At 66.0% G+C, this 54,766-nt stretch carries 61 protein-coding genes (2 of these 61 running past the window's edge); 39 read left to right on the plus strand and 22 right to left on the minus strand.

Annotation, left to right across the window (positions count from 1 at the left end):
* Positions 1-107: the 3' end of a ParB/RepB/Spo0J family partition protein gene (locus GGR89_RS07105; RefSeq protein ID WP_086129726.1), read on the plus strand. Its footprint begins 1,933 nt before the window's first position; only the last 107 of its 2,040 coding nucleotides appear in the window; its start codon lies beyond the left edge, outside the window; the stop codon is at positions 105-107.
* A 94-nt stretch (positions 108-201) separates the two neighbouring features.
* On the opposite strand, the gene GGR89_RS07110 is transcribed toward GGR89_RS07105, so the two are convergent.
* The gene (locus GGR89_RS07110; RefSeq protein ID WP_086129727.1) at positions 202-801 is read right to left on the minus strand and encodes a DUF5677 domain-containing protein; all 600 of its coding nucleotides are present in this window, start codon (positions 799-801) and stop codon (positions 202-204) included.
* Between the two features lie 108 nt (positions 802-909).
* Positions 910-1,032: a hypothetical protein gene (locus GGR89_RS22620; protein ID WP_256924155.1), complete on the minus strand. Its 123-nt coding sequence runs from the start codon at positions 1,030-1,032 to the stop codon at positions 910-912.
* A 338-nt stretch (positions 1,033-1,370) separates the two neighbouring features.
* Here GGR89_RS22620 and GGR89_RS07115 point away from each other — a divergent pair, with 338 nt between their 5' ends.
* The 3 genes from GGR89_RS07115 (at position 1,371) to GGR89_RS07125 (ending at position 3,548) form a co-directional block, all read left to right on the plus strand.
* Positions 1,371-1,670 (plus strand): DUF736 domain-containing protein, encoded by a 300-nt coding sequence (locus GGR89_RS07115; RefSeq protein WP_086129728.1) that lies wholly within the window; start codon positions 1,371-1,373, stop codon positions 1,668-1,670.
* A gap of 179 nt (positions 1,671-1,849) precedes the next feature.
* Entirely contained in the window at positions 1,850-2,983 is a 1,134-nt protein-coding gene (locus GGR89_RS07120; RefSeq protein WP_137861103.1) for a hypothetical protein, read from the plus strand.
* Between the two features lie 7 nt (positions 2,984-2,990).
* Complete coding sequence (locus GGR89_RS07125; protein ID WP_086129730.1) at positions 2,991-3,548, plus strand: hypothetical protein; 558 nt, start codon at positions 2,991-2,993, stop codon at positions 3,546-3,548.
* A 134-nt stretch (positions 3,549-3,682) separates the two neighbouring features.
* Here GGR89_RS07125 and GGR89_RS07130 read toward each other — a convergent pair.
* Positions 3,683-4,437 (minus strand): IS5 family transposase gene (locus GGR89_RS07130; RefSeq protein ID WP_167712802.1). Its coding sequence is split into 2 segments (ribosomal slippage): positions 3,683-4,104 and positions 4,104-4,437, totalling 756 coding nucleotides; the frame shifts between segments, so codons are not numbered across the junction.
* A 298-nt stretch (positions 4,438-4,735) separates the two neighbouring features.
* Between GGR89_RS07130 and GGR89_RS07135 the strand changes: the two genes are divergently transcribed.
* Positions 4,736-5,578, plus strand: coding sequence for a DUF932 domain-containing protein (locus GGR89_RS07135; RefSeq protein WP_086129731.1), 843 nt, complete (start codon positions 4,736-4,738; stop codon positions 5,576-5,578).
* Between the two features lie 155 nt (positions 5,579-5,733).
* Here GGR89_RS07135 and GGR89_RS07140 read toward each other — a convergent pair whose 3' ends face one another.
* A complete protein-coding gene (locus GGR89_RS07140) occupies positions 5,734-5,955 on the minus strand; it encodes a helix-turn-helix domain-containing protein (protein WP_425338744.1) in 222 nt (73 codons plus the stop codon).
* Positions 5,956-6,126: 171 nt separating this feature from the next.
* On the opposite strand from GGR89_RS07140, the gene GGR89_RS07145 reads away from it, so the two are divergent.
* From GGR89_RS07145 to GGR89_RS07250, 23 genes are all read left to right on the plus strand, one after another.
* On the plus strand, positions 6,127-6,399 hold the full coding sequence (locus tag GGR89_RS07145; protein WP_086129733.1) for a DNA -binding domain-containing protein: 273 nt from the start codon (positions 6,127-6,129) through the stop codon (positions 6,397-6,399).
* A 145-nt stretch (positions 6,400-6,544) separates the two neighbouring features.
* Positions 6,545-6,766 carry a transcriptional regulator domain-containing protein gene (locus GGR89_RS22255; protein WP_086129734.1) on the plus strand — a complete coding sequence of 74 codons (222 nt, stop codon included), beginning with the start codon at positions 6,545-6,547 and terminating at the stop codon, positions 6,764-6,766.
* On the plus strand, positions 6,660-7,328 hold the full coding sequence (locus GGR89_RS07150) for a DUF2285 domain-containing protein (protein ID WP_200888830.1): 669 nt from the start codon (positions 6,660-6,662) through the stop codon (positions 7,326-7,328). Before GGR89_RS22255 ends, GGR89_RS07150 begins: the two co-directional genes overlap by 107 nt.
* 128 nt (positions 7,329-7,456) lie before the next feature.
* Positions 7,457-7,723: a helix-turn-helix transcriptional regulator gene (locus GGR89_RS07155; RefSeq protein ID WP_015459426.1), complete on the plus strand. Its 267-nt coding sequence runs from the start codon at positions 7,457-7,459 to the stop codon at positions 7,721-7,723.
* The gene (locus GGR89_RS07160; RefSeq protein WP_086129735.1) at positions 7,720-8,226 is read left to right on the plus strand and encodes a DUF2840 domain-containing protein; all 507 of its coding nucleotides are present in this window, start codon (positions 7,720-7,722) and stop codon (positions 8,224-8,226) included. The genes GGR89_RS07155 and GGR89_RS07160 overlap by 4 nt, the downstream gene beginning before the upstream one ends.
* Positions 8,223-8,792, plus strand: a complete 570-nt coding sequence (locus tag GGR89_RS07165; RefSeq protein WP_086129736.1) for a S26 family signal peptidase — start codon at positions 8,223-8,225, stop codon at positions 8,790-8,792. Before GGR89_RS07160 ends, GGR89_RS07165 begins: the two co-directional genes overlap by 4 nt.
* Before the next feature lie 23 nt (positions 8,793-8,815).
* The gene (locus GGR89_RS07170; RefSeq protein ID WP_086129737.1) at positions 8,816-9,151 is read left to right on the plus strand and encodes a DUF736 domain-containing protein; all 336 of its coding nucleotides are present in this window, start codon (positions 8,816-8,818) and stop codon (positions 9,149-9,151) included.
* Positions 9,152-9,155: 4 nt separating this feature from the next.
* A complete protein-coding gene (locus GGR89_RS07175) occupies positions 9,156-10,079 on the plus strand; it encodes a lytic transglycosylase domain-containing protein (protein ID WP_086129738.1) in 924 nt (307 codons plus the stop codon).
* A 238-nt stretch (positions 10,080-10,317) separates the two neighbouring features.
* Positions 10,318-12,081, plus strand: a complete 1,764-nt coding sequence (locus GGR89_RS07180; RefSeq protein ID WP_167712804.1) for a DUF3363 domain-containing protein — start codon at positions 10,318-10,320, stop codon at positions 12,079-12,081.
* A gap of 17 nt (positions 12,082-12,098) precedes the next feature.
* Positions 12,099-14,081, plus strand: a complete 1,983-nt coding sequence (locus GGR89_RS07185) for a conjugal transfer protein TraG (RefSeq protein ID WP_167712806.1) — start codon at positions 12,099-12,101, stop codon at positions 14,079-14,081.
* Between the two features lie 9 nt (positions 14,082-14,090).
* The gene (locus tag GGR89_RS07190) at positions 14,091-14,519 is read left to right on the plus strand and encodes a ribbon-helix-helix domain-containing protein (protein ID WP_167712811.1); all 429 of its coding nucleotides are present in this window, start codon (positions 14,091-14,093) and stop codon (positions 14,517-14,519) included.
* Positions 14,520-14,588: 69 nt separating this feature from the next.
* On the plus strand, positions 14,589-14,987 hold the full coding sequence (locus GGR89_RS07195; protein WP_167712813.1) for a DNA-directed RNA polymerase subunit alpha C-terminal domain-containing protein: 399 nt from the start codon (positions 14,589-14,591) through the stop codon (positions 14,985-14,987).
* 249 nt (positions 14,988-15,236) lie between these two features.
* A complete protein-coding gene (gene trbB, locus GGR89_RS07200) occupies positions 15,237-16,223 on the plus strand; it encodes a P-type conjugative transfer ATPase TrbB (RefSeq protein ID WP_167712815.1) in 987 nt (328 codons plus the stop codon).
* Positions 16,220-16,552: a TrbC/VirB2 family type IV secretion system protein gene (locus GGR89_RS07205; RefSeq protein ID WP_167712817.1), complete on the plus strand. Its 333-nt coding sequence runs from the start codon at positions 16,220-16,222 to the stop codon at positions 16,550-16,552. The genes trbB and GGR89_RS07205 overlap by 4 nt, the downstream gene beginning before the upstream one ends.
* The gene (locus GGR89_RS07210; protein WP_167712819.1) at positions 16,552-16,833 is read left to right on the plus strand and encodes a VirB3 family type IV secretion system protein; all 282 of its coding nucleotides are present in this window, start codon (positions 16,552-16,554) and stop codon (positions 16,831-16,833) included. Before GGR89_RS07205 ends, GGR89_RS07210 begins: the two co-directional genes overlap by 1 nt.
* A 10-nt stretch (positions 16,834-16,843) precedes the next feature.
* Entirely contained in the window at positions 16,844-19,336 is a 2,493-nt protein-coding gene (gene trbE, locus GGR89_RS07215; protein WP_167712821.1) for a conjugal transfer protein TrbE, read from the plus strand.
* Positions 19,333-20,058, plus strand: coding sequence for a P-type conjugative transfer protein TrbJ (trbJ, locus tag GGR89_RS07220; RefSeq protein WP_167712823.1), 726 nt, complete (start codon positions 19,333-19,335; stop codon positions 20,056-20,058). Before trbE ends, trbJ begins: the two co-directional genes overlap by 4 nt.
* A 6-nt stretch (positions 20,059-20,064) precedes the next feature.
* Positions 20,065-20,415 (plus strand): putative entry exclusion protein TrbK-alt, encoded by a 351-nt coding sequence (gene trbK-alt / locus GGR89_RS07225; RefSeq protein WP_167712826.1) that lies wholly within the window; start codon positions 20,065-20,067, stop codon positions 20,413-20,415.
* The gene (gene trbL, locus GGR89_RS07230; RefSeq protein WP_167712827.1) at positions 20,412-21,704 is read left to right on the plus strand and encodes a P-type conjugative transfer protein TrbL; all 1,293 of its coding nucleotides are present in this window, start codon (positions 20,412-20,414) and stop codon (positions 21,702-21,704) included. Before trbK-alt ends, trbL begins: the two co-directional genes overlap by 4 nt.
* A 4-nt stretch (positions 21,705-21,708) precedes the next feature.
* Positions 21,709-22,401 (plus strand): conjugal transfer protein TrbF, encoded by a 693-nt coding sequence (trbF, locus tag GGR89_RS07235; RefSeq protein ID WP_167712829.1) that lies wholly within the window; start codon positions 21,709-21,711, stop codon positions 22,399-22,401.
* Positions 22,388-23,407 carry a P-type conjugative transfer protein TrbG gene (gene trbG, locus GGR89_RS07240; protein WP_167712831.1) on the plus strand — a complete coding sequence of 340 codons (1,020 nt, stop codon included), beginning with the start codon at positions 22,388-22,390 and terminating at the stop codon, positions 23,405-23,407. Before trbF ends, trbG begins: the two co-directional genes overlap by 14 nt.
* Complete coding sequence (locus GGR89_RS07245; RefSeq protein ID WP_167712833.1) at positions 23,404-24,654, plus strand: TraB/TrbI/VirB10 family type IV secretion system protein; 1,251 nt, start codon at positions 23,404-23,406, stop codon at positions 24,652-24,654. The genes trbG and GGR89_RS07245 overlap by 4 nt, the downstream gene beginning before the upstream one ends.
* Positions 24,651-24,878, plus strand: coding sequence for a DUF2274 domain-containing protein (locus GGR89_RS07250; RefSeq protein ID WP_167712835.1), 228 nt, complete (start codon positions 24,651-24,653; stop codon positions 24,876-24,878). Before GGR89_RS07245 ends, GGR89_RS07250 begins: the two co-directional genes overlap by 4 nt.
* Positions 24,879-24,898: 20 nt before the next feature.
* On the opposite strand, the gene GGR89_RS07255 is transcribed toward GGR89_RS07250, so the two are convergent.
* The 4 genes from GGR89_RS07255 to GGR89_RS07270 form a co-directional block, all read right to left on the minus strand.
* Positions 24,899-25,177 (minus strand): hypothetical protein, encoded by a 279-nt coding sequence (locus tag GGR89_RS07255; protein WP_167712837.1) that lies wholly within the window; start codon positions 25,175-25,177, stop codon positions 24,899-24,901.
* Positions 25,178-25,259: 82 nt separating this feature from the next.
* Complete coding sequence (locus tag GGR89_RS07260) at positions 25,260-26,171, minus strand: LysR substrate-binding domain-containing protein (RefSeq protein ID WP_167712839.1); 912 nt, start codon at positions 26,169-26,171, stop codon at positions 25,260-25,262.
* 209 nt (positions 26,172-26,380) lie between these two features.
* Positions 26,381-28,885, minus strand: coding sequence for a helix-turn-helix transcriptional regulator (locus tag GGR89_RS07265; protein ID WP_209092156.1), 2,505 nt, complete (start codon positions 28,883-28,885; stop codon positions 26,381-26,383).
* 261 nt (positions 28,886-29,146) lie between these two features.
* On the minus strand, positions 29,147-30,442 hold the full coding sequence (locus tag GGR89_RS07270; RefSeq protein ID WP_209092157.1) for an NAD(P)/FAD-dependent oxidoreductase: 1,296 nt from the start codon (positions 30,440-30,442) through the stop codon (positions 29,147-29,149).
* Between the two features lie 143 nt (positions 30,443-30,585).
* Here GGR89_RS07270 and GGR89_RS07275 point away from each other — a divergent pair, with 143 nt between their 5' ends.
* The 6 genes from GGR89_RS07275 to GGR89_RS07300 all read left to right on the plus strand — a co-directional run bounded on the left by GGR89_RS07275 (position 30,586) and on the right by GGR89_RS07300 (position 37,994).
* Positions 30,586-31,794: an alkane 1-monooxygenase gene (locus GGR89_RS07275; protein ID WP_167712843.1), complete on the plus strand. Its 1,209-nt coding sequence runs from the start codon at positions 30,586-30,588 to the stop codon at positions 31,792-31,794.
* 158 nt (positions 31,795-31,952) lie between these two features.
* Positions 31,953-32,333, plus strand: a complete 381-nt coding sequence (locus GGR89_RS22885; RefSeq protein ID WP_425338745.1) for a rubredoxin — start codon at positions 31,953-31,955, stop codon at positions 32,331-32,333.
* A gap of 58 nt (positions 32,334-32,391) precedes the next feature.
* A complete protein-coding gene (locus tag GGR89_RS07285; protein WP_167712845.1) occupies positions 32,392-33,846 on the plus strand; it encodes an aldehyde dehydrogenase family protein in 1,455 nt (484 codons plus the stop codon).
* A gap of 47 nt (positions 33,847-33,893) precedes the next feature.
* Positions 33,894-35,558: a GMC family oxidoreductase gene (locus GGR89_RS07290; RefSeq protein ID WP_167712847.1), complete on the plus strand. Its 1,665-nt coding sequence runs from the start codon at positions 33,894-33,896 to the stop codon at positions 35,556-35,558.
* A gap of 84 nt (positions 35,559-35,642) precedes the next feature.
* Positions 35,643-36,326 carry an OmpW/AlkL family protein gene (locus GGR89_RS07295; RefSeq protein ID WP_167712849.1) on the plus strand — a complete coding sequence of 228 codons (684 nt, stop codon included), beginning with the start codon at positions 35,643-35,645 and terminating at the stop codon, positions 36,324-36,326.
* 33 nt (positions 36,327-36,359) lie between these two features.
* A complete protein-coding gene (locus GGR89_RS07300) occupies positions 36,360-37,994 on the plus strand; it encodes a 3-(methylthio)propionyl-CoA ligase (RefSeq protein ID WP_167712851.1) in 1,635 nt (544 codons plus the stop codon).
* A gap of 267 nt (positions 37,995-38,261) precedes the next feature.
* Here GGR89_RS07300 and GGR89_RS07305 read toward each other — a convergent pair whose 3' ends face one another.
* Genes GGR89_RS07305 through GGR89_RS07325 form a run of 5 tightly spaced genes read right to left on the minus strand, consistent with a single transcriptional unit; the run spans position 38,262 to position 42,956 of the window.
* A complete protein-coding gene (locus tag GGR89_RS07305) occupies positions 38,262-38,474 on the minus strand; it encodes a hypothetical protein (protein WP_125974517.1) in 213 nt (70 codons plus the stop codon).
* A 59-nt stretch (positions 38,475-38,533) separates the two neighbouring features.
* Positions 38,534-39,796: an N-succinylarginine dihydrolase gene (locus GGR89_RS07310; protein ID WP_125974515.1), complete on the minus strand. Its 1,263-nt coding sequence runs from the start codon at positions 39,794-39,796 to the stop codon at positions 38,534-38,536.
* Positions 39,793-40,809, minus strand: coding sequence for an arginine N-succinyltransferase (locus tag GGR89_RS07315; protein ID WP_125974483.1), 1,017 nt, complete (start codon positions 40,807-40,809; stop codon positions 39,793-39,795). The genes GGR89_RS07310 and GGR89_RS07315 overlap by 4 nt, the downstream gene beginning before the upstream one ends.
* Positions 40,806-42,014 carry a hydrolase gene (locus GGR89_RS07320; RefSeq protein ID WP_125974481.1) on the minus strand — a complete coding sequence of 403 codons (1,209 nt, stop codon included), beginning with the start codon at positions 42,012-42,014 and terminating at the stop codon, positions 40,806-40,808. The genes GGR89_RS07315 and GGR89_RS07320 overlap by 4 nt, the downstream gene beginning before the upstream one ends.
* 54 nt (positions 42,015-42,068) lie before the next feature.
* Positions 42,069-42,956, minus strand: a complete 888-nt coding sequence (locus tag GGR89_RS07325) for a DUF481 domain-containing protein (protein WP_125974479.1) — start codon at positions 42,954-42,956, stop codon at positions 42,069-42,071.
* Between the two features lie 130 nt (positions 42,957-43,086).
* On the opposite strand from GGR89_RS07325, the gene GGR89_RS07330 reads away from it, so the two are divergent.
* Entirely contained in the window at positions 43,087-43,803 is a 717-nt protein-coding gene (locus tag GGR89_RS07330; protein WP_125974477.1) for an SDR family NAD(P)-dependent oxidoreductase, read from the plus strand.
* Here GGR89_RS07330 and GGR89_RS07335 read toward each other — a convergent pair.
* From GGR89_RS07335 to GGR89_RS07345, 3 genes are read right to left on the minus strand one after another with little or no spacing between them, the layout of a single operon-like run.
* Positions 43,797-45,128: an ABC1 kinase family protein gene (locus tag GGR89_RS07335; protein ID WP_125974475.1), complete on the minus strand. Its 1,332-nt coding sequence runs from the start codon at positions 45,126-45,128 to the stop codon at positions 43,797-43,799. The genes GGR89_RS07330 and GGR89_RS07335 overlap by 7 nt on opposite strands.
* Entirely contained in the window at positions 45,118-45,489 is a 372-nt protein-coding gene (locus GGR89_RS07340; protein ID WP_125974473.1) for a thiol-disulfide oxidoreductase DCC family protein, read from the minus strand. The genes GGR89_RS07335 and GGR89_RS07340 overlap by 11 nt, the downstream gene beginning before the upstream one ends.
* Positions 45,482-47,014, minus strand: coding sequence for a cryptochrome/photolyase family protein (locus GGR89_RS07345; protein WP_125974472.1), 1,533 nt, complete (start codon positions 47,012-47,014; stop codon positions 45,482-45,484). Before GGR89_RS07345 ends, GGR89_RS07340 begins: the two co-directional genes overlap by 8 nt.
* An 89-nt stretch (positions 47,015-47,103) precedes the next feature.
* On the opposite strand from GGR89_RS07345, the gene GGR89_RS07350 reads away from it, so the two are divergent.
* The gene (locus GGR89_RS07350) at positions 47,104-47,550 is read left to right on the plus strand and encodes a DUF3429 domain-containing protein (RefSeq protein WP_125974470.1); all 447 of its coding nucleotides are present in this window, start codon (positions 47,104-47,106) and stop codon (positions 47,548-47,550) included.
* Here GGR89_RS07350 and GGR89_RS07355 read toward each other — a convergent pair whose 3' ends face one another.
* Both GGR89_RS07355 and folE read right to left on the minus strand, forming a co-directional pair.
* Complete coding sequence (locus GGR89_RS07355; protein ID WP_125974468.1) at positions 47,551-48,498, minus strand: NAD(P)/FAD-dependent oxidoreductase; 948 nt, start codon at positions 48,496-48,498, stop codon at positions 47,551-47,553. It lies immediately after the preceding gene.
* 14 nt (positions 48,499-48,512) lie between these two features.
* Positions 48,513-49,127 carry a GTP cyclohydrolase I FolE gene (folE, locus tag GGR89_RS07360; RefSeq protein ID WP_125974466.1) on the minus strand — a complete coding sequence of 205 codons (615 nt, stop codon included), beginning with the start codon at positions 49,125-49,127 and terminating at the stop codon, positions 48,513-48,515.
* A gap of 145 nt (positions 49,128-49,272) precedes the next feature.
* Here folE and GGR89_RS07365 point away from each other — a divergent pair, with 145 nt between their 5' ends.
* A complete protein-coding gene (locus GGR89_RS07365) occupies positions 49,273-49,860 on the plus strand; it encodes a helix-turn-helix domain-containing protein (RefSeq protein ID WP_164521794.1) in 588 nt (195 codons plus the stop codon).
* 57 nt (positions 49,861-49,917) lie between these two features.
* Here GGR89_RS07365 and GGR89_RS07370 read toward each other — a convergent pair whose 3' ends face one another.
* On the minus strand, positions 49,918-50,142 hold the full coding sequence (locus GGR89_RS07370) for a hypothetical protein (RefSeq protein WP_125974464.1): 225 nt from the start codon (positions 50,140-50,142) through the stop codon (positions 49,918-49,920).
* A gap of 150 nt (positions 50,143-50,292) precedes the next feature.
* Positions 50,293-51,672 (minus strand): M28 family peptidase, encoded by a 1,380-nt coding sequence (locus GGR89_RS07375; protein ID WP_125974462.1) that lies wholly within the window; start codon positions 51,670-51,672, stop codon positions 50,293-50,295.
* Between the two features lie 239 nt (positions 51,673-51,911).
* Here GGR89_RS07375 and ettA point away from each other — a divergent pair, with 239 nt between their 5' ends.
* Complete coding sequence (gene ettA / locus GGR89_RS07380; RefSeq protein ID WP_125974460.1) at positions 51,912-53,591, plus strand: energy-dependent translational throttle protein EttA; 1,680 nt, start codon at positions 51,912-51,914, stop codon at positions 53,589-53,591.
* Positions 53,592-53,693: 102 nt separating this feature from the next.
* Positions 53,694-54,359: a DUF3108 domain-containing protein gene (locus tag GGR89_RS07385; RefSeq protein WP_125974458.1), complete on the plus strand. Its 666-nt coding sequence runs from the start codon at positions 53,694-53,696 to the stop codon at positions 54,357-54,359.
* A gap of 10 nt (positions 54,360-54,369) precedes the next feature.
* Here GGR89_RS07385 and GGR89_RS07390 read toward each other — a convergent pair whose 3' ends face one another.
* Together GGR89_RS07390 and greB are read right to left on the minus strand one after the other, a co-directional pair.
* Positions 54,370-54,648: an acylphosphatase gene (locus GGR89_RS07390; protein ID WP_125974456.1), complete on the minus strand. Its 279-nt coding sequence runs from the start codon at positions 54,646-54,648 to the stop codon at positions 54,370-54,372.
* Positions 54,649-54,763: 115 nt separating this feature from the next.
* Positions 54,764-54,766: the 3' end of a transcription elongation factor GreB gene (gene greB, locus GGR89_RS07395; protein ID WP_125974454.1), read on the minus strand. Its footprint extends 477 nt past the window's final position; only the last 3 of its 480 coding nucleotides appear in the window; its start codon lies off the right edge, out of view; the stop codon is at positions 54,764-54,766.

The following is a 54,766-nucleotide window of genomic DNA, read 5'->3' on the forward strand; positions in this document are numbered from 1 at the left end:
TGCGGACGCCCGAGCCGGAGGCGGAGCAGCCCGCGACCGTCGAGGCCGAGGACGCCGGGACCGTCGGGGAGGACGGCGAAGCGTCCTTTGCCGTCGCCGCCGAATAGCGGCATTGGGCCGGGGCCGCGCGAGCGGCTCCGGCCTTATCCTTCGACCGGAAAAATCGCGGCGGCGCGCTTGTCGCGCGCCGCCGCTGTTCGATCAAGGTGCGTCCTGAAGGCCCAGCAAGGTGCGGTGAGCCTTCTCCAGGCGGTCGGGTTGCCGGCCTTCCTTCATCATGACTTCGAAATAGCGGGTACAGCGAAGCATCGCGTCGAGCGCGAAGGACAGCGCTTTCGGGATCTCCGTTTCGAACGGACCCAGAATATTGGTCACGCCGCCTTTGCCATTTCTCTTCTTCAAGCCATCGAGACTGCTGCTGGACAGATGGCCGTAAAAAGCGCTGACCAAACGATATTCGAGATAACCCGACCGTTTCGGCATGGTCTGGGCGATCTTTTTAACACTGAGGCTCTTTCGTTTGGCTAGCTTCGCAACGTGATGCGCCTCGCGCTTCAGCGACGCCGCGACAACGGCGGCATCCGAGGGATGCTCTTCGCGAAGTAATATCTCCCGTTGGATCGCATTGTCGTGCTCGTCGATCTCCAGCGCTTCGAGCGCCTTGAGTGGATCGGTGGCGAGCAGGCTCAGCCAGAATCCCACTTCGTAGATCGCGCGCACGGCGCCCGCCGCTTCGATGGCCATGGCGCGTTCGGCCAGCATGACAGATGCCGCGAACGCGTTCATCGCGCGCCCATACATGCGCACCGCTGTCGGGGCTTGCGCATCAGCCGGCCCACCATTGCCGGCGTCCTGATGTTCCTGGAAGAGCCAGGTGGCGTAACGATTAACGTCGCGCGCCAGGTCGAATCATGGCGCATAATTCTCGATGTAGATCGCCCGCCAGTCCTCGATCAGGGGCGAGAGCAATCCTTCCTCCGCCAGTCCCTCGCGAGGGTCTTGGTCTTCCCGCTGGTAGTCGTGATTCGTCATCGCACCGGCGTAGCATCTTCGCGGGAATGATGGGCGCTACTGACCTCCTCGTTTCGCGCGTGTGCGCCACGATCGCTTTGTCCCTCTGCTATTCCTAGCCCGGCGCTGCCCAAACAGCCTCCCCAATGGCTGGTCTGCCCGAGGCCGTTCGCCTTCCCGCAATGGCGGATCGCCACTTTTTTCCGCCGCCTGCGGCTTTGCATCGCGAGGCAAAAAAGCGGCGCTCCGCCATCCTCCGCTGCGCTGCGGCCCTTCGGGTGCGCGGTCGATCGTCCCCAGCCGACGAAACGCCATCGAGGCCGCGATGGGCGCGGTCCGAGCAAGCAGGAGAATACGACATGGCTACGATCGGTACCTTCACCGCCAACAGCAAGGGCGAGTTCGCCGGCGTCATCAAGACGCTTACCCTCAACACCAAGGCGACCCTCCGCCCGGTCGACAAGGACGGCGAGAAATCCCCCGACTTCCGCATCAGCACCGCTGACATGGACATCGGCGCGGCCTGGAAGAAGACCAGCCGCGAAGGCCGCGACTACATCTCAGCCAAGCTGGACGACCCGAGCTTCCCGGCTCCGGTCTACGCCACGCTCTCCGAGAGCGACACCGCCGGCGAATACGTCCTCATCTGGTCGCGCTGACCAGCCAATGACGCCCCGCTCCTCGGAGCGGGGCGTCATTCTCGTCGAAACAGCACGCCGTCTTGACGACAAATGCAAAGCCGTCCCAATCGACGATTACGTTCTGCCGAGCTTCTGTTACTGCGGGTCGAGGGGGGATCGTGGCTCATCTATCAGTAACCGCGTTAGCGTCCGAGACGATGGCTGCACTCACACATGCTGCGGTCCAGGCATCGTCGACGCCGTTACCTGTCGCAGCGCCGCCTGCTTCCAGTATGGTCGTGTGGGCGGCGATCATCGGCGCAACCAGCGCGCTACTCGTCTCGATATTAAAGGACTATCTCTTCGAGCGTTTGAAAGAACGGCGCGTCAGGGAGCAATCGGAGGCTACTGTATATCGTCAGTATCTGGCGCCGCTAAGCGAGTCCTGCGAGAAGATCGTCTGGCGATCGAAAGAAATATTTATCGACAAGCGGCATGCGTTTTTGAAGACTTCCACGCTTCCGTTAGATTTCAACGCCTACAAGCGGATCAGCACACTCTACAGGATCGCGACGCTGATCGGGTGGATTCGGGGGATGAACCTTGAGTTGCGTGCCCTGCCGCGTGGAAAAACAAACGTCGCCACGCCGATTTCAAAGCAGATCGCAGCTTTTCAAAAGGCGCTCGCGGACGGACCACACGTTGAACTCCATCGCCTGACGCGACTTAGCGCCCTTTGGGGTATCGATCTCACAAGGCTCGATCAGACCTGCCAAGCAGCCCTAGCCATGCGCTTCGAAGTGGAGGCTCACACAGCCACTGAGGGTAAACTGAAATCAGACCCCGATCACCTTCGGAGTCTTCCCGTCGATAAAAAGTTGGAAATTTGCCGACGTCTTGCCGCGTATCTCGCCAAGGAAACGGGGGGCAAGGCGCCGGATGACGATGTTGTAAGAGAAACCGTAGAGCGCGCCGTCGGCGGATTGTCCTACCGTGAAGCGCTGCTCTATCGCGATTGGCAGGACGCGCTGGGCGACGCGATGATTGAACGAGACCCGGATTCTGTCCGGCGGTTCCGTATCATCGGATATGAGAAATTCACGCGGCTCCTGGAAACCGATGCTCCTTGGTTCGCGGTGCTCTCCAGAAGCATCGACGACATAGACTTTGACGAAATCGACCCCAGTGATTTTCGGTCGCAGCAACTGCGGGATTTGTCGGCTGCCGTCGCTTCCATCCTCATCGGCATCGCCGGAACCAAGGATGCATCTCTAGTCGACGCGACGACCCTTGAAGCCGCGGCCGGATTACAAAAGGCAATTGCGGAAGCCACTCAGACCGCAGGAGCATGATGTAACAATGGAGATGATCAGCGTCCCGATTTCCATAGCGTCGCTCGCCGTTTCGGTCGGTACCTTCTGGTTGGTCCTTCTTCGCCGAGGGCGCTTGGCAATGACGATGCCGACGATCGTGTTTTTCGGCCATGACATCGTGCCAAAACCCACACCTAAGATCTTCCTTCGGACGCTGCTCTACAGCACCGCTGCTCAGGGACAGGTTGTCGAAGGCATGTATGTTAAGGCGCTCAGGAACGGCACCGAACGGACGTTCAGCTTCTGGGGTTATGGCGAAACCGAGAAGCTGTCCGCCGGCAGCGGTCTATATATCAGCCGTGCGGGGCTGGCCGCCAATCATCATTTCGTTCTTTCCGTCCATGAGGACGAATATCGGTTCGAGCCCGGCGATTATGCGATCACTGTCTATGCCCGCGTCGTCGGGCGACGGAAGCCCCTCAAACTTTCCAGCATTTCCATCACGCTCAATGATGAGCTGGCGGCAGAGCTTCGACTACAAAGGGGTGTACTCTTCGAGCGGAATCTGGACGGCCGCTACGAGGGGCACGCCCGCGACAGATGACCTGCCGACCGCGTCTATGATTCCCCACGGCTAAGCGATCGGGCCGAGATCGTTGGGGAACAGAGAAGGATGCGGTTCGAGCCGACTGACATTTTCGGGATATGTGATGTCGAAGCGCTAGGTCGTGTTGACATTCAGCTGAGCCATTTGAGTGTGGCGACGAGGAGCAGGAAGCTGCGATAGTTTCTGGCGAGCTTATCGTACCGGGTTGCGATGCGTCGGAAGTGTTTGAGTTTATTGAAGAAGCGCTCGATTAGGTTGCGTTCCTTGTAGAGGATTGCATCGAACGGGCGGCGCGAGGTGGTGCAGGTTCGCCGCGGGATGACGGGGACGGCGCCCGCACCAGCGGCGGCATCGATGGCACGCTGGGCGTCATAGCCCTTGTCGGCGAGGACGAAGCTGGTGCGGATGCCGTCGAGCAGCGGCTCGATCTGGGTGATGTCGTTGCGCTCGCCACCGGTCAGCAGGATGCGCACCGGCAGGCCGAGCGCGTCGGTTGCGACATGGACCTTGGTGGTCAGTCCGCCCTTGGAGCGGCCGAGCGCGTCAGCTTCAGCCCCCTTTTAGGGGCGCCGGCGCTGTGCTGATGGGCGCGGATGATCGTGCTGTCGACCAGCACGTACTCCCAGTCGGGCGTATCGGCCAACGCGTTGAAAAGACGTTCCCATACGCCTTCCCGGCACCAGCGGTTGAACCGCTGATAGACGCTGTTCCACTTCCCGAACTCGGCTGGCAGCACCCGCCAATGCGCACCCGATCGGGCCAGCCACAGGATCGCCTCGACGAACAGTCGATTGTCCCGCCCTGTCCGCCCAGGATCGCTCGCCTTCCCCGGAAGATGCGGCTCAATCCGCTCCCAGACCGCCTCGCTCAGCTCCTGTCGATCCATCCATGCTGACCTCCATCCCAGCCAGCAGCTTGAATCACACCTTGCGCTGCTTGGGAATCCTGAATGTCAACACGACCTAGCGCCGGGAAGCGCTTGCTTTGACAACAACAAGGGGCTTGGGGCGCTGCCCCTGGCGCCCTTCGGAGCGGCTTCCGCCCAGCTTCCTCCACGCTTCGCGTTCCGTGCAGCCGGTTCCCCGCGAAGCAGCCCACTCCGGTTGCACCCCCGGTCTCGCCGACGGGCAGGGTTTCAGCGCGGCGCTCCGCTGCGCGGAAACCCAAGCCCAAGGAGTCCAGCCATGTATCATCAGCTTGCCACCCGGTTCGGCCGCAATGCCCACCAGATCAGCGGCAGGGAGCCGCTCGACAATGAGGCACTGTATCGGCACGTCCCGTCCATCTTCGCCCGCGAGGCACACGACAGCCGGTCGGATCGCTACGTCTATGTTCCGACCATCGACATCGTGGAGGGGGTGCGCCGGGAAGGATGGTTCCCGTTCTTCGCCGTGCAGTCCGTTCCCCGCGACGGCAGCCGCCACGGCCACGCCAAACATATGCTGCGCCTGCGCCGTGCTGACGGCATCGGCAAGCCCGAGGCCGCCGAGGTCATCATCGTCAACAGCCATGACGGGACCAGCGCCTATCAGATGTTTGCCGGGATGCTGCGGTTCGTCTGCACGAACAGCATGATTGCGGGCGAGCGGTTTGAGGAGGTCCGCGTTCCGCACAAGGGCAATATAGAGCATGACATTATCGAGGGCGTTTATACCGTGGCCGAGGATTTCCCCCGGCTGATCGACGCCAGCGAAACCATGAAGGGGATTCAGCTTTCCGAGGACGAAAGGCGCTTGCTCGGCGAGGTTAGCCTTGTCGCGCGCTATGGCGAGGACGAAAGCCCGTTGCGGCCTGAGCAGATCATCGAGCCGCGCCGCCGCGAGGACACCGACCGCAGCCTGTGGACCACGTTCAACGTGATACAGGAGAATGTCATTCGGGGCGGGTTGCAGGGCCGCAGGCGCAACGCAGAAGGCCGCATCCGCCGCGCCCAGACCCGTGCGATCAACGGTATCGACCAGAATGTGACGCTCAATCGCGCTCTCTGGACCTTGGCCGAGGGAATGCAGCGCCTCAAAGCGGCCTGACCCCCATTACCGCAGGGCCGAAATGTCGGCCCTGCGGTTCCGCCAATTCGCGCCGATCCGCCATGGCGGACCGGCGGCGACCGCGCGTCCCAAGATCCGCGCGGTCGCAATCGCGCTCGCCGGGCAGACGCCCGGCTCGCAAATTCAGATGAAGGTTAGTCGGTCTCGGAGAGATCGGTCGCAGCGACAAGTTCGGCCGGCGTTACGCCGAGTGCCGAGGCCAGGTGAAACAACGTAACGACCGTCGGATTACGTCGACCGCGTTCCAGATCGCTGACATATTGTTGGGTAAAGCCGGACGTCTCGGCAAAGCGCTCCTGGGTAAAGCCCTTCTCCTTCCTCAATCTGGCAAAGTTCAATCCCACGAGGCGCCGCATGTCCATGCGCGGCAAACTGGACGATACAACTTATTCGGTTTATCCCATATAAGGTGTATTCACTGATTGGTGCGCGCTATCTCTGCCATTAGTGCATTCAACGATGCAGGACTTGCGCATAGCCCGGCGGTGTATTTCGGCTAGATTGGCTAACGGGGCGGGACCAACGCCATGAGCAGATGCCAGTTCAAGGATCAGGCGCCGGAGGCTGCAAAGGTGACGGCGTATGACGAAAGCCATGCGCAGGACTATCTGCGCCTGCTCGATGCCGAGGATGGGGGCGCAGACTGGCGCACCGTCGCTGCCGAGATTTTCGGTATCGATGCCGCAATCGAACCCGAACGGGCGAAGGCGGTGCACGCGAGCCACCTCGCGCGCGCAAGGTGGATGACAGAGGTCGGATATGCACATCTGCTAGGTGCGGAACCGCCGTTAAATCGTTAATATTTCGTCCGATTTGGTGCGATTAAGTCGTCAGTCCCGCCGCGCGACAGGCATGGCTGAGCGCAACCTTTGCGCTATCTGGGGGCGATCACGACGCCATCATGACACCCCTGAAGTATGTGCGATACGCACATGGGAGGATGCCATGCCGACGCCGCCACGGCGTCGCCAGCGGCGCGCCGATGGTCTATCCGGCGCGCTCGGGCGCGCCGATCTAGCTGCCGAATTCCTGCGAAGGAACCACACCTACCGCGCCGAACATGCGCAGATGCAGCAAAGCATCGCGAGCGGCGCCGTCGCGAGGAACACCGCCGAGGCGGCATTCGCGCGGCGCTGGGGGTTGTCCTTTCGCGACGGCGCCGGATGACCTGTCGGAGCCGGTCGCCTGGCGCCCCGAACTGACCGCCGTCACGGTCATTCTGGACGCCGCACCGGAGGGATTTGAGGCAGCAGCCCCGGTCGATCCGCGCGCGCTGGGTGCGCTGCTTGCCGACCTCGCCGGGATCGACGGACGCCATGTCATCGTCGCCGACGCTGCGGGCGAGCATCGGCTTTGGTTCCGCGCGCCGACGCCCGGTCAGCCGCTCGCCGCCGTCATCCCGCTCGACAAGGATTTCATCACCCGCATCGCGAGCCTGCTGCGTTTCCACCGCCGGCTGCTCGGGCGAGCGCCAGGGCCACTGCCGCGCGGTTGGCCGCTCACCGCCTATCGGCTTGTCCGGCTCGACCTGATGCTCTGCGCGCTCGACCTACGCGACTCCGGCGCGACCTACCGCGAGATCGCTGCCGAACTGGGCCGCGACGATGCGATCCGGCTATCGGCGAGCGACTGGAAGATGTCGGCCTCACGTTCGTTCGTCGTGCGCCTGGTCCGCGACGGCATCGCAATGATGAACGGCGACTATCGCAAGCTGCTCCGTATCCGCTGACAGATCTTTGCGGGCCTGCCCTGGCGGGGGTGGTCGCATCCGTGCAGCCGCACATCTTCATACCCCACCTGGCCGCCTCCCTTCTGACAATTACGCCTCCTGCCGCCACCGCCCGCAGGAGCCATCATTTGTCCGATACGCCCACCAATTTGCCGCCCCGCTTCCTGCGAACGCCCGAAGCCGCGCGCTTTCTCGGCCTCTCGGGCCGGACCCTTGAGAAGCACCGCTATTTCGGCACCGGCCCGGCCTACCGCCGGATCGGCGGCCGCGTCGTCTATTCGGTCGATGACCTGCGCGCCTGGGCCGACATCGGCATCAAGCATTCGACCTCCGATCCGGGGCAGGACGATCTCATGCCGCGCGCGGACTCCGCCATCGCCCGGAGCCGGCGATGAACGTCCCTCCGTCACCCATGCGCCACCGCCAGCCGTCCGATGACGACATGACCTGCGTCGAGCTGACGTGGATCGAAAAGCGGATCGAGCACTGGATCAGGTTCGGCCGCGTCGCGGCGGACGAGATTGTCGACCGCCGACGCCGCATCGTCCGCTTTCGCCCCGGCGCGATCTTCGCTTTCGTCCGCTGGGCGGCGAACGACTACGGCACGGTCAGCTCGCGCATCGATATCGTGCGCGCGGTCGGCGCGGGCGAGGCGTTCACGACGCTGCCCTTCGTGCGGCCGGGCGGCGACATCCTGCTCAAGATCGAGGGTTGGCCGAAGGTCAGCCAAGTGCTCGCGGCGATCGACGCGACCGAGGCCGCGGGCGTCGATCCCTGCGACGCCGCGCCCGACCATTGGCGGCACGTCGCCAACCGCATCGCCGCCGGACAAGCGCCGCGTCTCTACACGCTTGAGCGCCATCACGCCTGGCTGAAGCGCCGGGAGATCGAGGGATGACGCGCCGCTTCTATGTCCGCGCCACTGTCGCTGCCGCAACCGGGTTCACGGCTGCTTTCGCTGCGATCGCCGCCATTCATCCCGTGCCGCGCGTGCTGTGGAACGCCAGCGCCAGCGCGCCGCTCGGGCTCTACCGGATCGAGCCCGAGCGCGACCCGCCGCCCGGCGCGCTGGTCGCCGTCACGCCGCCCCAGCGTCTCGCGCGCTGGATGGCCGAGCGCCATTACCTGGGCGAAGGCGTGCCGCTGCTGAAGCATGTCGCCGGCAAGGCAGGACAGCGCATCTGCCGGCTGGGCGACAGCGTGAGCGTCGATCGGCGGCCCGTCGCTGTTGCGCGCAAGCGCGACCGGCTCGGCCGTCCACTGCCCGTCTGGCAGGGCTGTCGCACACTGGCGACCGGCGAACTGCTGCTGCTCAATCCTGCCGTCCCCGACAGCCTGGACGGCCGGTATTTCGGCTCGCTGCCGGCCTCAACCGTGATCGGCCGCGCAATCCCGATCCTCACCCGCGATGCCCCCGGCGCGCCGCTGACGTGGCGCGGCTGGAGCCGTGAACCCCGCACCTAGCCGCCAACTGAAAGGACCATCCCATGCAAATCGGCATGTTCACCCGCACCCCCAAAGGTTTTCAGGGCCGGATCGAGACGATGACGCTCGACGTGGCGCTCCGCATCGTTCCGGCAGAGCCGCAGGACGGCGAGAACGCGCCCGACTGGCGTGTCCATCTTGGCAAGACCGACAATGGCCCGGAGGTGGGCGCAGGCTGGAACGAGACCGGCGAGCGCGCTGGCGACTACGTCTCGCTGCGCCTCGACGATCCCGGCTTCTCGCAGCCGATCCGCGCCGCGCTGTTTCGCATCGGCGATGAGGATAGCGCCTGGGCGCTGCGCTGGAACCGGCCGCAAAAGCGCCGCGAGGAGGATTGAAGCGGTGCGCGTCTCGATCATCCCCTGGTTCGCGGGAAAACCGTCTCATCCCTTCGTCCCGCTCGGTCGCGGGTCGGCCGGCGCGCGCAGCGAAGGTCAAGGGCGGTCAACGGCCGGCGCTCTGCGCGCACCCTTTACCGCAGCGAGCACGCTGGCAGGTTGGCGTAGAAGCGGAGTCGGATCGGCTCTGGCGCTGACGATCCTGCTGTTTTTGCCCGGCGTCGGGCCGGTCGCGGCATCGGCGCAGGATGTCTCCGCCGATCGCGCGCCGGCCCATCATCCCTATGCCGGATATGTCGCCGACGCCGCGCGGCGGTTCGGCATTCCCGAGGCGTGGATTTGGGCCGTGATGCGCGTCGAGAGCAACGGCGACGCGCGCGCGGTTTCGACGGCCGGCGCGATGGGGCTGATGCAGATCATGCCCGCGACTTGGGGCCGTCTGCGCGCACGCTACGGGTTCGGCGCCGACCCCTTCGACGTGCGCGACAACATCATGGCGGGGACGGCTTATCTGCGCGAGATGCACGACCGCTACGGCGATGCCACCGCGATGCTCGCAGCCTATAACGCCGGGACCGGACGCACCGACGATTACCTGTCGCGCGGCCGTCCACTGCCCGCTGAAACCCGCGCCTATCTCGGAAGGCTGGCGTCGATCACGGGCGGGGGCGGCGATACTCGGCTTGCCGCCGCGTCGCTTCCCGATCCGTTGGCCTGGCGTCGCGCCGCGCTGTTCGTGCGCGTGGCGAGTGCGCAGGATGCGATGTCCGGCGTCCAGTCCGGTGGCGGGTTCACGGCGTCCGCATCGGCGCCTGAGCCGCCGTCTGTCAGCCCCGCGACCGACAGCTCGCAGGCCGTTCCGCAGCGTGAAGCTGCTCCGGCCGACACGCTGTTCGTTCCCCGCGCCCGCGCGGGCCGACCGCAATGACCGGCGGCCTCCTTCGATCGTTTGCCCCCCTCGGTTTGAAGGGCGAAGGGGCAGGAAGAAGTCGGAGGGGACGAGGGCAAGATACAAGCCGCACCCCAAAATCGCTGAAAGCCCTTGTCTTTCAGCGATTTGGCGCGGGTGCGTCGGTCGGCGAGCGTGCCGCTCGGAAGAAAAAGGCTAAGGATTTCAAAGGAAGTCGCAGTGCCACCGGCCAATCCGGCCGGAAAACGGTGCTGCCGTGAGCGAGGACGGCGAGTTCCGCATCCGGCCGGGCAAGGTCCGGCGTAGCGTATCGGCCTCGCGCAACGCGCGCGGCCTGGTGGCCGAGGTGCTGCGCGCCGCCGCCAAGTCGGGCATGGGCCGTCGCCACGGCTGGTCCGCCACCGCCCGGCGGGGGCAATCGAATTTCGGCCGGGGCCGGACCGCGTTTGCGCGCAGCCGTCTGTTCGCCCCGAGCCGGCGGGTCGCCGTCAAGGTGCTGCCGGTTGTCCAGCGCGGGCGGATGGCGCCGCTCTCCGCGCATCTGGCTTACCTCAAGCGTGAGGGTGTCACCCGCGAGGGATCGCCGGCCCATATGTTCGGTGCCGACACCGATCGCGCCGATGATCGCGCCTTCGCCGAGCGATGCAAGGATGACCGGCATCATTTCAGGATCATCGTCTCGCCCGAAGACGCGACCGAGCTTTCGGACCTGCGCGAATATACCCGCGATCTCGTCCGCCAGATGGAAGTCGATCTCGGCACCCGGCTTGAATGGGTGGCGGTCGATCACTGGAACACCGACAACCCGCATGTCCATCTGCTGGTGCGCGGCGTGGACGACCAGGGCGCGGACCTGCGCATGTCCCGCGAATACATCAGCCACAACCTGCGTTCGCGTGCCGAGGAATTGGCGTTCGCGGAGTTGGGGCCGAAGCCCGAGCACGAGATCGAGCGCGGGCTGGAACGCGAGGTGACGGCGGAGCGCTGGACCCGGCTCGATACCGAGATCGGGCGTTCCGCCGACGAGCTGGGCATCATCGACTTACGGCCCGACCGGGCCGGCCCCGACGATCCGCGCATCCGGCGCCTGATGGTCGGCCGCCTCCAGCATCTCGAAACGATGGGCCTCGCGACGGAGGCCGAACCTGGCCAGTGGGCGATGGCGCCGGATGCGCAAGCCAGGCTGCGCGAGCTGGGCACGCGCGGCGACATCATCCGCACGATGGGCAAGGCCCTTCAGGACCATGGCCAGCAGCGCCCGCTCGACAGCTACGAGATCGTGAGCGCCACGCCCGCCCGCCCGATCGTCGGCCGACTACTCGACAAGGGACTGCACGACGAGGTTGCCGGCACCGCCTATGCCGTGATCGACGGCACGGACGGGCGCACTCACCATGTCCGCTTCCCCGGCCTTGAAGCGCTGGAGCACAGTGCGCCGATCGGCGGCATCGTCGAGCTGCGCGCCATAAGCCGGCCGAACGCGCCGGCGCCGACGCTGGTCCTCGCCACCCGTTCCGATCTCGATCTCACCGCCCAGGCGGGGGCGCGGGGCGCGACGTGGCTCGATCATCGGCTGATCGAGCGCGGTGCCGGCATTGCTGACGCGGGCTTCGGCGCGGAGGTGAAACGGGCGATGGACAGTCGTGCCGATCATCTGGTCCGCGAGGGGCTGGCCCGTCGCTACGGCGAGCGCATCGTGTTCGAGCGTGGTCTGCTCGATACGCTCCGCCGCCGTGAACTGGACGCGGCGGGCGCCGAGATCGCCGGCAGGACCGGGCGCACATACCGGCCGGTCGCGACAGGCGTGAAGGTGGCGGGGGAATACCGCCAGCGCCTGACGCTCGCTTCCGGCCGCTTCGCCATGATCGAGAGCCTTGGTGGTGATGGGGGCCTCGGGTTCAGCCTCGTGCCCTGGTCGCCGGGCCTCGAACGACAGCTTGGGCGTCAGGTCGCGGGCGTCGTGCGCGACGGGGGCGGCATCGACTGGTCGCTCGGCCGCAAGCGCGGCCTCGGTCTCTAGCTTTGAAAGGAGTCGTTATGCCTGCCACCAAAATCCTTTGGGGCCAGATCGCCGCGGTGTTCCTGATCGTGCTGGTCTCGATCTGGAGCGCGACGCAATGGACGGCGGCCGCGCTCGCCTGGCAGCCCGAACTCGGCCGGCCATGGTTCATGGTGCTGGGGTATCCGGTCTATCTGCCACCGGCTTTCTTCTGGTGGTGGTTCGCCTTCGATGCTTATGCGCCGACGATCTTCGAGAAGGGGGCGCTGATCGCCGCCTCCGGCAGTTTCGTCGCGATCATCGTCGCCATCACCATGTCAGTCTGGCGCGCGCGCGAGGCGAAGAATGCCGAGACCTACGGTTCGGCCCGCTGGGCGACGCTGCGCGAGATCAGGACCGCCGGGCTGCTGGGTGAGGATGGCGTGATGCTGGGCAAGCTCGGCATCCATTATCTGCGCCATGACGGCCCCGAGCATGTGCTGTGCTTCGCGCCGACCCGCAGCGGCAAGGGCGTCGGCCTTGTCGTGCCCTCGTTGCTGACCTGGCCGGGCTCGGCGATCGTCCACGACATCAAGGGGGAGAACTGGACGCTCACCGCCGGGTTTCGGTCGCAGCACGGTCGGGTGCTGCTGTTCGATCCCACCAACGCAGGTTCCGCCGCCTACAATCCGCTGCTGGAGGTGCGGCGCGGCGAGTGGGAGGTGCGCGACGTGCAGAACGTCGCCGACGTGCTGGTCGACCCGGAAGGGTCGTTGGAGAAGCGAAATCACTGGGAGAAGACCAGCCATGCGCTGCTGGTCGGCGCGATCCTCCACGTCCTCTACGCCGAGCCCGACAAGACGCTGGCGGGCGTCGCCGCCTTCCTCTCCGATCCGGGCCGCACGATCGAGCAGACACTGGCCGCGATGATGGCGACGCCACATCTCGGCGAGGCGGGCGTTCATCCCGTGATCGCCAGCGCCGCGCGCGAACTGCTCAACAAGAGCGACAACGAACGCTCAGGCGTGCTGTCCACCGCCATGTCGTTCCTCGGCCTTTATCGCGATCCGGTGGTGGCCGCCGTCACCCGCACTTGCCAGTGGCGCATAGCGGATCTTGTCAAAGGCGACCGGCCGGTGACGCTCTTCCTCGTCGTGCCGCCGAGCGACATCAGCCGGACCAAGCCGCTTATCCGCCTGATCCTCAACCAGATCGGCCGCAGGCTCACCGAGGAACTGAACCCGAAGGGCAACCGCCATCGCGTGCTGCTTATGCTCGACGAGTTTCCGGCACTCGGCAGGCTCGACTTCTTCGAAAGCGCGCTGGCATTCATGGCGGGCTACGGGCTCAAGGCGTTCCTGATCGCGCAGTCGCTCAACCAGATCGAGAAAGCCTACGGCCCGAACAACGCGATCCTCGACAACTGCCATGTCCGCGTCAGCTTCGCCACGAATGACGAGCGGACCGCCAAGCGGGTTTCGGATGCGCTCGGCACCGCGACCGAGATGCGGGCGATGAAGAACTATGCAGGGCATCGCCTCTCGCCGTGGCTCGGACATCTCATGGTATCGCGCTCCGAGACGGCCCGCCAGCTTCTCACCCCCGGAGAGGTCATGCAGCTTCCACCGGACGACGAGATCGTCATGGTCGCAGGTGTCCATCCGGTGCGGGCCAAGAAGGCGCGCTATTATCAGGATGCGCGGTTCATGGCGCGGATCACGCCGCCGCCGGAGCCGGAACCTTCGGCGCCGCGCGCAGACGACTGGACCGGCCGCGTCGCGCAGGCCGACGAACAGGCGCTCGCCCGCATCGCCCGCGAACAGGAGGATGCCGCCAATGGCGGGCTGCGGCGTGAACCCGAGCTGCCCGATCATGTCGCCATCGTGAAGGAAACGACCGACACGCGGTCGCCCGCGCAGGAGTTCTCGGTCGTCGATGACGAGCCGGAGGATGCGGCGCGGCAGGCGGCCGCCCGACGCCAGCAGATGCGCGGGATTGCACGCCAGGCGTCGCTCGATCCCGGTGATGGCCTCGATCTGTAGGAGCGAACGATGCGCGTGAGGCTCAACGTCTATTTCCCGCCGGAGCTGGCCCGTCAGGTGGACGAACTGGCGATCCGGCGGCGCATCTCGCGCTCGGCGATCGTCGAAGCGGCGGTGGCGTCGTATCTGTCGCCGGATGGGTCCGACCGGCTCGAAGCCGCCTTCGCGCGCCGGCTCGATCGGCTGACCCGTCAGGTCCAGCGGCTCGAACGCAATACCGGCCTTGCCACCGAGGCATTGGCGCTATTCGTGCGCTTCTGGCTGTCGGTCACACCGCCGCTTCCCGACGAGGATCAGGCGGCCGCCCAGGTGAAAGGGCGCAAACGCTACGAGGGGTTCGTCGAGACGCTCGGGCGACGTTACGCCAGCGGCAAGAGTCTGCTCGACGAGATCGGCGAGGATGTCGAGCGAGGGAGTGACAAGGAGACCGCCCTATAATGCCGGCCGAATATGGCGATAAGTCGGGACCGTCGAGACGGAGCCGGAGCGATCGACTATGGCGTCCCGATGGCAGACGTCGATTCCGGGACTGACGCAAGACAACGCCGAGCAGAGGCTCTGGCGATGCGCCGCTCGGGCATGACCCTGCGGGAAATCGGCGAGACATTAGGCGTGAGCGCGAGCCGGGCGGGGCAGCTCGTTCATAATGCGGTTCGTGACGAGCCTTGCAGGCTTTCGCCAACGTCGCCCGTGGAGACGAAAATTAAGGCTTCCACCAAGATCAGCGATCTTCCGTGGAGCTGGCGCACCTACAATGTGCTCATGAACTGCGGCTTCCACACCGTAAGCGACTTCCTGCGCTCCGATCGTGCTGAGTTCGAGCGCGAAATGCTGAGCGTGCCGAACTGCAATCGTCGGTCTTGGGAGGAAATCGCGTCGATCCTGGACCGGATCGAATCCGACTGAAGCGGTCATGTGACGTGAACGCCGACTCGAAGGCTGGAAGCCTCGCTCGGCATCCCTGTCGGCTGAAATTGAGCGCCATCGTGACGATTGGAGTTCTGGCCGGGCGACCTTGATTCCGCCTTCGACACTTATCTGCCGCCGCCTCTACTACGCCTCGACATAAGTGTTGCTCCCACTGCTTTTGCGGTTCTCTTGATGTGCCCCTGAGGTCGAGCGGCGGTTCGCTCGGCTCAAATCAGGGGCCGTTGCTTGACCGTCCAGCCGATCCGTTCCGAAGCCAGGGCACGCGGCGCGCGAATGCTGCGCACGGCGCTGGGACCGTCCATCGCGGCGTGGCTGGACGATGCGACCGTCATCGAGGTGATGCTGAACCCGGACGGCCGCCTGTGGGTCGATCGGCTGGGTCAGGGCATCTCCGACACCGGCATGATGCTTGCCGCCGCCGATGGCGAGCGGATCGTCCGCCTGGTCGCCCATCATGTCGGCGTCGAGGTTCACGCGCGAAGCCCGCGCGTATCCGCCGAGCTGCCGGAAGGCGGCGAACGGTTCGAGGGATTGCTGCCGCCCGTCGTCGCGGCTCCGGCCTTCGCGATCCGCAAGCCCGCCGTCGCCGTGTTCACGCTCGACGACTATGCGGCGGCTGGGATCATGTCGGGCGCGCAAGCCGGGGCGCTGCGCGCCGGCGTGGCGGACCACGCCAACATTCTAGTGGCCGGCGGCACCGGCACCGGCAAGACCACGCTGGTCAACGCGCTGCTCGCGGAAGTCGCGCGGACCACCGATCGGATCGTGCTGATCGAGGACACGCGCGAGCTGCAATGCGCCGCACCCAACCTCGTCGCCATGCGGACGCGCGACGGCGTGGTCTCGCTCTCTGATCTCGTCCGCTCGTCGCTTCGCCTGCGCCCCGACCGCATCCCGATCGGGGAGGTGCGGGGCGCCGAGGCGCTCGACCTCCTCAAAGCCTGGGGCACCGGCCATCCCGGCGGGATCGGCACCATCCATGCCGGCACCGCGCTCGGCGCGCTGCGCCGGATGGAACAGCTTATCCAGGAGGCCGTCGTCACGGTCCCGCGCGCGCTGCTCGCCGAGACCATCGACCTGATCGCGGTGCTGGTCCGCGACGGCGCTGGCCGCCGGCTCGCCGAGCTGGCCCGCGTCGAGGGGCTCGACCCCGCAACCGGCGACTACCGCCTCACGCCTTTTGTCCAAACCCAACCGGGAGACCTGCCATGATCCATGCCCTTCGGCATGGCGCACGCCGCGCCATGCTTGCCGCCTCGGCCAGCGCCGTCGCACTCGCGATTTCCGCTCCCGCTTATGCCTCGGGCTCGTCGATGCCGTGGGAGACGCCGCTCAATTCGATCCTCGAATCGATCCAGGGGCCGGTCGCCAAGATCGTCGCGGTCATCATCATTATCGTCACCGGCCTGAGCCTCGCATTCGGCGACACCAGCGGCGGCTTCCGCCGCCTGATCCAGATCGTGTTCGGCCTGTCGATCGCGTTCGCCGCGTCGAGCTTCTTCCTCAGCTTCTTCTCGTTCAGCGGCGGGGCGCTGGTCTGATGGCGCTGGCGGGGGACATCGGCGAACCCGTCGCCGGCTTCATCGCGCCGGTGCATCGCGCGCTGACCGAGCCGATCCTGCTCGGCGGCGCGCCGCGCAGCCTCGCGATCCTCAACGGGACGCTCGCGGGCGCGCTTGGCCTTGGCCTGCGCCTCTGGATCGCGGGCCTCGTCCTCTGGGCGGCCGGCCATGCGGTCGGCGTGTGGTCGGCGCGCCGCGATCCGCAGTTCGTGGACGTGGCGCGACGCCACCTCCGCTATCCGACCTGGCTCCGGGTGTGAGGGCGGCCCGATGATGAGCTTGCGCGAATATCGCAGCGGCGCCGCGCACCTCGCCGACTTCCTGCCCTGGGCGGCGCTGGTCGGCGGAGGGGCGGTGCTCAACAAGGACGGATCGTTCCAGCGCACGGCGCGCTTTCGCGGTCCCGATCTCGACAGCGCGACGCCCGCCGAGCTGGTCGCGACCACGGCGCGGCTAAACAACGCGCTGCGCCGGCTCGGTTCGGGCTGGGCGATCTTCGTCGAGGCGCAGCGCGCGCCCGCGCTCGCCTACCCGGATTCGGAGTTTCCCGATCCGGCCTCGGCGCTGGTGGACATGGAGCGGCGCGAACAGTTCCGCGAGGAAGGCACGCATTTCGAGAGCCGCTACTATCTGACGCTCGCCTGGATGCCGCCGGCCGAGGACGCGGCGCGCGCCGAAGGCTGGCTTTACGAGGGCCGCTCAGGCAGCGGCGTCGATCCCTGGGAGCTGCTCAAGGGCTTCATCGACCGCAGCGACCGCGTGCTCCATCTGGTTGAAGGTTTCGTCCCCGAAGTCCGCTGGCTCGATGACGCCGAGACGCTGACCTACCTGCACAGCACCATCTCGACCCGGCGCCAGCGCGTCCGCGTGCCGGAGACGCCGATCCATCTCGATGCGCTGCTCGCCGACGAGCCGCTGACCGGCGGCCTCGAACCGAAGCTGGGCGATCATCACCTCCGAACGCTCACCATCATCGGCTTCCCGAGTGTGACCTTTCCCGGCCTGCTCGACGAGCTGAACCGGATGGCGTTCGAGTATCGCTGGGCAACTCGCGCGATCATGCTCGACAAGACCGACGCGACCAAGCTGCTTACGAAGATAAGGCGGCAATGGTTCGCCAAGCGCAAGTCGGTCGCGGCGATCCTCAAGGAAGTCATGACCAACGAGGCGTCGGTTCTGATGGACAGCGACGCCTCGAACAAGGCCGCCGACGCCGACACCGCCTTGCAGGAGCTGGGCGCCGACTATGCGGGCCTCGCCCTCGTCACCGCCAGCGTGACGGTGTGGGACCGCGACCCGGCGGTGGCATCCGAGAAGCTGCGGCTCGTCGAGAAGGTCATTCAGGGCCGCGACTTCACCGTGATCCCCGAAGGCATGAACGCGATCGAGGCATGGCTGGGGAGTCTTCCGGGCCACGTCTATGCCAACGTCCGGCAACCGCCGGTCTCGACGCTCAATCTCGCCCACCTGATCCCCCTGTCAGCGGTATGGGCGGGGCCGGAACGGGACGAGCATTTCGGACAGCCCCCGTTGCTCTATGCACGGACCGAAGGCTCGACCCCGTTCCGGTTTTCCCTTCACGTCGGCGATGTCGGCCACGAAATCATCGTCGGGCCGACAGGTGCTGGCAAGTCGGTGCTGCTCGCGCTCATGGCGATGCAGTTCCGCCGCTACCCGGACTCGCAAGTCTTCGCCTTCGACTTCGGCGGCTCGATCCGCGCGGCCGCGCTGGCGATGGGCGGCGACTGGCAGGATCTCGGCGGCGGCCTCTCCGACGAGAGCGAGACGGGCGTGCAGCTCCAGCCGCTCGCCCGCATCGACGATCCCGCAGAGCGAACCTGGGCTTCCGAATGGCTGGCCGCGATCCTCGCCCGCGAAGGCGTCACCATCGACCCGCAGGCCAAGGAGCATATCTGGTCGGCCCTCGGCTCGCTCGCCAGCGCGCCGGCGCCCGAGCGCACCCTGACCGGCCTTGCGGTGCTCTTGCAGAGCCAGCAGCTCAAGCAGGCGCTGGCGCCTTATTGCGTCGGCGGGCCGTGGGGCCGCCTGCTCGACGGCGAGACCGAACGGCTGGGCGAGGCCAGGGTGCAGGCGTTCGAGACCGAGGGCCTGGTCGGCGCCGGATCGGCCGCGGCGGTGCTCGCCTATCTGTTCCACCGCATCGAGGGCCGGCTGGACGGCTCGCCGACGCTCATCATCATCGACGAGGGCTGGCTGGTCCTGGATAGCCCGGAGTTCGCGGCGCAGCTCCGCGAATGGCTCAAGACGCTCAGGAAAAAGAACGCCAGCGTCGTCTTCGCCACGCAGAGCCTCGCTGACATCGAGACTTCGGCCATCGCGCCGGCCATCATCGAGAGCTGCCTGACGCGCATCTTCCTGCCCAACGAGCGCGCCGCCGAGCCGCAAATCACCGCCGTCTATCGCCGTTTCGGCCTCAACGACCGCCAGATCGAGATCATCGCGCGGGCGACCCCCAAGCGGGATTATTACTGCCAGTCGGCGCGCGGCAACCGGCTGTTCGAGCTGGGGCTGGGCGAGGTGGCGCTGGCCTTCGCGGCGGCCTCCTCGAAGACCGATCAGCGCCTGATCGCCGAGTTGATCGACCGTCACGGCCACGATGGCTTCGCCGCCGCGTGGCTGCGCGAGCGCGGCGTCGCCTGGGCGGCGGACCTGCTGCCCGCCTTCGCGCCCGCCGATCCGCACGAGGCGCGGGAGCGCCAGCCTGAACTTCCCCTCATGCCTGACATGGAGATCGAACCATGAAATCTTCGCCGATCCGCCGCGCCCTGATGGCAGGCGTTCTCGCTGCAACGGCCGTCGCCCCGGCCTTGATGCCCATGCCGGCCTACGCGCAATTCGGCAGCGGCATCGTGTTCGATCCGACCAACTACGCCCAGAACGTGCTCACCGCCGCGCGCGAGCTGCAACAGATCAACAACCAGATCCAGCAGATCGAGAACCAGGCCACCTCGCTGATCAATCAGGCGAAGAACCTCGCTTCGCTGCCATACAGCACGCTGGCGACCTTGCAGGCGCAAATCCAGCGCACCCAGCAGTTGCTCAACAACGCCCAGCGCATCGCCTACAGCGTCCAGTCGATCGATCAGGCGTTCACCACCCGCTACAATGGCGCCACCGCCTCGACCTCCGACGCGCAGATGGTCGCCAACGCGCAGGAGAGCTGGAAAACCAGCGTCGCCGCGTTTCAGGATACGATGAGGGTTCAGGCCGGCGTCGTCGGCAATATCGACGGCGCCCGCACCAGCATGAACGGCCTGGTTTCCGCCAGCCAGTCGGCGACCGGCGCGCTCCAGGCGGCACAGGCAGGCAATCAGCTTCTCGCGCTCCAGTCACAGCAGATCGCCGACCTGACCGCGCTGGCCGCTGCGCAGTCGCGCGCGCAGGCGCTGGAAATGGCCCGCCAGACGCAGATCGAGGCGGACGGCCGCGAGCGGTTCAGCCGCTTCTTCGACAACGGCAACTGACGACCGATGCCCTCGCGCAACCTCAAGATCGCGGGCGTCGCGGCGCTCGCCGGCATGATGATGGCGGTGGTGATCGTCGGCACGACGAAGCGGGACCAGCCTGCTCCGGCGGACATGAACGCACCGCCTGTCGCCGCGGCCTCCGATCCGCTCGCGCGCGAGCTGGACCGCTGCGCCACGCTCACCATGCCCGATGCGGGGTGTGAGGCGGCGTGGGCGGCGAACCGCCGTCGCTTCTTTGGCCAGAACGACCCGTCCGCCGAGACGGTCGGCACAGCGGATCAGGTCGCAGCGCAGGGACAGGGCGAGCCGCAGGACGCGGCGGCGCTCCCCATTAAGACGGGAGCACGGCCATGAATACCGGCGTCATCGACACCTTCCTCGACACCTTCACGCGCTACATCGACAGCGGCTTCGGGTTGCTCGGGAGCGAGGTCGGCTTCCTCTCTTCGACGCTGATCGTGATCGACGTGACCATCGCGGGTCTGTTCTGGGCCTGGGGCGCGGACGAGGACGTATTGCAGCGCCTCATCAAGAAAACCCTCTACATCGGCGTGTTCGCCTTCATCATCGGCAATTTCTCGAACCTGGCCACAATTGTCTTCCAGAGCTTTGCCGGGCTGGGGCTCAAGGCCAGTGGCGGCGGCATGGCGCTCGCCGACTTCATGAAGCCGGGCAGCATCGCCGCGGCCGGCTTGACCGCCGCCCAGCCGTTGGTCGATGCGACCAAGGAATACGGCAGCATCTGGGCGGTCTTCGCCAATCTTGCGGCCATCATCGTCCTGATGCTCGCTTGGGTGATCGTCGTGCTCGCCTTCTTCGTGATGGCGGTGCAGGTCTTCATCACGATCATCGAGTTCAAGCTGGTGACGCTCGCCGGCTTCGTGCTGCTGCCGTTCGCCTTCTGGCATCGCACCGCCTTCATGGCCGAGAAGGTGCTGGGCCACATCGTCTCGACCGGCATCAAGGTGCTGGTGCTGGCCGTCATCACCGGCATCGGCACCACCTTGTTCAGCCAGTTCACCCCCACGGGTCTCGGGGCGACGCCGAACGCCCAAACCGTGATGGCGATCGCACTCGCGGCGCTGGCACTGCTTGGCCTCTCCATCTTCGGTCCCGGCATCGCCAACGGCATCGTTTCGGGCGGTCCGGCGCTCGGAGCCGGTGCGGCCGCCGGAACGGCGCTCGCGGCCGGCGGCGCGATCATGGGCGGCGTCGCCGGTGCGCGCCTCGCGGCCGGGGCCGCAGCCGGCGCGATCGGCGGCATGGCGACGGGCGGAGCCCGCGCCGCGGGCGCCGCCTCCGGCGCTTATTCGGCCGGATCGGCGGGCAAGTCGGGCGCGGCTTCGGTGGCCGGCGGCCTTGGCGGCGTCGGCAAGGCGGCGGGAAGCGCCGCCATGTCGCCGCTGCGCCGCGCCGCCGCCTCGATGAAGCAGAGCTACCAATCCGGCCGCGCCGCGACCTCCGCACCAGCGGCCACGTCCGCCGCGCCGGAACCATCCGGCACGTCCGGCCCGCCGGCCTGGGCGAAGTCGATGAAACAACGCCAGACGATGAGCCACGGCGCGAGCGTCGCCGCCCACACGCTGCGCGGCGGCGACAGCCACGGCGGCGGCGCTTCGGTCGATACCAGCGAGAAGGACTAGCCGCATGTTCCGACGCCCCTCCATCCGCTACGGGCAGACGCCCGAGCCCGAGACGCCCTACCAGCGTGCCGCGCAGGTCTGGGACGACCGCATCGGCTCGGCCCGCGTGCAGGCGAAGAACTGGCGGCTCGCCTGCCTCGCTTCGCTGGCGCTGTCGGGCGGGCTTGCCGCCGGCCTTGTATGGGAGTCGGCGAGCGGCTCGATCGTGCCGTGGGTCGTGCAGGTCGATCGGCTCGGCCAGGCGCAGGCCATCGCCCCCGCCGATTACGGCTATCAGCCGACCGATCCCCAGATCGCATTCCATCTGGCGCGCTTCATCGAAGAGGTGCGCGGCATCGCCGCCGATCCGATCGTCGTCCGCCAGAACTGGCTTCGCGCCTATGACTTCACCACCGACAAGGGCGCGGTCGCGCTCAACGACTATGCGCGATCCAACGACCCGTTCGCCAGCATCGGCAAGGTGCAGGTCGCGGTGGACATCTCCAGCGTGATCCGGGCCTCGCCCGACAGCTTCCGCGTTGCCTGGATCGAGCGGCACTATCAGGACGGGAGCCTCGCTTCCACCACGCGCTGGTCGGCGATCCTGACGATCGTGATCCAGACCCCCGCCACCCCCGACGCGCTCCGCAAGAATCCGCTCGGGATCTACGTCAACGCCATCAACTGGTCGAAGGAGCTGTCCGATGACGCATCCTGATGCACGCCGGGCTACGCTCCCGGTCCTGCTGCTCTCCGCCTCCGCGCTCGCCGGCTGCGCCGGCGCCGGCGCCAAACCGCCCGCCATCTCCTATGATGATGCCACGCCCGCCATTCAGGCCGTGTCCGAGCCCGAACCGGCCAAGCCCGTCGAGGTGGTGGCGATCCCGCAGCCGCTGCCCTTGCCGGGTCAGTTGAAGCCGGTAACGGCCGGGCCGCGCGTTCCCGAGCCGGCCGATCCGAAGGAGCGCGTCGGCGTCGCCAATGCCGCCGCCCGCGTGCAGCCGGTCAAGGATGGCTTCCTCAACGCCATCCAGCAATATCCCTATGCCGATGGCGCGCTCTATCAGGTCTATACCGCGCCGGGCGAGGTGACGGACATCGCGCTGGAGGAGGGCGAGCAGCTCGCCGGCTCCGGTCCCGTCGCGGCCGGCGACACGGTGCGCTGGGTCATCGGCGACACCGAGAGCGGATCGGGCGCGACGAAGCGCGTCCATATCCTCGCGAAGCCCACGCGCCCCGACCTGACCACGAACCTCGTCATCAACACCGACAGGCGCACCTATCACCTCGAACTGCGCGCGACAGCCGCGACCTATATGGCCTCGGTCTCGTGGACCTATCCGCAGGACAGGTTGATCGCGCTCCGGCGCGACAATGCGGCGGCCGCCAGCGCCGCGCCGGTGGCGGCCGGCGTGGACATCGCCGCGCTGAACTTCCGCTATGCGATCGACGGCGACAATGCGCCGTGGAAGCCGCTGCGCGCCTTCGACGACGGCCGACAGGTGTTCATCGAGTTTCCGGCCGGGATCGCGCAGGGCGAGATGCCGCCGCTGTTCGTGGTTGGGCCGGCCGGTGGCGGCGAGCTGGTGAACTACCGCGTCCAGGGCCGCTACATGGTGGTGGACCGGCTGTTCGGCGTTGCCGAACTGCGCATGGGCGACAAGAAGTCCCAGCAGAAGGTGCGCGTCACCCGCACCGACGGCACGCGCCGGGGGCGGTCATGAGCGGGGCCGAGCAAGGCCCGGCCACGCCGGAGACCCCGGCGAGCGCGGCGGCGCCGGCCGCTGCCGGGGCGCCATCCGAAGCCTTCCGGCTGCGCGGGAGCCCGCCGCGCGTGATGCGGCTGTCGCGAAAGGCGCTGGCGGCGGTCGGCGTGGTCGCCGGCCTCGGTATCGGCGGCTCGCTGATCTACGCGCTGCGCCCGGCCGGACAGCACCAGGCCAAGGAGCTATACAGCACCGAGAACCGGCCAACCGCCGATGTCATCGCCACCGCGCCAAAGGATTACGGGCATGTCCCGAAGCTCGGCCCCGCGCTGCCCGGCGATCTCGGGCCGCCGATCCTGTCTGCCGAGCAGCGCCGCGAGGCCGCGCTGGGGACGCCGGGCACGGTCCCGCCCGGTCAGGGTGCGCAGGCGAATGCCGCCATCGAGGCGCGCCAGCGCGTCCTTCAGGAGCGCGACGCCGCGCGCACCAGCAAGCTGTTCCTCGGCGGCGAGCCCGCGCCGGCCTCGGCTCCCGCGCTCGCCCTCGCGGATCAGGCCACAGGTGCAGTGTCCGCCGCCACGCCCGCCACGCAGTCCGAGGACGCCAGCCCCAACGGTCAGGCGGCCAAGCGCGCCTTCCTCAAGGACGATAGCGACCGCCGCGCCGTCAGCGCCGAGCGGCTGGCTGCGCCGCCGTCGCCTTATGTGGTCCAGGCCGGCAGCGTAATCGCGGCCGCGCTCATCACCGGCCTCCGCTCCGATCTTCCCGGCCAGATCACCGCCCAGGTGACGCAGAATATCTATGACAGCCCCACCGGGCGCATCCTGCTCATCCCGCAAGGCGCGAAGTTGATCGGTGCCTATGATTCCTCGGTCTCGTTCGGGCAGAGCCGCGTGTTGCTCGCTTGGGATAGGCTGATCTTTCCCGATGGCCGTTCGATCGCGCTCGAGCGCCAGCCGGGCGCCGATGCCGCAGGCTATGCCGGGCTTGAGGATGGCGTGAACAACCATTGGGGCAAGCTGTTCAAGGCCGCGCTCCTCTCGACTATGCTCAGCGTCGGCAGCGAGGCCGGCACCAGCCAGAGCGAGAACAATCTGGCGCAGGCGCTCCGGGCCGGCGCCGCCAACGGATTCAGCCAGGCCGGACAGCAGGTCGTCGAGCACGAGCTGAACATCCAGCCCACACTCACCATCCGTCCCGGTTTCCCGGTCCGTGTGATCGTGACGCGCGACCTTGTATTGGCTCCCGCTGGAGGCGGCCAATGACCGCCAAACTCAGGCTGGGGCCGATCGCCGACGACAAGCCGGTGAAGCTGACGGTGGAGTTGCCCGCCGCGCTTCACCGCGATCTCGTCGCCTATGCGGCGGCGCTCGCGGCCGAGACCGGACAGCCGCCGATGCCGCCCGAGAAGCTCGTTGCCCCGATGCTGGCCCGGTTCATGGCGACCGACCGCGCCTTTGCGCGGCATCGACGCACGCGGGTGGACTGACAGGCCAACCGGCCGGTTCCTCAGTGACCGAAGAACTTGTTGAACCGCGCCCTGCCGTCCGCCTCGATGACGGCTTGGCCCGCGTTGAAGCACTCGTCGCCGCGCACCGAGCCGGACTGACATCCCGCCACCACCTGGCGAGCTTCCTCGATATGCGCGGCGAAATACTGCTGGCTGCGCGCACCGGCGCTGCTCGTCGCCGCGATCCTCCCAGTGTCGGCAACAGTCGCGGGCGCGGCCATCGGCGCGAGCACCGGCCGCAGCGCAAATCCCGCGCCGAACCCAACGATCAGCGCCATGATGAAATAATAACGACGTTCAACTTCATCGTTCCTCTCCTTCGTCAAAATAAATCGGAGACAAAGCGACAAGGTCTTTCCATCAGTCGATCTCGAACGCCAGCGAATATCGATTGCGCACAAAGGTGAGGAAGCGCCTCAGCGCCGGATTGTCGCTCGCTTTGCGCCAATAAGCCGAATAACCGATCAGCGTCCGGCCGTGCGCATCGTGAACCTCGCGCAGTACGACGTCGGGATATTGGGCACCCGATGCGCCCTCGTAGGTAATGGTGACACCGATGCCGCCGCCTAGCACGCTCATGATCCATTCGCGGCTGACGCAACGCATCCTGATTCTGGGGCTCATACCGAAGGCGGCGAGATGGCCCAGCACCAAGTCGCGCAGCTCCGGGCCGGGATCTTCGACCGTGAGCAGAAAGGTCTCGTCGCGCAGGTCTGTCCAATTCACACTCTCCTGCTCCGCGAGGCGGTGGGAAGCCGGCAGAGCGACCAAGAGGCGCTCGCTCCAGAACGCAGCGCGGCGTAGGCCCTGATAGCTCGCCTCGCCGGGGATGATGGCGAGGTCGACGGCGCCGGCATCGAGTCCCGCCAGCAGCGCCAGCCGTTCGGCCTCGATGCCCTCAATATCCACTTGGGGATTGCTGTCCCGCCAGGCGAACAGCGTCGCCCGCAGGTTCCCGGCGGAGATCGGGCCGTTGAAGCCGACCGCGAGCCCGCCGGCACGCCCTTGGCCGGCGAGCCGCATCGTCTCCACCAGCCGGTCGGAGTTGGCGACGAGATGGCGAGCCTGCGGCATGAACTGGCGGCCGGCGACCGTGGTCGTCACGCCGGTGCGCGAGCGGATGAACAGCTTCACTCCGATTACGCGCTCTAGCCGAAGGATGTTGCGGCTCAGAGTCGACTCCTCCACCCCGAGCGCCCGCGCGGCCCGATGAAGGCTGCTATGGTCGGCTGCGGCAAGTGCAAAGCGGAGCTGTCGGATGCTGAACGACACGGTCAATCCCCCTTGCGGGGTCCTCTTATTTAGAATCACTCGGAACTTGTCTGCGCGGGGAAATCAAATTCTTGCGCCGGCATTGATCGACAAACGATGTTTGTCAGGCGATCCACTACGTTTCGATCGCTATAAAATTCTGCAATGTAAGAAGTGGCGTGAAGGTGCAGTCGATTCGTGTCTTCCATAATCGACCGAACAGATATGGCTTATTCTAAAATTCTCATATCCTCAGCCCTCAAAATCGCTTGGACACGGCTTCTGACTTCCAACTTGGAGAATATGTTATGAACGTGCCATTTGACGGTATCTTCGCTAATGCGGTGCCTGGCCGCGATATCGCGATTTGACAGTCCTTCCTTTATCCTGTGCAGAATTGCGAGTTCCTTTCTCGTAAGAAGAACGGTGTCGGTGGCTATCGGTGCGTAGGAAGGACGGTCGCCCGGCGCGATGCCGCGTCCACCAAATTCTCGCTCATCTGGCATGAGATCGAGCAGCGGGAGCGATACCGGCCCCAACACCTCCAGATACTGACGCTCATCGAGCAACGTGCGATAACATCCGCTTCGCGCAGCGATATCAACCGCGTCCGCGACGCGTTGCTCGGCGGCCGCCGACCTTTCCGTTGCTGCGTTGGCGCCGGCAAGACACAGCAGAGCCGAGATTTCCAGCCTGCTTGATTGGCTGCGGCGCGCATGATCCAGCGCGGCGTTCGCAAGCCGGCCACACAGATGATATTTTGCCTGCCGCGATGCGATACGAGCTTCGGTCAGCGACTTGAGCGCCCGCAGATACGGGCCATGCGTTGTCTGGAAGACGGGCTCGCTTTGCGCCGGCAAGACAGCGTTTGCCTCGCCCGCGTCGTCCAGGACCAGTAGATCCGCCAGTGCAAGACGCGCGAGCGCATCAAGCCGCGGAAAGGCGCATTCCCTGGCGATCACGCGAACTTCCTGAAAAAGTTCGATGGCGCCCTTTCGGTCGCCGTCGCGATGGGCGATGGCTGCCGCGGTCCGAAAGGCCGAAAAGACGAAATCGACCACGCCGTGCTGACGCACGAAATCCAGAACGTCATCGACGCGCGCGGCGATCCCGTCGAGCTGGTTTGCCTCGTATCGTAGCTCGAGTTCCAGCATATCAAGGAGATTGGCGGAGAACGGCGTGGCGTTGATCTGGGCATTGTCGTCATTTCGCGCGCGTCGAAGCAGGTCGGTGCCGGCCTGCATATTGCCCCTCGATATTTCGCTGAAGATCATGGTGCTGTGAAGCCAGCCGAGAGCGTAGCGATGGTTGGCGACAGTATTGACCGACGAGGCTTCAGCGCTCAGTTTCGCGAGATCGTCAGGCCGGCGTTCGCTGGCCGCGATAAAGCAAAGGCATGTGAGGATCGCGCCCCGGCAGACGAGATCAGCCTCGTCATGGAGCTTCAGCCATAACTCGCATTGCCGCCTGCTTTCCTCCAGATTGTCGGCGGTCGCCTCGCCGATCGCGGCGATGAGATCGCACCACCATTCCATCTGCCGCCTGGCCGCTTCGTCGGAAAGGCCGACGCTGACGGCGCGCAGTTCCGACAGCAACGCGGCCGCGTGCTTCTGGTCGTGACTGAAAATCTGCGCCCAGACCAACCCGAGAATGATCGTCGGGGCAGAGACCGCCTCGGAGAAGCTGCGCCGCCATAGCTGGATCTGATCCACCTCGCCCTGGCGCAGCGCGATGTCCATCATGCTCGTTGACGCGACTTCGGCTGCAGCATCCCTGTCGCCGGCGCGCAGATAGAGGCTGATACTTTCGCGGCTATGGCCGCTTTCCCTCTGCCATTGAGCAGCTCGGGCGAACAGTTCCGGCCTGGGACCGTGATGCTCTACCGCAAACCTGTGCTCGAGAAACTCGCGCAGCAGCGGGTGAAACTCATAACCTGATTGTGCTCTATCCAGTGGGGTGAGCAGCATGCGCTCAGCGGACAGCTTTTCAATGACGTAGGCCCCATCACTCCTGCCGAACACATGGTTAAAATAGTCGGCGGAGATCGGCCCCAGGATCGAGGCGCGAATGCAGAACTCCCGTACCTCACTCGGGAGACTAGCCAATATGGCGCTGCGAAAATATCGATCCAGATCGCTATCCCGGCCGGTGACGCGCTCGACGACCAGACGCCCGACAGTCGCTTCATCCGTGGATGCGGCCTGCAACAAGATGCATAGCGGTTCCCCCCAACCTTGCGTGCGTTTCCAGAGCGTATGGACGTCCGGTTCCGGGATGAGAGTTCCAGGCTCCCCCCGCGCGACCGCCTTTGCTTCATCGAAGGTGAACGCGAGCGCATCAGCTCGAACTTCCCGTAGTTGTCGCCGGGCGGCGATGCGTGCAAAGCCGATGCCCGCGGTCGTTGCCGCCACGATCTCGACATCGGCCGGCGCAGCCAGCATGAAATCCTCGATCTCATCCGCGAGGTCGGGATGGAAGCCAATGTCGTCAAGACAGAGAAGGATACCCGAGCTAGATCGCGCGGTGGATTCTCGTAGCCAGCCGGCGAGACCCTGGAGCGTTCGGGGGACGGTGTCCAGCAGCGTTGGGGCATCCTTGCCGCTGGCGCTGCCGGCTGCGAGTATCTGGGCGTGAATGCGCTCTGTAAGCAGGCGGGAATCATATTCGCATTCCCTGGCCGACGCCCAGGCTGCAACGGCACCGGCTTGTCGGCGGTCTTCCCAGATCTGGGCCATCGCAACGCTCTTTCCATAGCCGGGGGGCGCGCGAAGGAGGTGGCAGCGCCTCGCCTCATCGGCCATGAAGAGGCGCGGACGCGCAAGGCATCCGGACGCCAGTAACGCTACCCGCTCGCTGACAGCATCCATGATCTCCAGACTTCCTCTCTTGCTTTGGTCCGCCATGTTCTCCGGCGGCTTCTCAGCGGTACAACCAGGCTCCTATCACATGTGATCGCCCTGCATCTGCGGCTCCCGTCGACCGGCGAACAGGACGAATCAGATCACGGCCTCCTTCAAGGGGATCGCGGCGTCGCTCAGCTTGTCGGGGTCGATACTCGCGCGCACGCCGATGAACTGCTTGCCAACCAGGAAATCCTGTGGCGAATTGATCGCCTCGACGCACTGGATCCGATCGCCCTTCAAATGGAAGATCGCGAAACTCTCGGGAGAGGGGCCGCCGCGCCGCAGGACGCGGTCGACATCGATCGCCTGGCCGGCGATCTGCAGCTTCACGTCATATTGGTCGGACCACTGCCACGGAACCTCGTGGACCGGCGCGGGACGGCCGACAATGGCCCCGACGGCCTGTTTCGCCTGTTCGAGCGCATTGGGCACACTCTCGAGACGAGCCACGTGGGCATAAAGGGGGATTGGTCGGCGGGCGACGTCACCGATGGCGAAGATGGCCGGATCGGACGTGCGGGCTTCCAGATCGACGAGGATGCCGGAGGCTGTGTCCAGCCCCGCATCCCGGGCGATTTCATCATTGGGGACGGCGCCGACGCCGACAAGGGCGGCATCGCAAGCGATCGTTCGACCGTCGTCGAGGTGCACACCGGTTATGTGTCCACCCTGTCCCTCGAACCCGGACACGGTGGCACCCAACTCGAAGTTGACGCCTTGCCTCGCATGGCAGTCGTGGAAGAAGGTGGAAAGCTCCCGACAGGCTACGCGGGCAAGCAGCCGCAGCTCGCGCTCGATCACCGTTACGTCCGCGCCGAGCGCTCGCGCGGATGCGGCCACCTCCAGGCCGATATAGCCGCCGCCGACTATAGCAAGGCGCTGGCCAGCCTTCAGGGCCTTTTTGAGCCGCTCGGCATCGCCCGCCGTCCTTAATTCCAGCACCCCGTCCAGATCCGATCCTGCGACCCGCAGCCTGATCGGGCGAGCGCCCGTCGCGATAACCAGATGGTCGTATTGCAGATCCTCGCCGGTCGAGAGCGTCACCGTCCTGGACTGGCGCTCCAGCTTGTCCGCGCGGATGCCCAGGCGGAGTCGTACCCCGGCTGTTTCGTAGAATTCGGTTGGTTTCAGGAGCGTCGGAGCTGCACCCGATGCGGCTCTGAGCGAGGCCTTGGAAAGCGGCGGACGATGGTAGGGCGGGATGGATTCCTCGCCAACGAGCGTTATCGCGCCCTCGAATCCGTACTGGCGAAGGAGGGCTGCTGCGGTTCCGCCCGCATGGCCCGCTCCCAGAATGACGACATGTGCATCGGCTCTGCCCATGAAAGCTCTCTCTCCTGAAACGCTGTAGTTTAACCGACAGGCGACCAGCCTGGCCTTCAGGCTCATTCGATACAAAATTCGGATCGATCCAAAACCACACTTTAGTTGGGTTGCTCCGGGACGCGGGGCGGCCAAGACTGAAAAGTGCGGCCCGATGTGCCCAAAGTTAAGGACGCAGGAAGTGCGTCACGCATCGAGAGGATATGTCTATGAGCACCATCGCTAGAAGCCTTCCGGGTGATGGCACGCCTGATCGCTATGTCGACAGGAAGCGCTACCTATGGGTATTGTCGGTCGTTTGGCCGGCAGCACCACTCATCGGGCTTTATCTCGTCCACCTGACGGGATGGAGCATCTTCTATGCCTTCACGCTGTTCGTCTGGTACGGCGTCATCCCGGCTTTCGACGTCCTGTTCGGCAAGGACCCGAACAATCCCCCCGAAACGGCAGTGGCCCGCCTGGAGGCGGATAGGTATTACCGGGTTCTCACCTGGCTGACCGTTCCGGTGCACTATGCCTCGCTGGTCGGCTGTGCATGGTGGATCGCGACGCAGCCGATCGCGTGGTGGGGGGTAGTGGCTCTCGCTTTCTCGCTGGGCATCGTCAACGGGCTGGCGCTGAATACCGGCCACGAACTCGGCCACAAGAAGGAGCCCTTCGATCGCTGGATGGCCAAGATCGTCCTGGCCGTCGTCGGCTATGGCCACTTCTTCATCGAGCACAACAAGGGTCATCATCGCGACGTGGCGACCCCGGAGGACCCCGCCACCTCCCGCATGGGTGAGAACATCTACAAGTTCTCGCTGCGCGAAATTCCCGGCGCGTTCCTGCGCGCGTGGAATCTTGAGAAAGTGCGGCTGGAACGTGTCGGCAAGAGTGTCTGGAGCCTAGACAACGAGATCATTCCCCCGCTGCTGATCACCCTGGTCGTTTACGCCGCGCTCCTGCTGGCTTTCGGCCCGAATCCGAAGTTGCTGGTGTTCCTGCCCATTCAGATGGCGTTCGGCTGGTGGCAGCTCACCAGCGCCAACTATATCGAGCATTATGGACTGCTGCGCCAGAAGATGGCGGACGGCCGGTACGAGCGCGCTCAGCCGCGCCACTCGTGGAACAGCAACCACATCGCGTCGAACCTCATCCTGTTCCACCTGCAGAGGCATTCCGATCATCACGCCCATCCGACGCGCAGCTACCAGTCGCTCCGTGACTTCAAGGGCTTGCCGGAACTGCCCACCGGCTATCCGGGCATGTTCTTCATGGCGCTGATCCCGCCGGTCTTCCGGATGGTCATGGATCCCCGCGTCGTGAAATGGGCCGATGGCGATATCGACAAGATTCAGATCGATCCGGCGCGCAGGAAGCAGATCGGCCGTAAATATGGTTCGGCGCGCCGGGCTTCCCAGCGTCCGCTCAACTAGGTTTCAGCGCGGCCGAGCGATCCGTCCGGTCTGAATCTCTCTTCGGAGTGTCGGACATCCGACGGCGCGCCTCGAAACGGGGAGACTTCCATGGCGCTCCGGTCGGTATCGTCATTCCAGGCAGCATCGCTGCGTCGCCGCGCCAAGAAGAAAGCAGCATGATGACTCAATACCAATGCCCTGATTGCGGCTATATCTACGACGAAGCGACCGGAGACCCGCACGAGGGCTTCGCGCCCAACACGACTTGGGCGGAAATTCCGGACAGTTGGGCATGTCCCGACTGCGCGGTTCGCGACAAGCCGGATTTCATTCCCCTGGGGACAGGTGGCATCGCTACGGCGCCGGTCGCCCTTCCCGCGGACGCGGAGCCGTTCGCGAAATGGCACTGCGTGACCTGCGGTCACATCTACGACGAGGCGCTTGGCGACCCGGCGACGGGGCTCGCCCCCGGCACGCGATGGGCCGATGTGCCCGCGGATTGGTACTGCCCGGACTGCGGCGCGACCAAGGAAGATTATGAACGTCTAGACTTCTGACGGAGCGCCAGGTGCCACCGTGCGACTTCAACAGCCATGTCATTGTGAGGAGAGCCCCATGAATGTCCAAGCATTCCCGCGCGCCAGCTCCGACCCCGGTCTCGACGCGAATCAGATCCAGGCTCTCTTCGCCTGCCAGCGCGAGGCGGTCGAGCGTGATAGAGCGCGGTTCGGCTTGCGGGATCGGCTGGATAGCCTGACGCGGCTGAAAATTACGATCAAGCGACGCGAAGGTGACATCATCAGCGCGCTTGCCTCTGATTTCAGGAAGCCGGAACCAGAGGTGCGGCTGACCGAACTCTTCCCGGTCTATCAGGAAATATCACACGCCAAACTGCACCTGAGGTCCTGGACGAAACCCCACCGCGTTCCGGGTTCGCTCGGCATGTTCGGCACCAGCGCGCAGGTGCGCTACCAACCCAGGGGCGTGTGTCTGATCATCGCGCCGTGGAACTATCCCGTCAATCTGAGCCTCGGACCGTTGGCGTCGGCCTTGGCCGCGGGAAATACCGCTATTATCAAACCGTCGGAGCTGACGCCGGCGACGTCCGCCATCATCCGGCAGATCGTTGAAGAGACATTTCCGCCCGAGCAGGTCGCGGTGTGCGAGGGCGACGCATCGGTATCGCAGGCACTGCTGGACCTGCCGTTCGACCATATCTTCTTCACCGGCAGTCCTCAGGTCGGCAAGATCGTGATGGCAGCCGCCGCGAAGCACCTCACCTCGGTAACACTCGAACTTGGCGGCAAATCCCCCACGATCGTCGATTCGACAGCCGATATCGACGACGCAGCGCGCAAGATCGTCTGGGGAAAGTTCTCCAACAATGGCCAGACCTGCATCGCACCCGACCATATCTATGTTGCGCGCGATCAGGCGCGGAACCTGGTCGATGCCCTCCGGCGCGAAATCCGGCGCGTGTACGGGAAGGCCGAGACCGATCAGAAAGGCAGTCCGGATTATGGGCGGATCGTAAATTCGCGGCATTTCGACCGCCTCAGCGCACTACTCGACGATGCAACCTCGCACGGCGCACTGGTTCTCGAAGGCGGCACGCGAGATCCGGCGCAAAAATATATCGCACCCACCCTGATCGGGGGCACCACCCATCAAATGGCGATCTCGCGGGAGGAGATATTCGGGCCGGTCCTGCCTCTGATCGAGTTTGACGATATCGATAGCGTCATCGAAGCTATCAACGCCGGCCCCAAGCCGCTCGCTCTTTATATCTTCAGCAAGGACGCCGCTGCCTGGGAGGCGATCATCGCGCGGACCAGTTCCGGCGGTGTTTGCATCAACCAGAATGTCGTCCAGTTCCTCCATCCCAATCTACCGTTCGGAGGGGTCAATAACAGCGGTATCGGAAGCGCGCATGGCTTCCACGGCTTCAAGGCATTCTCGCACGAACGCGCGGTGTTGAGGGACAGGTTCTCCGTCCTGCGACTTCTGTTCCCGCCCTACACGCCCGCCGTGAAGCGATTGATCGATATCACAGTCCGCATTCTCGGCTGACCGCCCCAACAAGAGAGTGGTGCTGGCACCACCGATCGGAGACATGGATGTTTGACTATATCATAGTGGGGGGCGGGTCCGCCGGTTGTCTGCTGGCAGAGCGTTTGTCGGCCAACCCCGAGATACAGGTCTGTCTGCTTGAGGCGGGACCGCCCGACCGCAGTCCGCTGATCCACATGCCCATCGGGATCGCGCTTCTTTCCAAGAGCAAGACGCTCAACTGGGCCTATGAAACGCAGCCGCAGCCCCATCTCGGCAACCGACGGCTGTTCTGGCCGCGCGGAAAGACGCTCGGCGGCTCAAGCTCGATCAATGCGATGGTCTATATCCGCGGTCATCGCGAGGATTATGACGCCTGGGGAGAGGCGGCGGACCCGATCTGGTCCTTCGACAATGTGCTTCCGCTGTTCAAGGCCATGGAGGCCAACGAGCGATTTGGAAGCGACGCGCACCATGGCGGCTATGGCGAGCTGCACGTCAGCGACCTTAGGACCGTCAACCGGCTGAGCGAAGCTTTCGTGGAGGGCGGCCAAGAGGCGCAGTTTCCGCGCAACATCGATTTCAATGGCGAAACGCAGGACGGTGTCGGCTTCTACCAGGTCACGCAGCGCAAGGGGCGGCGCTGGAGTTCCGCGCGGGCCTTCCTATCAGGGGCAATAGGGCGGCCCAACCTCCAAATCATCACCGGAGCGCGGGCAACGCGGATCATCCTCGAGGGGCGCAAGGCGGTCGGAGTGACCTATACGTCGGGCGGCAAGCTCACCGATCTGCGCACGAGGGGTGAGGTCATTCTTTCAGGCGGCGCGATCAATTCACCACAACTGCTGATGCTGTCCGGCATCGGCGACGCTGCCGAGCTGGACGCGCTCGGCATTCCGGTCGCCGTCGACCTTCCGGCAGTCGGAAAGAACCTGCAGGACCATCTCGACATCACGATCATGCACGAAGCGAATGATCGCACGCCGATCGGCATCGCGCCCTCCTTCATCCCGCGGGCGCTGGCTGGGGCTTTGTCCTACATCTTCCAGGGGAAGGGCTTCCTGACGAGCAACGTCGCCGAAGCCGGCGGCTTCGTCAAAAGCTCGCCCTCGCAAAGTCGGCCGAACCTGCAGTTCCACTTCCTTCCGACGCTGCTGAAGGACCATGGGCGGCAGATCGCCTTCGGCTATGGCTACACCTTGCATGTTTGTGATCTTTTGCCGAAGAGCCGGGGACGGATCGGGCTCAAGAGCCGCGATCCGCTCGACGATCCCTTGATCGATCCCGCCTATCTCTCGGCTCCCGAAGACATAGAGACGATGGTCTCGGCGGTAAGGATCGGGCGGCAAATCCTGTCGGCGCCTTCGATAGCGACCTTTTCGAAACGCGAGCTTGTTCCCGGATCGTCGATCGAGAGCGAAGCGGACATCATAGCGGACATCCGCCACCGAGCGGAAACCATCTACCACCCCGTGGGCACGTGCCGGATGGGGAGGGACCAGCAGTCGGTTGTCGATCCGGCGTTGCGCGTCCGCGGGGTGGAGGGTCTTCGTGTCGTCGATGCCTCGATCATGCCGACGCTCGTCGCCGGGAACACCAATGCGCCGACGATGATGATCGCGGAACGCGCCGCGGGGCTCATTCTCCGAAAGACCAAGCTCATCGCGGGCGCGGACGACGAACAATCCTCTGCCGTGTCGCCGAGCGCCAGGCAGTGGAGCCGGGCTGGATAGAGCGGCCCTCCGGACGGAATATCGCCGACGATTTACCGACACCTTCCTGAACCTGGCGGGTCATCATAAGGGGAGGAGACTATCATGACCATCATTCGCAAGACTGCTCATACATCGCCGTTGCCGCTCGTCGGAGCGCTGTTTGTTTTTGCCTGCCTGGCTCAGCCTGCTTCCGCGCAGGATTCGCCGGAACTCAAGCGGTGGGCTGTCACCGTGAATGCGACGCGGGTCCTTGTGGATGAGAACGCCCCGAACATCACCCTGGCGGGCGAACCTCTTCCCGGCTCCAACGTGCGAATTGGCAACGCGACCACCGCGACCGTGGACGTCGGCTATTTCTTCACGCCGAACATCGCCGCCAATCTGTTCCTGGGCGTGCCGGCCCCTGCCGAGATCGACGGCGCCGGCACCGTCGCACCGCTCGGAACACTCGCCAAGGTCCATTACGGGCCGGCGGTCCTTTCTGCTCAATATCATTTCAACAGCCGAGGCAAGCTCCACCCCTATGTCGGGGTCGGGGTGGGCCGTGTCCTGTTCTTCAACAAGCGCGACAGGGCTCTGAGCGATTTCGACATCCACGATAGCTGGGCGCCGGCCGGCCAATTGGGCGTTCGGTACGAACTCAACCGATCGTGGATGCTGAACGCTGACGTCCGGTATGTCCCCTTCTCCACGCATGCGTCCGGTTCGCTTGGGGGAGCGCCTGCGCGAACGCGCCTCGACATCGATCCCATTCTGACGAGCGTCGGGATCACTTTTCGTTTCTGAGCGCAGATCCCGACACATTGCATGGAGAATTGAATGCTGGGCCTGATGATGGACCGTCCATTGCTCATCTCGCAGATTATCGAACATGCGGCCGAGTATCATGGAGACAATGAAATCGTATCCCGGTCTATCGAAGGCCCCATTCATCGTTATACCTATGCCGCAGCCGCACGGCGCTCGCGCCAGCTTGCCAATGCGCTTGGGTCGCTGGGCGTCGTTGCGGGGGACCGGATCGGCACGCTGGCGTGGAACGGATATCGACATCTCGAAGTCTACTTCGCGGTGTCCGGCAGCGGGGCGATCTGCCACACGCTCAATCCGCGTCTCTTTCCGGAGCAGATCGCCTACATCATCAACCACGCCGATGACCGGTTTATCTTCGTCGACCTCAACCTCCTCGCCATTCTCGAAGGGGTCCAAGCCGAGCTTTCGGGCGTGCGGGGGATCGTCGTGATGACCGACCGCGCGCATATGCCTGCCGCAACCAGCCTGACCAACCTGCTGTGCTACGAGGATCTGATCGCCAAGGAGGACGCTGCGTTCGACTGGCCCGAATTCGACGAGAAAACGGCCGCGTCGCTCTGCTACACCTCAGGCACGACGGGAGACCCGAAAGGCGTTCTCTACAGCCACCGCTCAACGATCCTGCACGCCTGGGCCATCAACGGCGCTAATGCCATGGGCTTCACCGCCGATGACATCGTCCTGCCTGTCGTCCCCATGTTCCACGCCAACGCCTGGGGTATCCCCTATGCCGCTCCCATGGTCGGAGCAAGGCTGGTGCTTCCTGGCTCCAGGATGGACGGAGCCAGCCTTTTTGAGCTGTTCGAAGACGAGGCGGTTACTTTCGCCGCCGGCGTTCCGACCATCTGGCTGGACTTGCTTCGCCATTGCGAAGCGAACGGCCACCGCCTGTCTAAGCTGCAGCGGACCCTGATCGGCGGAGCCGCGCCACCGCGCGCCATGATCGAGCGGTTCGACAAGGAACATGGCGTGCGGGTCATACAAGGCTGGGGAATGACGGAAATGAGTCCACTCGGCACAATCACGTCCGCGCGTCCGGGCGACGGAAATCTGCCTGAGGAGCAGCGCTATGGTCTGATTTCAAAGCAGGGCCGGCCCGTCTTCGGTGTCAATCTCAAGATCGTCAATGACGAAGGCGTCACGCAGCCAAGGGACGGCGTGGCCTTCGGTGACTTACTGGTACGCGGACCCTGGACGGCAAAGGCATATTTTCGCAGCGAGGAAACCACCGCGCTCACGCATGACGGCTGGTTTCACACCGGCGACGTCTGCACGATCGATCCCCAAGGGTACATGACCATCACCGATCGGTCCAAGGATGTCATCAAGTCGGGAGGCGAGTGGATCAGCTCGATCGATCTGGAGAACACTGCCGCCGGTCATCCTGCGGTTGAGGAGGCGGCTGTGATCGGCATCCCCCACCCCAAATGGGACGAGCGGCCGCTGCTGGTGCTTGTTCGGAAAGCCGGCGCGACCGTGACTCGCGAGGAGATGCTGACGTTCTTCGAAGGAAAGGTCCCGAAGTGGTGGATTCCGGATGACGTCATCTTCGTCGATGAACTGCCGCACACAGCTACCGGAAAATTACTTAAAGCAGAGCTGCGAAGAAAGTTACATGCGTATACGCCCGTTGTTATGGGCTGAACCATATGAGGTATAATCACCGGCGACAGGCCTCCAGTGCACACCTCCAGGCCGTTATTGGTCAGCCGGTGAAACGGTCTTTCATTTGTTGACCTGTTATAGTCGTAGCACGTGGGCGTAGGTGCCGGCGCGGAGCGGCGGTTCTAGGCGGCAGGTGGCAGCTCTAGCGTAGTATAAGCTGCGACTCGTATTCGTCCCATTTATCCACGCTGGGGCGCCATTACCCCCGCCAGAGCACCTGCTCGGCGGGGGTTTGTGTTTCCGGGGTCAGGCGCGCGCTTCGAGGCTGTCGAGGATCTTGCCGCCGGCCATGAACACGGCGATCGGGCACACCGCGAACAGCAGCTTGCCGCCCAGGCCCGGATACAGGCTCATATAATGGAAGCCGCGCTCGACCGCGCCGTTGGCGAGCCCGAAGATCACCAGAAAGGCTTCGAACTTCGACTTGATCACGAAGAGGCGGCCGATGCGGTACAGCATGGCCACCACTTAGCAAGCCGCGTGCCAATCGCAGGACAGCGGCGTTTCTCAGCGGGCGGTCATGGTAAACTGTCAAGTAACCCGACAAGGTCGAGCGCCTCGAACAGCGCCGCGCGCGCGGCTTCGATGCGGGCGATCAACGCCGGATCGGCGATCGCGTTCGGGTCGATCGCCTCGGGCCAGTGCGCCTCGATGACCGCAGCGATGCGATCGAGCTTGGCGGTATCGACCAGGAACCGCGGGTCGATCGTCGCCGGATCGGCGACGACACGCAGGCGGAGGCAGGCGGGGCCGCCGCCATTGGCCATGGATTCGCGCACGTCTGCCACCTCGACCCGGCGGATCGGTCCGTTCCCCGCGACATGGGCCTCGAGCCAGTTCCATACGGCGGGCGTATCGCGCGCCTCGCTCGGCACGACCAGCACGGTGTCGCCGCTCGGCACGGTGACCAGCTGGGCGTTGAACAGATAGGAGGCGATGGTGTCGGCGAGGCTCACCTGGTCGGCGGGCACTTCGACGATCTCGACCTCGGGCATCGCGGTGCGGAGCTGATCGTAAAAGCGGTCCTTGTCGGCAAAGGCCTGTTCGTGGGCGAACAGCACCCGGCCATTGGTCACCGCGACGACATCGTTGTGGAAAGCGCCGGCGGCGATCGCCTCTTCCGATTGCTGGACGAACAGGGTGCGCTCGGGATCGAGCAGGTGCCGCCGCGCGACCGCGGCGCTGGCATCGGGATGCTGGCGCGCGGGGAAGGGGCCGCCGGCGACGCCGTAGACGAAGACTTCCACGCCTGGCGCGCCGTGCGCAGGTGCGAGCCGCATATGGTTGGCCGCGCCCTCGTCGCCGAAGGGGGGCGGCACCGGTCCGTGGACCGCAAAGGCGGGATCGGCAAAGGCGAGGCGGAGCTGCGCCAGCGTCTCCGGCCATTCGTGGCTGCGATGGGGCATCGTCACGAGATTGGCCACGCTCAGGTGGCAGCGGCCGTCCGCGGTGTCGGGCGCGGGTGAGACCGTGGCCGCGTTGGCGGCCCACATCGGCGAGGCGGAAAGCGCCTGGGCCTGGCTGTGCGGCGGTGCTTGCTCGTAGCGGAGCCCGAGCTGGGCCAGCCAGTGATGGTCGGGCCGGGCATGGGGCAGCAGAATGCCCTGGTGCAGACCGAGCGCGAGATTGGCGCGCATCTTGGCGACGCCCTGCAAGGCGGCGGCGCGCGGGTGGGAGACGGCGCCGCGGTTACGCGTCGCGGCGAGGTTGCCGGGGCTGAGACCGGCATAATTGTGGCTGGGCCCGACGATCCCGTCGAAATTGATCTCGACGAGCATCAGCGCGCCACCCACAGCACACTGTCGCCGACCGACAGGCCCAGCGCCTCGGCCGAGACCGGGTCGAGCGTGATGCCGCCTTCGGACGGGGTGATTTGCGCCAGCGCGGACTGAAACTCCGACAAGGTGCCCGAGGCGACCAGCGCCGGCTCGCCGCCGCCAGCGATCGCCGCGATGGTCGCGCGCTGGGTTTCGCGGACCGTCTTCACCTGGTCGGTGCGGGCGGTCATGGTCGGGCCACCATCGAAGATGTCGATATAGCTTTCGAACGCAAATCCTTCATTTTCCAGCATCCGCATCGCCGCGCGACCCGAGGGATGCGGCAGGCCGATCACCGCCCGCGCGCTTTCCGATAGCATCGCGGTATAGACCGGATGCTTGGGCATCAGATCGGCGATGAACTGGTTGCCATGGGTGGCGTTGAACTCGTCCGCCTGCTGGAAATTCATCCCGAAGAAGCGCCCGGCGACCCCGTCCCAGAAGGGCGAGCCGCCGGCCTCGTCGATCACCCCGCGCAGTTCCGCGAGGATTCGGTCGGCGAAACGCGCGCGGTGCTGGGCGATGAACAGATAGCGGGCGCGGGCGAGGAGCAGCCCCAGGCCGCCGGCGCGTTCGCCCGGGTGAAGGAACAGCCCGCCGACTTCGCTGCAGCCTTCCAGGTCGTTGACAAGACTTAAGATCTCCGCACGGAAGGTCCGCTTAAGTTCCTGACTATGCTTGGTAACCGTGCCGATGCGATAGCTGTAGAAGGGCCATTTGTCGCCGACGCGGGTGAAGATCTGGCAGGTGCCGCGCACCTCGCCGGTTTCGACATTTTCGAGGATCAGCACGAACAGGTCGTCCGCGACCTCCGCATCCTCGCCGCGCGCAAAGGCGGCATGGCTGCGATCGAGCTTGGCGCGAAGGGCGGGCTTGTCCGGCGGCAAATTGGTAAAACCGCCGCCGGTTAGCTTCGCCATCTCATACAGATGCTGAAGATCCTCGTCGCGTGCGGCGCGGATGCGGAAGCTGCTCATGGCCGGCCCCGCTCGGCAAGGCGGAGCAGGGTGAGGACCGAGAGCGCGGCGCGCTCGGGCAGGCTTTCGGGGATCAGAAATTCCTCCATGGAATGGATGGCGCCGCCGCGGGCGCCCATGGTGTCGACCACCGGCACCCCGCACGCCGCGATGTTGTTGCCGTCGCAGACGCCGCCGGTCGCTTTCCAGGCGATCGGGATGCCGAGATCGGCGCCGGCGTCGCGGACGAGGTCGAACAGGCGGGCGGCGGCCGGGTCGATCGGCTTAGGCGGGCGGTTGAAGCTGCCGTGCAGTTCGATGCGGACCTCGTGCGCGGCCGACACCTGCGCGATCGCGGCATCGAGCGCGGCCTGCGCGCGGGCGGTCGCGGCGGCATCGCCGGGGCGGAAGTTCACCCGCAGGATGGCGAGGTCGGGCACGACATTGTTGGGGCCGCCGCCGTCGATCCGCGCCGGGTTCACCGACAGCCCGGGCGCCTTCGCATCGGCCAGCATCACCGCCAGCGCCGCCGCGGCGACGAGCGCGTTGCGGCCCTCTTCGGGGTTGCGGCCGGCATGGGCGCTGCGGCCATGGACGACGAGCGAGAAATTGCCCGTTCCGCCCCGCGCCCCGGCGAGGGTGCCGTCGGGCAGCGCGGGCTCATAGGTGAGCGCGGCCGTCTTGCCCAGCGCGGCGCGGGCGATCAGCGCGCGCGAGGAGAGCGACCCCGTCTCCTCGTCCGAGTTGATCAGCACCGTATAGCCGAAACGCTCGGCCAGCGGGCTCGCTTCGGCCGCGTCGAGTGCTGCGAGCATCAGCGACAGGCCGCCTTTCATGTCGGCGGCGCCGGGCGCGTTGAGGCGGCCATCGGCCAGCCACTGCGCCTGCTGGAAGGGATGATCGGCGGCGAACACCGTGTCCATATGGCCGGTGAGCAGGACCTGCACCGGCGCGTCGGGCCGTACCGTCAGCAGCAGGTGGCGGCCATGGGCCAGCGGCTCTACGGCACCGCCCGGCGCCACCGTCTCCACCGGCTCGGGCTCGACGAGTTCCAGCGCACCGGGCAGCACTGAAAAGGCGTCCGCCAGCGTCGCCGCCATGGCGGACAGCCCCGCCAGGTTGCGGGTGCCGCTGTTGATCGCCGCCCACTCCAAGGTCCTCTCCAGCATCGGCGCGGCTTGTGCGCGCTCGATCGCCGTCCGTTCGATCGCGGATAGCATGGTCATGGGGGCGTGGTAGCGCGGAACCGGGGGGATTGAACACCCCCGGCGACCTACCGATCAGAAATCGACGACGAGCGCGGCGCGGCTGGTGGTGTCCGTGGTCAGGCGGCCGAGCGGCGGCGAGCTTTCATATTGCACCGTATAGCTGAACTGCGCCGAAAGCGGCCCGATGAGCTTGGCGAGCAGCGCCGACTTGGTCGCGACGGTGCTGTTGTCCTTCTCGACATAGGCCGAGGCCTGCTGGGTGATCGACATGCCGCGCGACAGCCGCCACGAGAAGTCGAGCGAGCCGCGCGCCGCGATGTTGTTCTCGGTCGGCGCGCCGATGAAGCGGGTGTAACGATAGGCGGGGCCGAGCTCGACGTCGAGCTTGACCGCCGAACTCTTGATCGCGCTGTAGCCGGCACCGGCCGAGAGGGAGACACGGTCGCCGAAGCCCGAGAAGCGATCGCTTTCATATTGCCCGGCACCGTACATGTACGCCCGATCGTCAAACTTCCAGTTAGGCTCATAGGCGGCGAGGTAGCGTTCGCGCGTGGTGAGACCGAGGCTTTCCTGGTAATCGGCTTGGACGCGCACCTTGTGCCGCCATTCGATGCCTTCGCGCTTCACCTCGGCTGCGGCGGTGACGCCGATATTCTCCGAGTTGCCGGTCTGCACATAGCCGCCGAGCTCGACATGGCCCTTCACCAGCTGGAGGAAATGCGCCTCGCGCAGCGCCTGCTGCGCGACTTCGCGACGGCTCGATCGCCATTCGCCGGCGATCTTGGCGACCAGCGGTGCGCTCGCCGGATCGGCGGTCTTGGCATATTTGACGATGACGGCAACGTCCGCCTCGTTGCCCGAGCTCATCGCCGCGTCGAGCATCGCCTTGATCGTCGGCGGGATCGGCGGATCCTCGGCGTTCGCGAGCAGCAGCGGAAAGGCAAGGAGTAGGGCACGCATCACGCAGTCGTCCTAGCCATGATTTCGCGGCGCAAAAAGGGCAGGCGGTCGCATCTGTATACCGCATGGCCTCAGCGGCGGCCGTGCGGACAGGTTGCGCCGGGGAGGCGGGGCGCAGAGAGTGCCGCGCATGGATAGGCAGGCGGTGGTGTTCGGGGCTTCGGGTGGGATCGGCGGCGCGATCGTGGCGCAGCTCGCCGCCGACCCCTCGATCGCGCGGATTTACGCGGGCAGCCGTCGCCCTGGCGCATCGGCGCACGCGAAGCTGGTGCCGTTCGGCTTCGACCTGACCGACGAGGCGAGCATCGCTGCCGCGGCCGCCGGGGTGGAGGGGGCGGTGGACCTGGTATTTGTGGCAACGGGGATGCTGCACCGCCCCGGCGGCCCTTCGCCGGAAAAGGCGCTGCGCGCGCTGGACGGCGCGGCGATGGCGGTACTGTTCGCGGTCAACAGCATCGGACCGGCGCTGATCGCCAAGCACTTCGCGCCGCTGCTGCCGCGCGATCGCCGCGGGGTGTTTGCGGCACTGTCGGCGCGGGTGGGGTCGATCGCCGACAACCGGCTCGGCGGCTGGCACAGCTATCGTGCGTCCAAGGCGGCGCTCAACATGCTGATGGTCAACCTCGCGATCGAGCTGCGGCGGACGCACCCGCAGGCGATCGTCGCGGCGCTCCACCCGGGTACCGTTGATAGCGGTCTATCCGCCCCGTTCCAGCGTGGCGTGCCGCAGGAAAAGCTTTTTAATCCAGATCGAAGTGCCGGCTACCTCTTGGGCGTTCTGAGCAAGCTCGCTCCTGCGGATTCGGGCGGCCTGTTCGCCTGGGACGGTGCTCGCATCCCCTATTGAGCGAGGCGCGTCTCTACCAGCCCGCGCAACGCCACGCGTGCCTTGAACCGGGCGGCGAGCAGCGCCATGCCGCTGATCTTGCGCTGGACGAATAGCGTGTCCGCGGGCGGCACGTGCCATACCGCGCGGTCCTCGACCATCTGCATGCCTTCGCCGCGCACCGCCTGAAGGAAGCTACGGTCGCCGAAGTCGAAATCGTCGGCCCGATCGGTCTGTTCGAGGATCAGCGCGATCATCCGGTCGATGACGGCTGGGTGGCGCTCGAGCGCGGCAGGGCTGAAAAAACCGAGGTCCTGTGCGGCGTCGCGCACGGCAGCACGATCACTGTTCAGTCCAGCCTTGAGAAGGTTACGATAGCCGTTTGTAATACCGTCTGTAACGGGCATGGCAGCGCCGAAATCGAGCAGCACCAGCCGTTCGGTTTCGGGCTGGTAGCGATAGTTGGCGAAATTGGGATCGGTCTGGATGAAGGCGAAGGCGAACAGCTCCTGCAGTACCAGATCGATCAGCGCGGTGGTGACGCGGTTGCGCTCGTCCTGGTCCGCCGCCTCCAGCGTCTCGATCGGCTTGGCGGCGATATAGTCCATCGCCAGCACGTTGATGGTCGACAGTTCGGGCACAGGGCGCGGCACCAGATAGCGGTCGTCGCCAGCGAGATGGTCAGCATAGCGCGTCATCATCGCCGCTTCGCGGACATAATCGGCCTCGTCGTGCAGCTGGCGCTTGGCCTCGCCGAGCAGCGGCGCGATGTCGAGGCCCTTGGGCAGCAGGCCGGACAGGCGGAGCAGGGTCGCGACATTGTCGACATCGGCGTCGATGCTCTCGCGCACGCCGGGGTACTGCACCTTGATCGCGAGCATGCGCCCGTCGGGCAGGCGGGCGCGGTGGACCTGGCCGATCGACGCGGCGGCCATCGGGTGCGCCTCGAACAGCGCGAAACGGCGGCGCCAATCGGCACCCCATTCCTTCGCCAGCACCTGCTGGAGCTGGGCGGGGGGCATGTGATGGGCGCGGTCGCGCAGGCGGGCGAGGATCTGGGTGAGCTCGTCGGGCAGCACGTCGCCGGCGTCGAGCGAGATCATCTGCCCGAGCTTCATCGCCGCGCCGCGCAGCTGCGCCAGCTGCTCGGTCGCGCGCGCGACGTTGCCGGGGGTGAGGACGAGGTCGCGCAGTTGCGGGCGCTCGCCGGCGACGAGGCGCTTCGCGCCCTCGGCGAGGACGTTGCCGGCAACCCCGCCGGCGAGCCGCCCCATCACCCCGAAGCGGGCGAGCCGCCCCTTGGGCACGGCCCGCGAGCGGCCGTCATATCCCGTATCATCCGCCATGCCGTTCCCTTTCGCGCATCCAGCGCTGGAGTTTGGGTCGAACGCGCAGGAAGGCGCGATAGAGCCGTTCGAGTGCCCATGTCGCCCCGGGCAGCAGTGCAAGCAATCCCAGCGGGCGCAAGAGCGGGATTGCCCGCCACATCGCCGCGAATGCAGCCGCGCCGCTGTAGAAACGGCCTTGCGCGTCGCTCACATGGAAGCGCGCGAGCAAATCGCCGCGGTCGAGCGGGCAACTGCAGGTGTCGTCGCGCACATCCACGAAGCGCAGGTGCCCGCGCCGGTCCAGTCGCCGCATCAGCGCGATCTCGCGGGTGCACAAGGGGCAGCCGCCGTCATACCAGACGGTGAGGAGCTCAGCCATTCCAGTGGCTCCCGGCGGGGACCAGCGCGTCAAGGAAGCGGGCGGCGTCATCGGCGATCTCCGCCTTGCGCTCCTCGCTCATCCGATCAAGGTTGCGCACGATCGGGCCCATCCGCTGGTTGCGCGCGAAGCGGTCGCGGTGGCGGGCGATGAAGTCCCAGTAGAGATAGTTGAACGGGCAGGCATCCGGCCCGGCCTTCAGCTTCACCTGGTAGCGGCAGCCGGCGCAATAATCGGACATGCGGTCGATATAGGCACCGCTGGCCGCATAGGGCTTGGAGCCCATGATCCCGCCGTCCGCAAACAGCGCCATGCCGATGGTATTGGGCATTTCCACCCACTCATAGGCATCGGCATAGACCGCCATGTACCAGACATGGACCAGATAGGGGTCGATGCCCGCGAGCAGCGCGAAATTGCCGGTGACCATCAGCCGCTGGATATGGTGGGCATAGGCATAAGCGCGGGTCTGCTCGACCGTGTCGCGGATGCAGGCCATGTCGGTTGCGGCGGTCCAGTAGAAATCGGGGAGCGGGCGACGCGCTTCCAGCGCGTTGGCCTCGGCATAAAGCGGCATGTGCACCCAGTAGATGCCGCGCACATATTCGCGCCAGCCGAGGATCTGCCGGATGAATCCCTCGGCCGAGTTGATCGGCACGCGGCCGGCGCGCCACTCCGCCTCGGCGCGGCGGCAGAGGTCGAGCGGATCGAGCAGGCCGATGTTCATGTAGAGCGCGAGGTGCGCGTGGAACAGCACCGCCTCGCCGCGCCGCATTGCGTCCTGATAGTCGCCGAAGCGCGGCAGCGCGTACTTGAGGAAATGATCGCGTGCCTTCTCGGCGTCGGCGCGGGTGACGGCGAGCGCGAAGGGCTGCAGGTCGCCGAAATTGTCGGGAAAACGATGCTCGACCAGCGCCAGCACCGCGCGGGTGATCGCATCCGGCGCGAACGCCGGGAGCGCCGGCGGCTCGGTGCCGGGGGGCGGCGTCCCGCGATTGTCGTGGTCGTAATTCCATTCGCCGCCGGCGGGCTTGTCGCCGTCCATCAGCAGCCGGGTGCGGCGGCGCATGTCGCGGTAGAAATACTCCATCCGCAATTGGCGGCGGCCTTGGGCCCAGGCACGGAAGCCGCCGGGATCGATCAGGAAGCGGGTGTCGGGGAGGAAGGTTAGGCCGGGCACGGCGGCCAGCGCCTGGCGGAGGCGCCATTCGCCCGGTTCGGTGCAGAGTATTTCCTCGACGTCGCGTTCCTCGCGGGCACGCTCGATCTCGCCGACCAGGCTGCCGCGGTTCTCGGGGTCCTCGAGGTGGGTGTAGCGAACCTGCCAGCCCTTGCCCCGCAGTTCCTCGGCGAAGTGGCGCATCGCCGAGAAGACGAAGGCGAGCTTCTTCTTGTGATGCGGAACGTACCGAGCCTCCTCGGCGACTTCCGCCATCAGCACCATGTCCTCGGCCGGATCTCCCTCGGCGAGCGAGGACAGGCCAGCGCTGAGCTGGTCGCCGAGGAGGAGGATCAGGCGGGCCATGCACGGTCATGTGGGGCAGGGGCGGGCTGGGCACGCGATGTCTTTTCGGACAGGTTGAGCGCTGGCGGCGCCCGGGCGATCCCGACATCATGGAAAATCCCGCCTCGCTCGCTCCTGCCGCGCGTTTGCTCGGCTATGCCGGACTGCTGCCGCTGATCGGCTGCGCGGCCGGTCTCGGGTTGGTGCCGATGCACCGCGCGCCGCTGCTCGACGCCGGGTTCGGCTATGCCGCGCTGATCTTCAGCTTTCTCGGCGGGCTCTGGTGGGGGCAGGGCATCGCGCGCGGGAAGGCGTCCCCCGCGCTGTTCACCATCGCGGTGCTGCCGTCGCTGGTCGCCTGGGGGCTGATGCTGCTCCGGCTGCTCGGCTGGACCACGCAGGAAGCGCTGCTCGTGCTCGGAGCAGCGATCCTGCTCTCGCCGATCGTGGACCTTGCGCTCGCTCGCAAACAGGCCACCGTGCACGGTTGGATCGCACTGCGCCTCCAGCTTTCCACGGGGCTTGGTGCTCTGACGCTGGCGCTCGCCATCCTCTGATCAGGCGGCGGCTGCCGCGCTGCCGATCATCGTCCCCAGGCGGTGGCCGGAGAGCCAGGCCAGCTCGACGCGCGGGCCCTGCAGCCAGTCGCCACAGGCGCCGAGCCGGAGCGACCCGTTCCACAGCGCGCCCTTGTCGATACCCGGCGTCATCGCGAAGCGCCAGCGATGCGCGGCGAGGTAGCGAACCGCCGGCACCGCACCGTCGGCATGCGCGAGCAGGGCGCCGAGCAGCGCCTGCGCCACGGCATCTGCGCTGTCCTCGAGATGCTGGGTCGACCAGGAGCCATGACCCTGCACCACCCAGGTCTCCCCATCGTGGCGCCCTGGCTTGGCACCGTCGCGCGCTGCCCAGCCGATGATCCCCCGCTGGCGGATGCTGTCGGCCGCGATCGGCACGCGATCCTCGAACGCGATCATCGCGGTCCAGCAGGGCTGCGAGCGTGCCGCCATCGCATCGGCCGCCATCATCAGGTCGTGGGTGCCAAGGATCGCCGCGGCCTGCTCGGCCGGCAGCGCGATGATCGCCGCGTCGAACGGCCCATGCTGCTGCGCCTGCAGCCGGACGTGCCAGCCCTGCGCGTTGCGCGTCAGGCCGACGACATGATGCCCGAAATGCACCTGATGTGCCGACGCCATGTGGCGCACCGGCGCATTCATCGTCGGAGTGCCGACCCAGGCGTCCGGCCCGGCCTCATCCCAGGGGCTGGCCACGCCCTGCGCCTGCCAGTCCTGCACGAGGCGCCGGAACCGCTCGTCGCGGACGGTGAAATACTGCGCGCCGTGGTCGAAGTGGAGCGTCTCGCCGTCGACCTCGACCCGCCGGGTCGACATTCGCCCGCCGGGCCCGCGGCCCTTGTCGAACAAGGTCACCCGGTGCCCGGCGGCGAGCAGCTGATCGGCACAGGCCAGGCCGGCGATGCCGGCACCGAGGATCACGACGTCCATCTGCGCGGTCCCGCTCAATAGCCCATCAGCGACATCAGCTCGGCGCGGCTGCTGCGATCCTCGAGGAAGCAGCCCAGCATGCGGCTGGTCACCATGCCGACGCCGTGGGTCTTCACCCCGCGCCCGGTCATGCAGCCATGCTGCGCCTCGATCACCACCGCGACCCCGGCCGGCTTGAGGTGCGTCCAGATCGCCTGCGCGATCTCGGCGGTCAGCCGCTCCTGGATCTGCAGGCGGCGGGCATAGCCGTGGAGCACGCGGGCGAGCTTGGAGATGCCGACCACCCGGTCCTTCGGCAGATAGGCGATCGAGGCCTTGCCGGTGATCGGCGCGAGATGGTGCTCGCAATGCGACTGGAAGGGGATGTCCTTCAGCAGCACGATCTCGTCATAGCCCGCCACTTCCTCGAAGGTGCGGGCGAGGTGCATGCCGGGATCCTCGTCATAGCCGGCGCAATATTCGCGCCAGGCCCTGGCGTGGCGCAGCGGCGTGTCGCGGAGGCCCTCGCGCTCCGGATCCTCGCCGACCCAGCGCAGCAGCGTCCGCACCGCTTCCTGCACGTCGTCGGGGACCATTTCGGCGCCTGTTTCGTTGTCGGCCCGTTCTATATCGTTGCAGAAGAAGTTCATCGGGCCTACCTTTCGTTTCACCGGCAGCATTTGCGTGGCGCGCCGGCATCGAGTGTCCTCCACATGAGGAACCCGGGGGAAACCGGGAACATGGACAAAAGGGTATGCAGATTTGCGGCCCCAAAAGGATGCGGAAAGCCGACCAATGCCACTGACCGACATGATCGCCGGAAGCGCCGTCGCCGCGGTGCTTAGCAACCCCAGGCTCCCCGACAATCCCATCATCGATTGTAACGACGCCTTTGTCAGCCTGACGGGGTATCGCCGGGATGAAATCATCGGCCGCAACTGCCGGTTCCTCGCCGGTGACAAGACCGAGCCGTGGCTCAGCGAGGCGCTGAGTGCCGGCGTGCGTGAGAAGCGGCCGGTGATGGTGGAGATTCTCAACTACAAGAAGGACGGTACGCCGTTCCGCAACGCGCTGCTGGTCGCGCCCATCTTCGGCGAGGATGGCGAGCTCGAATATTTCCTCGGCTCGCAGATGGAGGTGGAGGGGCCGAAGGACGGTACCGCGCACCGCGCCACCATCGCGCGCGACAAGATCGACGGTCTGTCCCCGCGCCAGCGCTCGGTGCTGATCGCGATGGCGGCGGGCAAGCTCAACAAGCAGATCGCCTATGACCTCGGCCTGACCGAGCGGACGATCAAGATGCACCGTGCGGCGATGTTCCGCGCGCTGGGCGTGCGCACCGCGGCGGATGCCGTCCGGATGGCGATCGAAGCGGGCTATTGAGCCACAAAAAAGGGGCGCCCCCGAAAGGACGCCCCTGATGGGTTCGGCCGGTACGGCTTACTGTGCGTTGGCGACCGGTGGTTCGACGCCGTTGTCCGGCGCGGCGTTGCCGATCATCGCCTCGGCCTCGGCATTGGCGCGATCCTCGGCGTCGTTCTGGTAGATCATCGCATTGGCCTCGGGCGCGACGTTCGCGCCGTCGGACAAATTGCCTTCGCCGCCGCCGCATGCCGCAAGCGGCGTCAGCAGGGCTGCCGCGGCCATCAGGCGAAGCTTGGTCATCCGGTTGCTCCTACGTCCAAATCCGTTGCGCAGCCGAAAGGGGCCGCGCGTCGAGCCCGCTGCATGGGGCACGGCGAGCAACGCGTCAAACCCAAATATGTCGCATCGCCGTGACTTTGCCATGTTTCCGCCCGAATTCGGGACCGGCCGTCACTCGCCCTTTTCGGGGGGGAGGGCGGCGATGTCCTCCGGCGCGTTGGCCGCGATTGCCAGCATCGACGCCCAGGCGGCGACATTCTGGCGGAGCTGCGCCGGATCGATCTTGTCGAGCGTGTCGTCGGGCGTGTGGTGCAGGTCGAAATAGCGCAGCCCGTCCTGGTTGAGCCCGATCGTGCCGACGCCGAGCGCGAGGATCGGCTCGACATCGGTGCCGCCATGCGCCTTGCTCCGGCCGCGCTCGATGCCGAGCGGGTAGAGCGCGGTTTCCAGCCGGTCGCCAATTGCCTTGGCGCCTTCGGGAAGGTTGGTCTCGAACTTCCAGACGCGGTCGGCGCCGAAATCGGATTCCATCGCGAGCACGTGGCGCTCCTTGGCGTGCGCCTTGGCATAGGCCGCGCCGCCGAAGCCGCCGACTTCCTCGGCACCGAACCAGACGACGCGGATCGTGCGACGCGGCTGGCCGAGCTTCGCGGCGTGAAGCGCAGCCGCAGTGGTGATCCCCACGCCCGAGGCGTCGTCGATCGCGCCGGTGCCGAGGTCCCAGCTGTCGAGATGGCCGCCGACGACGATGATGCCGGCGCTGGGGTCGCTGCCCGGGATGTCGGCGATCACGTTGCCGGACTCGGCCTCGCCCTTGAACTGCGGGGTCACGCTCAGCCGCAGCTGCACCGGCCCGCGCTTGACGAGGCGCACCAACTGCTCGGCATCGGGCACGGAGAGCGCGGCGGCGGCGATCGGCGACACGCCCTTGGCCCAGGTGGTGACGCCGGTGTGCGGGTTGCGGTGATGGTCGGTGCCGATCGAGCGGATCAGCACCGCGGCGGCCCCCTTGGTCGCGGCGATGCTCGGCCCGGCGCGGCGGACGGCGCCGTAATAGCCATATTGCGAGCCGTCCTGGGTCGGCACCATCGCATGGTCGATGAAGGCGATCTTGCCCTTGAGGCTGCCGGCAGGCGCGGCTTGAAGATCGGCGAGCGAGGCGAAATAGGCGACCTCTGCCTCCAGCGGCTGCGCGCCGGTCGAGCCCGAATAGCCGAGCGCGGCGATCGTCAGCTTCTGCGCCGACGGCCCAAGCACTTCGGCGGTTTCCACGCCGCGGATCCAGACCGGCATGCGGTAGGTCTCGATATGGACGTTCTGGAAGCCCAGCGCAGTCAGCTTCTTGACGCCCCAGGCGCGGGCGCGCGCCTCGGCTTCGGTCGCGGCGAGGCGCTGGCCGATCTCGGTGGTGAGGCCCTCGGTCACGTCCCAGGCCACAGTGTCCTGCAGCGCGGCGTCGCGGACCTTGGCCACCTGGTCGGCGGTCTGCGCGAGCGCGGGGAGGGGAAGGGCGAGCGCGGCAGTGGCCGCAAGCAGGAGGCGCTTGGTCATGCTGCGGATGCTAACCAGCGGCGGAACGATTGCAATGGGGGATGAGCGGTTTGGAAAGCATGTTTAACTCCCTCCTCCTCGGAGGATGAGGGGGTGGGGTGGAGGGATTCCAGAACGCTGGTCGGTCTCTGAGAGACATGGTCTCTCCGCCAACCCCCGCGTTGCCAACCCGCGCCCGCATCGCTACATGCCACGCGTCTTTCCAGCATCCAGAATTCTCGCAACGGAGATCCGCCACCGTGGCTGCGCAGTACGCCTTCGTCATGAAGGACATGACCAAAACCTTCCCCGGCGCCCCCAAGCCGGTGCTCAACAACATCAACCTGCAGTTCTACCAGGGCGCCAAGATCGGTATCGTCGGCCCCAACGGCGCCGGCAAGTCGACGCTCATGAAGATCATGGCGGGCATCGACAAGGATTTCGCCGGCGAGGCATGGCCGGGCGAGAACATCACCGTCGGCTATCTGCCGCAGGAGCCGCAGCTCGATCCGACCAAGAACGTGCTCGAGAACGTCAAGGACGGCGCGCGCGAAGTGGCGGACATGGTCGATCGCTTCAACGCCATCTCGGCCGAGATGGGCGATCCCAAGGACGACACCGATTTCGACGCGCTGATGGAGGAGATGGGCGATCTCCAGGCCAAGATCGACGGGGTCGACGGCTGGACGCTCGACAACCAGCTCGAAGTCGCGATGGAAGCGCTGCGCTGCCCGCCGTCGGACTGGCCGGTCGAGAACCTGTCGGGCGGTGAAAAGCGCCGCATCGCGCTGACCCGGCTGCTGATCCAGAAGCCGTCGATCCTGCTGCTCGACGAACCGACCAACCACCTCGACGCCGAAAGCGTCAACTGGCTGGAAAACCACCTCAAGGAATATGCCGGCGCGGTGCTGATGATCACCCACGACCGCTATTTCCTCGACAACGTCGTCGACTGGATCCTCGAGATCGATCGCGGCAAGTATTTCCCGTACGAAGGCAATTACTCGACCTATCTCGAGAAGAAGGCCAAGCGCCTCGAGCAGGAAGACCGCGAGGCCACCGGCCGCCAGAAGGCGATCAAGGACGAGCTCGAATGGATCCGGCAGGGCGCCAAGGCCCGCCAGACCAAGTCGAAGGCGCGTATCGCCAAGTTCGAGCAGCTGGTCGCCAGCCAGGAAAACCGCACGCCGGGCAAGGCCCAGATCGTCATCCAGGTGCCCGAGCGCCTGGGCGGCAAGGTGATCGAGGCCAAGAACATCTCCAAGGCCTATGGCGACAAGCTGCTGTTCGAGAACCTCTCGTTCATGCTGCCGCCGGGCGGCATCGTCGGCGTGATCGGGCCGAACGGCGCGGGCAAGTCGACGCTGTTCAAGATCATCACCGGCCAGGAGACCCCGGACTCGGGCGACATCGAGATCGGTTCGACCGTCCGCCTCGGCTATGTCGACCAGAGCCGCGACCACCTCGACGACAGCAAGAACGTCTGGGAGGAAATCTCGGACGGGCTCGACTATATGAAGATCAACGGCCACGACCAGTCGACGCGCGCCTATGTCGGCGCGTTCAACTTCAAGGGCCAGGACCAGCAGAAGAACGTCGGCAAGCTGTCGGGCGGCGAGCGCAACCGCGTCAACATCGCCAAGATGCTGAAGCGCGGCGGCAACGTGCTGCTGCTCGACGAACCGACCAACGACCTGGACGTGGAAACGCTGGGTGCGCTGGAAGAGGCGATCGAGAATTTCGCGGGCTGCGCCGTGGTGATCAGCCACGATCGCTTCTTCCTCGACCGTCTCGCCACCCACATCCTTGCCTTCGAAGGCAACAGCCATGTCGAATGGTTCGAGGGCAATTTCGAAGCCTATGAGGAAGACAAGCGCCGTCGCCTGGGGGACGCCGCCGATCGTCCGACCGCGCTGGCCTACAAGAAGCTGACGCGCTGAGCCTGAACGCGCCGGGTCGAGCCGAGGGGCTTGATCCGGCGCTTGCTTTTCTACGGTGTATTGCTGCTATGGTACGGCTCTCGACCAGAGGGGAGCCATAGGATGCTTGCACTGATGCTGATCGCTGCCACGCCGTTGCCGGACATGGCGGTGCCCGACGGCTCCCGTCTCCGCGAAGGCAGCGCCTGCTATGCGCTGACCCGCGAGGGCAAGCCGATCGGCCAGACCTGGCAGCGCGTCCGCGCCGCGACCGAGGGGTCTACCCCCGTCTGGGACATCATCGTCCACCAGCGCGTCGGCGACGGCAGGTTCGACATGCGCGACCATTTCGTGCTGCGGCGTGGCGACCTCACGCCGCTTCGCATGGACAGCCGCCGAAACGGGGTCGAGCATGTCCGCGTCCGCTATGACGGCAGGACGATCCAAGTGACGCGGCCGGACAAGGCTGAGACGCAGTTATCCGCACCCGGCACGGTATGGGACGGCAATCTATGGGGCCTGACCTTCGCCGCGTTGCCGCTGGCTGAAGGAAAGACCTATCATCTGCCCTTCTTCCAGTACGACAAGGGGTTGGGGCACTTTACGCTCAAGGTGGCCGGCAGCGCGAAGGTGAATGGCCAGGATGCATGGCTTGTGGATGCCGATGCCGGCGACGGCCGCACCGTCCGCTACCAGATCGGCAAGGACCCGGCGGCGGAACTAGGCACCGAAAGCCCGATGTTCGGCCAGCATCTCGGCGGCGATTGCAGCGCGCTGGCCGAACCCTGACCCACTCGGATCAGGCGGTGAACCGCTTGGTGAAGCCCTTGTGCGGCTTGTCCTCGGGCACGGCGGCGCTTTCGACATGCTCGACCCGCGCCATGGGCGGGCCTTCGCGGCAGGCCTCGACGAAGAGGCCCAGCGCGGTGTCTTCCCCGGCGGCGAGCACCTCGACGCGCCCGTCGCGCAGATTGCGTACCCAACCGGTGAGCCCGCCGCGCTGCGCGGTGCGCACCACCCAGTCGCGATAGCCGACCCCCTGTACCCGTCCCGAAACCAGGATTCGCTGCTGCGCCATATGCTCCCTTTGTACACGCCCATGATGTCGGGCCGCGAGTATCTGTAGCAGTCTGGGACAGATGGGGGGCGGGGCAGGGGAACGGTCCGCCGCAAACCCGGCAGACCCCGGCGCGTCA

It is taken from the genome of Sphingomonas trueperi, assembly GCF_011927635.1.
In the GTDB taxonomy this organism is placed as follows: Bacteria; Pseudomonadota; Alphaproteobacteria; order Sphingomonadales; family Sphingomonadaceae; genus Sphingomonas; species Sphingomonas trueperi.

Bases quoted from the DNA above. Each gene is read 5' to 3' on its own strand.
- GGR89_RS07210 (WP_167712819.1), top strand. From the start codon at position 16,552: ATGGCGCTGGCGGGGGACATCGGCGAACCCGTCGCCGGCTTCATCGCG.
- GGR89_RS07165 (WP_086129736.1), top strand. From the start codon at position 8,223: ATGACGCGCCGCTTCTATGTCCGCGCCACTGTCGCTGCCGCAACCGGG.
- GGR89_RS07190 (WP_167712811.1), top strand. From the start codon at position 14,091: ATGCGCGTGAGGCTCAACGTCTATTTCCCGCCGGAGCTGGCCCGTCAG.
- GGR89_RS07115 (WP_086129728.1), top strand. From the start codon at position 1,371: ATGGCTACGATCGGTACCTTCACCGCCAACAGCAAGGGCGAGTTCGCC.
- trbG (WP_167712831.1), top strand. From the start codon at position 22,388: ATGACGCATCCTGATGCACGCCGGGCTACGCTCCCGGTCCTGCTGCTC.
- GGR89_RS07140 (WP_425338744.1), bottom strand. From the start codon at position 5,955: ATGCGGCGCCTCGTGGGATTGAACTTTGCCAGATTGAGGAAGGAGAAG.
- GGR89_RS07385 (WP_125974458.1), top strand. From the start codon at position 53,694: ATGCTTGCACTGATGCTGATCGCTGCCACGCCGTTGCCGGACATGGCG.
- GGR89_RS07290 (WP_167712847.1), top strand. From the start codon at position 33,894: ATGTTTGACTATATCATAGTGGGGGGCGGGTCCGCCGGTTGTCTGCTG.
- GGR89_RS07390 (WP_125974456.1), bottom strand. From the start codon at position 54,648: ATGGCGCAGCAGCGAATCCTGGTTTCGGGACGGGTACAGGGGGTCGGC.
- GGR89_RS07125 (WP_086129730.1), top strand. From the start codon at position 2,991: ATGGAGATGATCAGCGTCCCGATTTCCATAGCGTCGCTCGCCGTTTCG.
- GGR89_RS07270 (WP_209092157.1), bottom strand. From the start codon at position 30,442: ATGAGCCTGAAGGCCAGGCTGGTCGCCTGTCGGTTAAACTACAGCGTT.
- GGR89_RS07340 (WP_125974473.1), bottom strand. From the start codon at position 45,489: ATGGCTGAGCTCCTCACCGTCTGGTATGACGGCGGCTGCCCCTTGTGC.
- GGR89_RS07250 (WP_167712835.1), top strand. From the start codon at position 24,651: ATGACCGCCAAACTCAGGCTGGGGCCGATCGCCGACGACAAGCCGGTG.
- GGR89_RS07350 (WP_125974470.1), top strand. From the start codon at position 47,104: ATGGAAAATCCCGCCTCGCTCGCTCCTGCCGCGCGTTTGCTCGGCTAT.
- GGR89_RS07365 (WP_164521794.1), top strand. From the start codon at position 49,273: ATGCCACTGACCGACATGATCGCCGGAAGCGCCGTCGCCGCGGTGCTT.
- GGR89_RS07335 (WP_125974475.1), bottom strand. From the start codon at position 45,128: ATGGCGGATGATACGGGATATGACGGCCGCTCGCGGGCCGTGCCCAAG.
- trbK-alt (WP_167712826.1), top strand. From the start codon at position 20,065: ATGCCCTCGCGCAACCTCAAGATCGCGGGCGTCGCGGCGCTCGCCGGC.
- trbF (WP_167712829.1), top strand. From the start codon at position 21,709: ATGTTCCGACGCCCCTCCATCCGCTACGGGCAGACGCCCGAGCCCGAG.
- GGR89_RS22255 (WP_086129734.1), top strand. From the start codon at position 6,545: ATGCCGACGCCGCCACGGCGTCGCCAGCGGCGCGCCGATGGTCTATCC.
- GGR89_RS07305 (WP_125974517.1), bottom strand. From the start codon at position 38,474: ATGCTGTACCGCATCGGCCGCCTCTTCGTGATCAAGTCGAAGTTCGAA.
- trbE (WP_167712821.1), top strand. From the start codon at position 16,844: ATGATGAGCTTGCGCGAATATCGCAGCGGCGCCGCGCACCTCGCCGAC.
- GGR89_RS07320 (WP_125974481.1), bottom strand. From the start codon at position 42,014: ATGACCATGCTATCCGCGATCGAACGGACGGCGATCGAGCGCGCACAA.
- GGR89_RS07135 (WP_086129731.1), top strand. From the start codon at position 4,736: ATGTATCATCAGCTTGCCACCCGGTTCGGCCGCAATGCCCACCAGATC.
- GGR89_RS07275 (WP_167712843.1), top strand. From the start codon at position 30,586: ATGAGCACCATCGCTAGAAGCCTTCCGGGTGATGGCACGCCTGATCGC.
- GGR89_RS07355 (WP_125974468.1), bottom strand. From the start codon at position 48,498: ATGGACGTCGTGATCCTCGGTGCCGGCATCGCCGGCCTGGCCTGTGCC.
- GGR89_RS07110 (WP_086129727.1), bottom strand. From the start codon at position 801: ATGTATGGGCGCGCGATGAACGCGTTCGCGGCATCTGTCATGCTGGCC.
- GGR89_RS07120 (WP_137861103.1), top strand. From the start codon at position 1,850: ATGGCTGCACTCACACATGCTGCGGTCCAGGCATCGTCGACGCCGTTA.
- GGR89_RS07185 (WP_167712806.1), top strand. From the start codon at position 12,099: ATGCCTGCCACCAAAATCCTTTGGGGCCAGATCGCCGCGGTGTTCCTG.
- GGR89_RS07160 (WP_086129735.1), top strand. From the start codon at position 7,720: ATGAACGTCCCTCCGTCACCCATGCGCCACCGCCAGCCGTCCGATGAC.
- GGR89_RS07150 (WP_200888830.1), top strand. From the start codon at position 6,660: ATGCGCAGATGCAGCAAAGCATCGCGAGCGGCGCCGTCGCGAGGAACA.
- folE (WP_125974466.1), bottom strand. From the start codon at position 49,127: ATGAACTTCTTCTGCAACGATATAGAACGGGCCGACAACGAAACAGGC.
- GGR89_RS07245 (WP_167712833.1), top strand. From the start codon at position 23,404: ATGAGCGGGGCCGAGCAAGGCCCGGCCACGCCGGAGACCCCGGCGAGC.
- GGR89_RS07300 (WP_167712851.1), top strand. From the start codon at position 36,360: ATGCTGGGCCTGATGATGGACCGTCCATTGCTCATCTCGCAGATTATC.
- GGR89_RS07370 (WP_125974464.1), bottom strand. From the start codon at position 50,142: ATGACCAAGCTTCGCCTGATGGCCGCGGCAGCCCTGCTGACGCCGCTT.
- GGR89_RS22620 (WP_256924155.1), bottom strand. From the start codon at position 1,032: ATGACGAATCACGACTACCAGCGGGAAGACCAAGACCCTCGCGAGGGA.
- GGR89_RS07195 (WP_167712813.1), top strand. From the start codon at position 14,589: ATGGCAGACGTCGATTCCGGGACTGACGCAAGACAACGCCGAGCAGAG.
- GGR89_RS07255 (WP_167712837.1), bottom strand. From the start codon at position 25,177: ATGGCGCTGATCGTTGGGTTCGGCGCGGGATTTGCGCTGCGGCCGGTG.
- GGR89_RS07375 (WP_125974462.1), bottom strand. From the start codon at position 51,672: ATGACCAAGCGCCTCCTGCTTGCGGCCACTGCCGCGCTCGCCCTTCCC.
- GGR89_RS07295 (WP_167712849.1), top strand. From the start codon at position 35,643: ATGACCATCATTCGCAAGACTGCTCATACATCGCCGTTGCCGCTCGTC.
- GGR89_RS07315 (WP_125974483.1), bottom strand. From the start codon at position 40,809: ATGAGCAGCTTCCGCATCCGCGCCGCACGCGACGAGGATCTTCAGCAT.
- GGR89_RS07285 (WP_167712845.1), top strand. From the start codon at position 32,392: ATGAATGTCCAAGCATTCCCGCGCGCCAGCTCCGACCCCGGTCTCGAC.
- GGR89_RS07145 (WP_086129733.1), top strand. From the start codon at position 6,127: ATGAGCAGATGCCAGTTCAAGGATCAGGCGCCGGAGGCTGCAAAGGTG.
- GGR89_RS07325 (WP_125974479.1), bottom strand. From the start codon at position 42,956: ATGCGTGCCCTACTCCTTGCCTTTCCGCTGCTGCTCGCGAACGCCGAG.
- GGR89_RS22885 (WP_425338745.1), top strand. From the start codon at position 31,953: ATGATGACTCAATACCAATGCCCTGATTGCGGCTATATCTACGACGAA.
- trbJ (WP_167712823.1), top strand. From the start codon at position 19,333: ATGAAATCTTCGCCGATCCGCCGCGCCCTGATGGCAGGCGTTCTCGCT.
- GGR89_RS07345 (WP_125974472.1), bottom strand. From the start codon at position 47,014: ATGGCCCGCCTGATCCTCCTCCTCGGCGACCAGCTCAGCGCTGGCCTG.
- GGR89_RS07265 (WP_209092156.1), bottom strand. From the start codon at position 28,885: ATGGCCCAGATCTGGGAAGACCGCCGACAAGCCGGTGCCGTTGCAGCC.
- trbL (WP_167712827.1), top strand. From the start codon at position 20,412: ATGAATACCGGCGTCATCGACACCTTCCTCGACACCTTCACGCGCTAC.
- GGR89_RS07170 (WP_086129737.1), top strand. From the start codon at position 8,816: ATGCAAATCGGCATGTTCACCCGCACCCCCAAAGGTTTTCAGGGCCGG.
- GGR89_RS07205 (WP_167712817.1), top strand. From the start codon at position 16,220: ATGATCCATGCCCTTCGGCATGGCGCACGCCGCGCCATGCTTGCCGCC.
- GGR89_RS07330 (WP_125974477.1), top strand. From the start codon at position 43,087: ATGGATAGGCAGGCGGTGGTGTTCGGGGCTTCGGGTGGGATCGGCGGC.